The sequence below is a fragment of the Methanomassiliicoccales archaeon genome, assembly GCA_013415865.1.
Classification (GTDB): domain Archaea; phylum Thermoplasmatota; class Thermoplasmata; order Methanomassiliicoccales; family UBA472; genus MVRC01.
Map to the genome: position 1 here is coordinate 519,044 of CP058896.1, position 57,671 is coordinate 576,714.

General features: G+C 53.2%; 46 protein-coding genes, 2 tRNA genes and 1 rRNA gene (2 of these 49 running past the window's edge). 25 read left to right on the plus strand and 24 right to left on the minus strand.

Annotated features, from left to right (window positions below):
- Positions 1-2,314: the 5' portion of a tetratricopeptide repeat protein gene (locus HPY73_02570; GenBank protein ID QLH74444.1), read on the minus strand. Its footprint begins 2,063 nt before the window's first position; the window shows 2,314 of its 4,377 coding nt (coding positions 1-2,314); its start codon is at positions 2,312-2,314; its stop codon lies beyond the left edge, outside the window.
- A 215-nt stretch (positions 2,315-2,529) separates the two neighbouring features.
- Here HPY73_02570 and HPY73_02575 point away from each other — a divergent pair, with 215 nt between their 5' ends.
- The 3 genes from HPY73_02575 (at position 2,530) to HPY73_02585 (ending at position 3,421) form a co-directional block, all read left to right on the plus strand.
- Positions 2,530-2,730, plus strand: coding sequence for a hypothetical protein (locus HPY73_02575; protein QLH74445.1), 201 nt, complete (start codon positions 2,530-2,532; stop codon positions 2,728-2,730).
- Between the two features lie 130 nt (positions 2,731-2,860).
- Positions 2,861-2,932: transfer RNA gene (locus HPY73_02580), tRNA-Gly, on the plus strand.
- Between the two features lie 69 nt (positions 2,933-3,001).
- Positions 3,002-3,421, plus strand: coding sequence for a DUF1284 domain-containing protein (locus HPY73_02585; protein ID QLH74446.1), 420 nt, complete (start codon positions 3,002-3,004; stop codon positions 3,419-3,421).
- Between the two features lie 231 nt (positions 3,422-3,652).
- On the opposite strand, the gene HPY73_02590 is transcribed toward HPY73_02585, so the two are convergent.
- The 6 genes from HPY73_02590 to HPY73_02615 form a co-directional block, all read right to left on the minus strand.
- Positions 3,653-5,398 carry a DUF5591 domain-containing protein gene (locus tag HPY73_02590; GenBank protein QLH74447.1) on the minus strand — a complete coding sequence of 582 codons (1,746 nt, stop codon included), beginning with the start codon at positions 5,396-5,398 and terminating at the stop codon, positions 3,653-3,655.
- A gap of 71 nt (positions 5,399-5,469) precedes the next feature.
- Positions 5,470-5,829, minus strand: a complete 360-nt coding sequence (locus tag HPY73_02595) for a DsrE family protein (protein QLH74448.1) — start codon at positions 5,827-5,829, stop codon at positions 5,470-5,472.
- 5 nt (positions 5,830-5,834) lie between these two features.
- Positions 5,835-6,194 (minus strand): DsrE family protein, encoded by a 360-nt coding sequence (locus tag HPY73_02600; protein ID QLH74449.1) that lies wholly within the window; start codon positions 6,192-6,194, stop codon positions 5,835-5,837.
- 9 nt (positions 6,195-6,203) lie between these two features.
- A complete protein-coding gene (gene dsrH, locus HPY73_02605) occupies positions 6,204-6,506 on the minus strand; it encodes a sulfurtransferase complex subunit TusB (GenBank protein ID QLH74450.1) in 303 nt (100 codons plus the stop codon).
- 9 nt (positions 6,507-6,515) lie between these two features.
- Positions 6,516-6,926: a DsrE/DsrF/DrsH-like family protein gene (locus HPY73_02610; protein ID QLH74451.1), complete on the minus strand. Its 411-nt coding sequence runs from the start codon at positions 6,924-6,926 to the stop codon at positions 6,516-6,518.
- A gap of 87 nt (positions 6,927-7,013) precedes the next feature.
- Positions 7,014-7,244 (minus strand): sulfurtransferase TusA family protein, encoded by a 231-nt coding sequence (locus HPY73_02615; GenBank protein QLH74452.1) that lies wholly within the window; start codon positions 7,242-7,244, stop codon positions 7,014-7,016.
- Between the two features lie 89 nt (positions 7,245-7,333).
- Between HPY73_02615 and HPY73_02620 the strand changes: the two genes are divergently transcribed.
- The 3 genes from HPY73_02620 (at position 7,334) to HPY73_02630 (ending at position 9,153) form a co-directional block, all read left to right on the plus strand.
- Positions 7,334-7,690, plus strand: a complete 357-nt coding sequence (locus HPY73_02620) for a helix-turn-helix domain-containing protein (GenBank protein QLH74453.1) — start codon at positions 7,334-7,336, stop codon at positions 7,688-7,690.
- Positions 7,691-7,765: 75 nt separating this feature from the next.
- Positions 7,766-8,695 carry an aspartate carbamoyltransferase gene (pyrB, locus tag HPY73_02625; protein QLH74454.1) on the plus strand — a complete coding sequence of 310 codons (930 nt, stop codon included), beginning with the start codon at positions 7,766-7,768 and terminating at the stop codon, positions 8,693-8,695.
- Positions 8,695-9,153, plus strand: coding sequence for an aspartate carbamoyltransferase regulatory subunit (locus tag HPY73_02630; protein QLH74455.1), 459 nt, complete (start codon positions 8,695-8,697; stop codon positions 9,151-9,153). The genes pyrB and HPY73_02630 overlap by 1 nt, the downstream gene beginning before the upstream one ends.
- Positions 9,154-9,155: 2 nt before the next feature.
- On the opposite strand, the gene HPY73_02635 is transcribed toward HPY73_02630, so the two are convergent.
- Positions 9,156-9,563, minus strand: coding sequence for a hypothetical protein (locus HPY73_02635; protein QLH74456.1), 408 nt, complete (start codon positions 9,561-9,563; stop codon positions 9,156-9,158).
- A gap of 126 nt (positions 9,564-9,689) precedes the next feature.
- Here HPY73_02635 and fliE point away from each other — a divergent pair, with 126 nt between their 5' ends.
- The 10 genes from fliE to HPY73_02685 all read left to right on the plus strand — a co-directional run bounded on the left by fliE (position 9,690) and on the right by HPY73_02685 (position 20,406).
- On the plus strand, positions 9,690-10,220 hold the full coding sequence (gene fliE / locus HPY73_02640) for a flagellar hook-basal body complex protein FliE (GenBank protein QLH75623.1): 531 nt from the start codon (positions 9,690-9,692) through the stop codon (positions 10,218-10,220).
- Between the two features lies 1 nt (position 10,221).
- Positions 10,222-10,512 (plus strand): hypothetical protein, encoded by a 291-nt coding sequence (locus tag HPY73_02645; GenBank protein ID QLH74457.1) that lies wholly within the window; start codon positions 10,222-10,224, stop codon positions 10,510-10,512.
- A complete protein-coding gene (locus HPY73_02650; GenBank protein QLH74458.1) occupies positions 10,509-10,793 on the plus strand; it encodes a hypothetical protein in 285 nt (94 codons plus the stop codon). The genes HPY73_02645 and HPY73_02650 overlap by 4 nt, the downstream gene beginning before the upstream one ends.
- A gap of 125 nt (positions 10,794-10,918) precedes the next feature.
- Entirely contained in the window at positions 10,919-15,628 is a 4,710-nt protein-coding gene (locus tag HPY73_02655) for a PKD domain-containing protein (protein QLH74459.1), read from the plus strand.
- 53 nt (positions 15,629-15,681) lie between these two features.
- On the plus strand, positions 15,682-16,416 hold the full coding sequence (locus HPY73_02660; GenBank protein ID QLH74460.1) for a DUF92 domain-containing protein: 735 nt from the start codon (positions 15,682-15,684) through the stop codon (positions 16,414-16,416).
- A gap of 75 nt (positions 16,417-16,491) precedes the next feature.
- Positions 16,492-16,612 (plus strand): 5S ribosomal RNA (rrf, locus tag HPY73_02665).
- A gap of 111 nt (positions 16,613-16,723) precedes the next feature.
- A complete protein-coding gene (locus HPY73_02670; protein ID QLH74461.1) occupies positions 16,724-17,539 on the plus strand; it encodes a zinc ribbon domain-containing protein in 816 nt (271 codons plus the stop codon).
- A gap of 44 nt (positions 17,540-17,583) precedes the next feature.
- Positions 17,584-18,357, plus strand: a complete 774-nt coding sequence (locus tag HPY73_02675) for an isopentenyl phosphate kinase family protein (GenBank protein ID QLH74462.1) — start codon at positions 17,584-17,586, stop codon at positions 18,355-18,357.
- A gap of 1 nt (position 18,358) precedes the next feature.
- Positions 18,359-19,417: a type 2 isopentenyl-diphosphate Delta-isomerase gene (locus HPY73_02680; GenBank protein ID QLH74463.1), complete on the plus strand. Its 1,059-nt coding sequence runs from the start codon at positions 18,359-18,361 to the stop codon at positions 19,415-19,417.
- A gap of 2 nt (positions 19,418-19,419) precedes the next feature.
- Positions 19,420-20,406, plus strand: a complete 987-nt coding sequence (locus HPY73_02685) for a polyprenyl synthetase family protein (GenBank protein ID QLH74464.1) — start codon at positions 19,420-19,422, stop codon at positions 20,404-20,406.
- A 1-nt stretch (position 20,407) separates the two neighbouring features.
- Here the strand turns inward: HPY73_02685 and radB are convergent, their stop codons facing one another.
- Together radB and HPY73_02695 are read right to left on the minus strand one after the other, a co-directional pair.
- Positions 20,408-21,079 carry a DNA repair and recombination protein RadB gene (gene radB, locus HPY73_02690; protein QLH74465.1) on the minus strand — a complete coding sequence of 224 codons (672 nt, stop codon included), beginning with the start codon at positions 21,077-21,079 and terminating at the stop codon, positions 20,408-20,410.
- Between the two features lie 29 nt (positions 21,080-21,108).
- Positions 21,109-22,347: an MFS transporter gene (locus HPY73_02695; GenBank protein QLH74466.1), complete on the minus strand. Its 1,239-nt coding sequence runs from the start codon at positions 22,345-22,347 to the stop codon at positions 21,109-21,111.
- A 97-nt stretch (positions 22,348-22,444) separates the two neighbouring features.
- On the opposite strand from HPY73_02695, the gene HPY73_02700 reads away from it, so the two are divergent.
- From HPY73_02700 to HPY73_02715, 4 genes are read left to right on the plus strand one after another with little or no spacing between them, the layout of a single operon-like run.
- A complete protein-coding gene (locus HPY73_02700) occupies positions 22,445-24,295 on the plus strand; it encodes an ATP-dependent DNA helicase (protein QLH74467.1) in 1,851 nt (616 codons plus the stop codon).
- Between the two features lie 21 nt (positions 24,296-24,316).
- Positions 24,317-24,931, plus strand: coding sequence for a Kae1-associated serine/threonine protein kinase (locus HPY73_02705; protein QLH74468.1), 615 nt, complete (start codon positions 24,317-24,319; stop codon positions 24,929-24,931).
- A 26-nt stretch (positions 24,932-24,957) separates the two neighbouring features.
- Positions 24,958-25,497 carry an RdgB/HAM1 family non-canonical purine NTP pyrophosphatase gene (gene rdgB / locus HPY73_02710; GenBank protein QLH75624.1) on the plus strand — a complete coding sequence of 180 codons (540 nt, stop codon included), beginning with the start codon at positions 24,958-24,960 and terminating at the stop codon, positions 25,495-25,497.
- Positions 25,494-26,456 (plus strand): NAD-dependent epimerase/dehydratase family protein, encoded by a 963-nt coding sequence (locus HPY73_02715; protein QLH74469.1) that lies wholly within the window; start codon positions 25,494-25,496, stop codon positions 26,454-26,456. The genes rdgB and HPY73_02715 overlap by 4 nt, the downstream gene beginning before the upstream one ends.
- A gap of 3 nt (positions 26,457-26,459) precedes the next feature.
- On the opposite strand, the gene HPY73_02720 is transcribed toward HPY73_02715, so the two are convergent.
- Positions 26,460-27,572, minus strand: a complete 1,113-nt coding sequence (locus HPY73_02720; GenBank protein QLH74470.1) for a transglutaminase family protein — start codon at positions 27,570-27,572, stop codon at positions 26,460-26,462.
- 142 nt (positions 27,573-27,714) lie between these two features.
- Between HPY73_02720 and HPY73_02725 the strand changes: the two genes are divergently transcribed.
- Positions 27,715-27,792: transfer RNA gene (locus HPY73_02725), tRNA-Pro, on the plus strand.
- A gap of 101 nt (positions 27,793-27,893) precedes the next feature.
- Here HPY73_02725 and HPY73_02730 read toward each other — a convergent pair.
- The 4 genes from HPY73_02730 to HPY73_02745 form a co-directional block, all read right to left on the minus strand.
- A complete protein-coding gene (locus tag HPY73_02730; GenBank protein QLH74471.1) occupies positions 27,894-28,493 on the minus strand; it encodes a phosphoribosyltransferase in 600 nt (199 codons plus the stop codon).
- Positions 28,477-29,691: an HAD hydrolase family protein gene (locus HPY73_02735; protein QLH74472.1), complete on the minus strand. Its 1,215-nt coding sequence runs from the start codon at positions 29,689-29,691 to the stop codon at positions 28,477-28,479. The genes HPY73_02730 and HPY73_02735 overlap by 17 nt, the downstream gene beginning before the upstream one ends.
- Positions 29,688-30,590 carry a radical SAM protein gene (locus tag HPY73_02740; GenBank protein ID QLH74473.1) on the minus strand — a complete coding sequence of 301 codons (903 nt, stop codon included), beginning with the start codon at positions 30,588-30,590 and terminating at the stop codon, positions 29,688-29,690. Before HPY73_02740 ends, HPY73_02735 begins: the two co-directional genes overlap by 4 nt.
- A 63-nt stretch (positions 30,591-30,653) precedes the next feature.
- On the minus strand, positions 30,654-31,898 hold the full coding sequence (locus tag HPY73_02745; GenBank protein ID QLH74474.1) for an ankyrin repeat domain-containing protein: 1,245 nt from the start codon (positions 31,896-31,898) through the stop codon (positions 30,654-30,656).
- Between the two features lie 408 nt (positions 31,899-32,306).
- On the opposite strand from HPY73_02745, the gene HPY73_02750 reads away from it, so the two are divergent.
- The 3 genes from HPY73_02750 (at position 32,307) to HPY73_02760 (ending at position 33,353) form a co-directional block, all read left to right on the plus strand.
- Entirely contained in the window at positions 32,307-32,549 is a 243-nt protein-coding gene (locus HPY73_02750) for a hypothetical protein (GenBank protein QLH74475.1), read from the plus strand.
- A gap of 71 nt (positions 32,550-32,620) precedes the next feature.
- A complete protein-coding gene (locus tag HPY73_02755) occupies positions 32,621-32,815 on the plus strand; it encodes a hypothetical protein (GenBank protein ID QLH74476.1) in 195 nt (64 codons plus the stop codon).
- 196 nt (positions 32,816-33,011) lie between these two features.
- Positions 33,012-33,353 carry a hypothetical protein gene (locus HPY73_02760; GenBank protein ID QLH74477.1) on the plus strand — a complete coding sequence of 114 codons (342 nt, stop codon included), beginning with the start codon at positions 33,012-33,014 and terminating at the stop codon, positions 33,351-33,353.
- A 279-nt stretch (positions 33,354-33,632) separates the two neighbouring features.
- Here the strand turns inward: HPY73_02760 and HPY73_02765 are convergent, their stop codons facing one another.
- From HPY73_02765 to HPY73_02805, 9 genes are all read right to left on the minus strand, one after another.
- Positions 33,633-38,993, minus strand: a complete 5,361-nt coding sequence (locus HPY73_02765) for a DEAD/DEAH box helicase (protein ID QLH74478.1) — start codon at positions 38,991-38,993, stop codon at positions 33,633-33,635.
- Between the two features lie 16 nt (positions 38,994-39,009).
- Positions 39,010-41,202 (minus strand): hypothetical protein, encoded by a 2,193-nt coding sequence (locus HPY73_02770; GenBank protein ID QLH74479.1) that lies wholly within the window; start codon positions 41,200-41,202, stop codon positions 39,010-39,012.
- A complete protein-coding gene (locus HPY73_02775) occupies positions 41,105-44,041 on the minus strand; it encodes a hypothetical protein (protein ID QLH74480.1) in 2,937 nt (978 codons plus the stop codon). The genes HPY73_02770 and HPY73_02775 overlap by 98 nt, the downstream gene beginning before the upstream one ends.
- Entirely contained in the window at positions 44,038-47,295 is a 3,258-nt protein-coding gene (locus HPY73_02780) for a DEAD/DEAH box helicase family protein (protein QLH74481.1), read from the minus strand. Before HPY73_02780 ends, HPY73_02775 begins: the two co-directional genes overlap by 4 nt.
- 240 nt (positions 47,296-47,535) lie before the next feature.
- On the minus strand, positions 47,536-50,892 hold the full coding sequence (locus HPY73_02785; GenBank protein QLH74482.1) for a UvrD-helicase domain-containing protein: 3,357 nt from the start codon (positions 50,890-50,892) through the stop codon (positions 47,536-47,538).
- A gap of 1 nt (position 50,893) precedes the next feature.
- Complete coding sequence (locus HPY73_02790; GenBank protein QLH74483.1) at positions 50,894-53,980, minus strand: PD-(D/E)XK nuclease family protein; 3,087 nt, start codon at positions 53,978-53,980, stop codon at positions 50,894-50,896.
- A 105-nt stretch (positions 53,981-54,085) separates the two neighbouring features.
- A complete protein-coding gene (locus HPY73_02795) occupies positions 54,086-55,156 on the minus strand; it encodes a M48 family metalloprotease (GenBank protein ID QLH74484.1) in 1,071 nt (356 codons plus the stop codon).
- A complete protein-coding gene (gene rmuC, locus HPY73_02800; protein ID QLH74485.1) occupies positions 55,157-56,545 on the minus strand; it encodes a DNA recombination protein RmuC in 1,389 nt (462 codons plus the stop codon). It lies immediately after the preceding gene.
- Between the two features lie 85 nt (positions 56,546-56,630).
- Complete coding sequence (locus HPY73_02805; protein ID QLH74486.1) at positions 56,631-57,041, minus strand: hypothetical protein; 411 nt, start codon at positions 57,039-57,041, stop codon at positions 56,631-56,633.
- A gap of 205 nt (positions 57,042-57,246) precedes the next feature.
- Here HPY73_02805 and HPY73_02810 point away from each other — a divergent pair, with 205 nt between their 5' ends.
- A protein-coding gene (locus HPY73_02810; GenBank protein ID QLH74487.1) for an aminopeptidase crosses the window boundary here: on the plus strand, positions 57,247-57,671 show its beginning. 640 nt of this gene lie beyond the right edge of the window; the window shows 425 of its 1,065 coding nt (coding positions 1-425); the start codon lies at positions 57,247-57,249; the stop codon falls past the right edge of the window.

The following is a 57,671-nucleotide window of genomic DNA, read 5'->3' on the forward strand; positions in this document are numbered from 1 at the left end:
TGTTCAAGACCTCGGCGGCGGCCTGGGCCTGTCCCAAGGCCTCCAAAGCGTTCACCTTGTCGATGAGCGCTGACCTGTTGCCAGGGTCGACGGCAAGTATGTCATCGCAGATCGCAAGGACCTTCTCCTGTTCATCCATCGCGATTAGGGCCATCTTCTTCAGCTCAAGTATCTTGACCTCGTTCGGGGAGGCCACAAGAGCCTGATTGAAGGACGCGATCGCCTTCTTGTACTGCTCCAGACGATAATATGCCACCCCCTGGTCGACATAAGCGTCCACGTTCTTGGGGTCCAGACGGGATATCCGGTCGCATACCTTTATGACCTCGTCAAGCCGTGCCAGCTCTATAAGGGACCGTTTCTTTCCCTCCAGGACGTCCAGGTCCTTGTGGTACATCTCAAGGGCCCGGTCGAAGGACCTCACCGCCTCCTCGTGCATGCCCATCTTCGCAAGGGCATGGCCCCTACGGACCATGGCGAAACGCATTCTCTTATCAAGGTTCAGGGCATAATCATAGCATGTCAGGGCCTCGCTGTAACGGTCGAGCCATTCCAATGTTATGCCTTTGCTGATCCAGATGTTCTTGTCCCGGGGGTCCAGTTCCAGGGCGACATCATAGGCCAAGGCCGCCTCCTCATATCGCTTGGCCGCCTCAAGGGCCAGGCCGGTCGAGTAGGCGATGGACTTGTCCCTGGGACTTACCTCCCTTGCCTTCATGTAGGCGTCCACCGCCTCATTATAACGTTTAAGTGCGAACAGGCTGTCCCCCTGGACCCTCCAGAAAAGGACGTCGTCCGGGAATAGCTGGGCGGCATAGCTCGCGGTCTCCAACGACTCATCATATTTCTCCAGCTGGAAAAGGACCATGCTGGCATCTTTTAGGACGATGTGGTCCTGGGGGTGGATCCTCAGGACCCTGCGATAGAAGTCGACGGAGTTCTGATTCCTTCCGAGCCTGTCCAGCGCGACCCCCTTGTCCAGCAATGCCAGGTCGTTCTCCGGGTCCATCTTGAGGATCCTGTCGCTAAGCTCGATGACCTTCTTGTCCTTGCCCATGCGCTTGTAGCATTCCTTGATCTCGGTGAGTATATCGATGTTCTCCGGGGTGATCTTCAAGGCCTTTTCCAAAGACCTCAGCGCGTCATGATACCTTCCTGACGATATCAGCGCCTGCGCCTGCCTCACGGCATCGTTGGTCTCGGCGGTCCTGGGCTCCTGTGGTTGCTCTGGCAATCTTGGCGCCTCTTCCTGGGCCTTTTGCACTTTGGCTTTCTCGGCGAGATCGGTGACCTCTACCAGCCGGTTCTCTGCGACCTCCTGTCCTGAGGGAGGAGCTATGCCCTGGGCCGCCTTCGATTTGCCTTCTATCGCATCCTTGCTCTCGGGGTCTATCGCCAACGCCCTGTCGAAGGCCATGGACGCCTCCTCATACCGATTGGCCATGAGCAGGAGGTTCCCCACCTCGTTCCAGGTGATGATGTCCGATGGGTCGGCCTTGATGGCCTCCTTGTAGAACTTCAACGCCTCTGGGACGTTGCCAGACCTTGCGACCAGCCTGGCCTTTCCGATCAGCGCGACCTTGTTCGAGGCGTCCCTTGACAAGATGATATCATAGACCTGCTGCGCCTTGCCAGTATCATTGGTCCGCAGAAATATCTCGGCCTTGAGCATCAGGGCGTCGACCGCCGATGGTTCGAGCGATATTATCCTGTCGATCTCCTTGGAGGCCTCTGGCAACTTTCCCAACCTCAGCAACAGCTCGGCCTTCTTTCGCATCCATATCGTTCTCTCAGGGTCTTTGGCGATCACCAGCTCATAGAGCTTGGTGTCCAGAGGATCGATCGAGAGCGCCCTTTTGTAGCACTCAAGGGCATCTGGCACCCGCCCCTCTTTGTCACATATGACCCCTTTCATGACCCAAAGCTGTTTCCTGTCAGGACACGATCGTATGAGGTCTTCGATCAAAGACAATGCATCGCCCGACCTGCCGGCCATGTGAAGGACCCTGGTCCTGACCATTTTCGCTTCTATATTGGACGGGGATATCTGAATAGCCCTCTCCGATGACCTTAGGGCCTCTTCCTTCATATCGCATTGCATCATGTCCTCCGCCATCCGGCCCAAGGCGTCTGACATCTCCTTAGAATTGAGTTCGGTGATGGGGCAGCTGGCCAATTGCTCGCTCGCCCTTTTGAGATGTACCTTGGCCCTTTCGATGTCGTTCCTGATTATAAGGGCCTCGGCCTCCTCGACGAGCTTCAATGCCTTTTTTATCGACCTAGGTTCCCCTTCCCTGGAGAATAGAAATCCCATCCCATCACCTAATTTATAAAGGGAAATGCTATATTAAACTAAATACCTTTGTCTCCAGATGGTATTTTTTTGTACCTTTGTCCGACCAAACCCCTCCCTATGTCTGACGGTTTATCTAAATATCAACGAACAAATTATCCTGATAAAAAATATGCTGGTCATCCTTTTACATTGAAAAAAGAAGCTTTAAATACGGGGTGACATAATATCTCTATTTGTCCGACATAAGTCGGACGGATGGGATGCATGTGAGGTTCGATGCATCCGCTGGTATCTTAACCCATACTTTGAACGCGCGAACGAACGCGACCGCCATGGGGATCACAGAGATATGGCCACCAAAGTGCGTGTTCGAGGTCGATGACGAGTCGGGGGACCGTCAAGATGTAGGGAGAAGAACTGGTAGATGCGTCTAAGAAAAGGAGAGGATGGGACTCCTTTTCTTCCTCCAAATTTTTAAACTTTCTCCTAGAACAGGACGAGGTCCCGGCCAGCCAGCCCTTGAAACAACATTTTAATAATAAGATTAGATTAGGACCGACGCCTGCAGGTGTAATCTAGTGGTCAGGATCTTAGCCTTCCAAGCTAAAGGCCCGGGTTCGAATCCCGGCACCTGCACTCACCACCTCAATATTGTTCAAGGTCGGTAAAAGATAATTATATTCCTTCTTGCTGTTGAGCACATTGATGGACCGAGCCGTAAGACTAAGACCTCACCACCTGCTCTGTATTCAATTCTACCAAGGACTGGGCTACGATGATGATTTCAACGAGAACATGGCCAAGGTGGTGGACCTTGTGAAGGGGAACAGGTGTTCCTATATCGAGGTCGTGCCCATGGTCGATGACATCTGTTCAAGATGTCCAGAGAACAAGGGAGGGGTCTGCACCTCTGAAGCGTCGGTCAGGGATAAAGACCGCTCGGTCCTCGAGTTTATAGAGATAAAGAGCTGGCAAAGGATGACACCGCAAGAGCTTGAGCGGTCGATGAGCGATAAGCTAGTGACGTTGGAAAATGTCAGCCAGATATGTGGAGAATGTTCCTGGTCAAAGGAATGCGACAGATCTCTGTCCGAACACAAGAGATCTAAGAAAAATTATGGTTGACGGAAGGGTCCGGGAGATCCCTTCCGCCATGTGGGATGGTCTTCATCGGGAAACGACCTGCACCGGCCGCTCCTCCTCGGTCAGATTATAGAGCCTGCCGATGCTCTGGTGCGTTGGGGCGCACCTTACAGATCACCGATGTCCCTTCTCATTTATATGCCCGACCGTGAGAGGTCGCCGAACAACAAAGCCGAAAAGAGTTCGACCAGATGTTCTCATCAAGCTCCGAAATTACTTCGGCCTCTTGATATAATGCCTCATGCGGACCGCCTCACCGCGGTCGCTATCGGTCATCTCCTCTCCGAACATCATCGCGACCCCCACGCCGACGACCTTTTCCGACCTTATGACCGCCACCTCGTCCCCGATCCTGATGCCTGGGTCCGCTTCGATTATACCCTTTGCGAACAGGTTGCCTTCTATCTCGAAATCGCCCACTCTTACCAACCCAAGGCCCTTTCCTGCTATCCTCTCCGCCCCTTCGATGGTCAATGATATCATCCCGCGTTCGGGGGTGAGCATGCCCATCTGCCTCTGGCCTTCCTGTATCCGTGAATATGGGTATGAGCCAGAGACACGGCACCCTTCTACCAGGGCCCCCGCATTCTTTCCGAACTGAAATCTCGCGACGGCGGCCATGGTCCTCTGTCTGTCCTCTCCCATTGGAGGTCTGGGGTGCTTTGCGCACTCCTCAGCGAGGACCTCCCTCAATCTGTTCAACGATTCCTTGGAGCCTGGGAGACCATGAGAGGTATCGATGCAGTCGATGACCTCCCTTACGATATCCCCTTCATCCCCCAGATGACAGATGACCTTCTCATATCCTTGAGATGCGATATGGCCAACAAGCTCCTGGACCATTGCCACCTCCTCCCGGTCCCAATGTCCAGTGACAGGTATGTCGTATTGAGCGGCCGGATAGAACAGCTCCAGCTCCCTTGGCACCACACCAAGGGGGGAGGTGACGATCACCTCATGGACCACATCGAAGTTGCTCACCGATTGTATAACCCTTCGGAATGTCTGGTGGCTCTTGGAGGTGGAATATGGCTTCTTTGCGGAACATGGAAGGAGCAGGAGCACCTTTTTTGTCTCGGGCCTTGTGTACCTCTCGATGATCCTCTTCCTATACCTCCAGACATCCGGACGGAAAAGGGACTGTTTGGCGTTCGCATAGAAACGCGGTCCCACCAATGGGTATCTTGTCTCCTGGAACTCGTAATGGTCCTCGTCAAATATCCTCAAGGCCGCGACCATCCATGGGCTTGAGTGGACCCTTGTCTCGACCAGCTCCCGAAGCCTCTCCTTTTTGATCATGTGCTTGACGAGCTGAAGCTCCTTCCATACGTTCATGGCACTGATATGGAGCACGTTCTTTTCTGGCCCATCGAACAACCATTCTGACTCTGATGCTGACAATGGACCCTCGGTGGTGGTGATCTTGTCGATCGATGCCAGATATGATATCAGTGTGTCATCGAAGATATCCGCCCCCATATAGACCAAGAGCGCGAGGTTCGATGCATCCATCATTCCCGGCAGGTAGATCAGTCTCTTGTTCCCCGCGGTCCTCCTCAGGGACACGATCGAAGAAACGAAGGCCCTCGCATCCCTCCTCAGCTCGAACGCGTTGCCCAGTACCGCCACCTCCTTCCCTTTTACCTCATCTTCCGGAGGCGCCCTGCCGTCAGCAGAGGTCACGAAAGAGTTATCTCCCACAACAGGGAGGAGGTCCCCGGCCCATCTGAGCGCGCTCAGTGGAGTATAAAGCGTCTCAGGCACCGAGAACACCTGTTCCCCTGACTGCTGATGGACCGCCCTATGGGACTCAGAGGCATGGTCAAAGACGAGGTCGGACCTCCCTTGCATAAAAGGATAGGATTCGCCCCACAGCACAATGGGAGTGTCGAACCGCACCTGGCCATCGCTCCATCTCGCGATCCTGGCCGGGCCTGAACGGTACTTGACCTCGAGCATGCTCAGAGCATCCGCTCAAGTGATTAATAAATTTGCAAAAAAAAGAAAGATGAAAGGTGAGGAGCGTTTTCTTAGAATGTTGTGACCATGTCATGCTCGTCGATGATCTTCTTGGCCTGGGCCCAGTCGATCATCTCTATGAAGTCTAGGGTCTCGACCTCTCCGACCCTTTCGAGCAGGTCCGACCTGACACAGTATACCTTTGCATCGAAGTCGACCATGTCGCCGAGGGCCTCCATGTTCGATGGCATCCTCACCGCCTCTGGCTTTTGGGTCGCCACCGCGTTGAGGGTCCCGTCCCCGGCCAGGATGATATTGCATTTATCCACATTCCCGCTCGATAGCATGGCCAGGGCGAGCCTTGAACCGGCGAACGCCTCCTCGAAGCCATATGGGGGTTTGGTTATCAATACCAGTACGCTCTTCGCCATCTTCTTCACCTCGCTATTGTTACCATGCGTTCCCCTTCGGCCACGTACCTGGAGAGGTCGTTCGTAAGGCTCCCGACCTTCATACCTGGTATCTCCTCCCCTCTTCGAAGGCCCCTTGCCGCGCAGCAGGTGTTGCACACGCTGACCTCGACGTTCCGCTTCTCGACCAGCTCCTTGGCCTCGGCCCCGACGTTCGGGAACCTTTTCGGCTCCTGACCGTCCTTGACAAGAAGGACGCCTTCGCCGTAACCGAAGATCCTTACGTCATAGCCTTTCTCGACCGCCGCCTGGGCAAGCTTCACGGCCACGTTGGTGTCCATGTTCATCATCGTCCCCGTCCTGATCTGGATGACCATTGTCTTCATGTAGCTCCCTCACAGCGTTATCGTCTGGTCGAATTTCTCCATGATGAGGTCGACCGCCTCGTGGTATGTTATCGGTCTATAGCCCGCGTTAGCCTTTCCCTCGAATCCTCTCGCGGCCAGATCATCAGCCATCACGTATGCCTCGTTCACGACCTTCAGGAGCTCTGCAGAGCGCTTCTTGTCCACAGCGAAGTAGGCCGCATCCTCGAACAATATCACTCCCGACCTTTCATCTCCCGCTATGTGCTTCATCATTTCCAGGCCGGTGAACTCATGCGGGCCCTTCAATAATATGAACAGTTTTGAAGGCATATCACTACCTCATCCGATGAACATCGTCGAGTCCGCATCAACGGCAATATCGAGGAAACCCGCGGCCCCCAGGATCTTGACCCCGTCGTACATGTCCTCTTTTTTGACGCCTAAAAGCTCAAGTGTCGTGTTGCAGGCATAGACGTTAACGCCCAGATCGAGGGCCATCTTCATCTGCTCCTCATACTTCTCGACCCCTATCTTTTTCATCTTCTTGATGAACATGCCCGTGAAGAGCCTGTACAGACCAGGGAGCTTAGGGCTCTTTTTCTTCTTCAAGAGGTTCAGCCCGAAGAAGGTATGGAAGACGTGCACTTCCATACCCATGCTCGCCGCTGTATTGGCGATCATCATCGACATCATGCCCTTGTCAAAAGTCCCTTCCGATACCACAATAGCGATCTTTTTCGTCTCTGTCATCTTTACCGCCCCTTATTTCCTATCTTGTTTTACTCCATGAAAGTCGTCGATCCGGTCAGGCTTCTTTTTCAAGCCTTTAACAAGACCTTACTGGACCTTCTTTATATAGTAATAGAAGACCCCTTTGTCCTCTTTCTGCTCGAGAAGCTCATTGCCTGTCCTCTTCGCCCAAGCTGGAACATCTTCCTTGGAACCGACGTCATCGGCTATCAGCTCAAGGACCTTACCCACCTGCATCTCCTTGATCTTCTTCGACAGCTTCACTATCGGCATTGGGCACATCAGACCCCTGGCATCCAAAGTCTCATCCTTTTGCATGATCACCATCTCCTCGGTTTTGCACGGTTGTGCAACAACTTTATATAACTGCTAATTATATAAGGGTTTCGGATAGGTGGACCCGTAATATGGCCTTCGACAAGATGGTGACCAAGGTTGGCTCATGCCAGGACCTTGTGCAATGCGCCTATTCGCTCAACGAGTTCGAGGTCCAGGTATATAACAGACTTTTAGAACTAGGGCCAATGAGAGCCGATGACCTGGCGGACCGTATGGGCAAGGACCGTAGCACGGTCTATAGGGCCTTGCAGAAAATGATGAGCTGTGGGATCTGCTTCAGAGAGACGAAGAGCATTGAGAGGGGAGGATATTATCATGTATATCGGGCCATCGGTAAAGAGGAGCTCAAGGTGAAGCTGCGCGCGTGTGTCGAGAACTGGTACAGCAGCATGCAACAGATCCTCGAGAGGTTTGACCTTGAATGACAGGGATCGTGGCGGATGCCTCGTTCATGATTCCGAAGATGTAAAATAGCCAGGTCGGGATTCTGGTCTGAGAGCATGAGCTTCAAGGGTATGGACATCGTCTCCATCAGGGACCTGAGCTGCGAGCAGATCGAGGAGATCATGGACCTGTCAGAAAAAATGATCCCCTATGCCAAGGGAGAAAAGATGACAAAGGCCCTTGACGGCAAGATCCTTTCATGCCTATTCTTTGAACCGTCCACAAGGACAAGGATGTCGTTCGAGACCGCGATAAACCGCCTTGGAGGGAGGTCCCTTGACATGGGGACCCCTTCGATGACCTCTTTGGCCAAGGGCGAGACCCTTGCGGACACAATACGGATGCTAGAATCGTATTCGGATGTCATCGTGCTCCGTCATCCGCACGAAGGGGCCGCAAGATTGGCGGCAAGATTCTCCCAGAAGCCCGTGATCAATGCGGGGGATGGGGCCGGGCAACACCCTACGCAGACCCTTCTGGACCTTTTCACCATCAAGAAGAACAAAGGGAAGATGGACGGGCTGAAGGTCGCAATGGTCGGCGACCTGAAGTATGGCAGGACAGTGCACTCTCTCGCTGAAGCTCTGACGATGTTCGGAGCGGAATTGAACTTCATAGCCCCGCCCACGCTCCAGATGCCCAAGGACACCATCAAACAGATCGAGAAGATGGGCGGGAAGCCTAAGATGAGGAACAAGCTCGAAGAGGTCATGAGCGAGATCGATGTGCTTTATGTCACCAGGATACAGAAGGAGAGATTCCCTGACCTGGCAGAGTATCAGAAGGTGGCTGGCACTTACCGTGTCGACCTGGATAGTTTGAGAGAGGCAAAGAGCAACATGATCATCATGCATCCGCTGCCCCGCATCGACGAGATCTCGCCTGAAGTGGACCAGACCTGTCATGCCAAGTATTTCGATCAGGCGTTCAATGGAGTGCCGGTCAGGATGGCGCTACTGACGCTCGTTCTAGGAGGTGAGCTCTGATGAAAGAGTTCAAGGTGACCCCCATCAGGAATGGGACGGTCATAGATCACATCGAGTGCGGAATGGCGTTGAAGGTATTGAGGATCATTGGTATGGACGGGGGGAATGTCCAGAGCCCTGTGAGCATATTGATGCACGTCCCGTCGAAGAAGACGGGGTGGAAGGACGTCGTGAAGGTTGAGGACCGGGAGCTTGACCCGAAGGAGGTTGACAAGATCGCCCTCATCGCACCAGAGGCGACGATAAACATCATAAGGGACTTCAATGTGGCCGAGAAACATGACGTCAGGCTACCTGCGAAGGTTTTGGGCAAGGCCCGTTGCAGCAACCCGAACTGCATCACGAACCAGAAGGAGCCCGTCGAGCCAGAGTTCAATGTGGAGGGAAAGAACCCTCCGGTCCTACGTTGCGTCTATTGCGACAGGGTCCTGGAGAACATCGCGGACAACCTGATCTGAGCTCATCTTAGCCAGACCAGCTCTTCCTTGGTCTTCGCGACGACCTTCTGAAGCCGTGAAAGTATCTCCTCGTCGTTCACTGTCCTTTCCGCCGTGAGCGCTATCATCAGGCTGGAGCTCAGCTCATGGACGAATATCTTCTTTGTCTTATAGACGCCGATGACATGCTCGAGCTTCTCCTTCTTCGCATCGGCCCTTGTGGACTCGGCGGATGTGAAGATGACCGATATCATCGCCGAGAACATCTCGGGCCTTGAAGGGAGCTTTGAGGCATCCCCTGTTATCATCAGACCGCTCTTGGATACGACGGAGACGCTCTCGATGTTCGGATCGTTCCCGAACTCGGCCTTCAGTATCTCATCTATGACGTTCTCGACCGACTTTGAAGATTGAATCTCGTCCCCCTCCATCAATAGCTTGTTCTGATTGTTCGCGAACGGAGCGATATCCTAGTACCAATTTTATATTCTTTTCTCAATCCACCACGATTGTGAAAAGGTCCCGGGATGGTCCCGGACCTGAATGGAAGTGAAAAGATGAGCGTCCTGGTCATATCAGGCATGCCCGGTGCTGGAAAGGAGGAGTTCGCGCAGGTGGCGATGTCGGTCGGTTACCAAGTGGTCCGCATGGGAGATGTTGTCAGGGCCGAAGCGGCCAGGCAGGGCATCGCATTCAACGACCAAGGTGTCGGGGGATTCGCCAACGAAGAGAGAAAGAGACATGGATATGACATCTGGGCGAAGAGGGCGGTCGAACATGTCAAGCAGGAAAGGACCGTCATAGACGGGAGCAGGGGCCTGATGGAGCTTGAGGTCTTCAAGAAGGAGCTGAAAGATGTAAGGTTGATAGCCATCCATACCTGTCCCATAAAAAGGTTCCACAGGCTGAAGGCAAGGGGACGAGAGGACGCCCCGTCCACATATGAGGATTTCAAGGCCCGTGACGAGAGGGAGCTGGGCTGGGGCATTGGTTCCCTGATCGCCATGGCCGACATAATGATCGTGAACGAGGGTACGTTAGAAGAGTTCAAATCCTATTGCCTCAGATTGTTGAGAGAGTTGGACTGAGATGAGGTTCAAGGTCGTAAGGATATGCAACTCGGAAGCGAACACCTGCATTCCCTTGGATGACGTCAGGTTCGACCTGGATGCTACGGCCATAAAATTGAAGGAACAAGGGTTCGATGTCGGACAAAAGGGCCTGATGCTCGTAGCGCGGAAGGATGGTGTGGAGTACACGATATACCGGACCGGTAAACTGTTGATCCACCCCATGGAGAAAGAGAAGGCCAAGGCGGCAGCCGATGAGTTCTACCCTTTATGTGTCAAGATGCCCCTCGAGGAGCGGGGTCTCATATGACGACAAGGTTCAGAATTATAAGGGTGTGCAAGGGCGAATCGATGTCCGCGATACCTCAGGATGTCGCCAGATATGACCTTGAGGCCTCGGCCATCGCTCTAAAGGAGAGAGGGTACGAGGTCGATGATAAAGAGGTGATGCTCCTGGCAAAGAAGGACGGCATCGAGGTGACGGTCTACATGAACGGCCGGCTGATGATCTCTCCGATGAAGGATAGGGAGATGGCCAAGAACTTGGCCGAGAACTTATATTCCATCCTTGTGATGGAAAGGGAAGAGTGATAGAGGAGAAGATCGCAACGATATCTGGCCATTTTATATATAATGTAATTTTAATAAAAATAATATATTTATAATCAAGAAATCGATAACATGGCACCGCTATGAGGATGGGAAGTAGTGGTGAGGTGAGAATATTCTTAGTAGTAGCTTTAGCTCTTTTGCTGGCCGCACCGGTCCTCATCTCCTCCAGTATGATCGCTGGAAGAGATGTTGAGGTGACGGCCATGCCTGATGGGAAGAGCACTGGTACCTATGACCCGTTGACATCCCTTTTTGAGAATTTTACAAAGAGCCAGATAGTAGATGCAAAGCCAAGGAAGGTCGTCACAGGGTTCTTGAACCAGGACCTTCGAAAGGATCTGGCCGTCATCTACTTCGAAAGAACAGGGGTCGACATCTATTATCAATCGCAGGATGGGACCTACCCGGCAGAGCCCTCCAAGAAGATTGTCACCTCGACCGTGCCGACCGCACTTGACATCGGGGACATGAACAATGATGGCCTGACCGACGTGGTCATCGGCTATCCGTCCTCCCCGGGAAAGGTAGAGTTCTTTTATCAGAGGGCAGATGCTAGCTCGTTCACGACGAGCGGATATTTCTCGACGTCGAGGGTCCCGATCGACCTGGTCACTAATGACTTCGACGGGGATGGATACACTGATGTCGCGATCGTATCTGCGAATTCGACAACGACCTGGGCCAGGTTGTATATCCACAAGAATTCCACCTCATTCAATGTCGTGACGATGACCCTTTACTCGATGACCCGTCCTGCCCAGGTTGTAAAAGGCGATTATGATCTGGACGGCAAGATGGACCTTGCGATCGTAGACCGGGGGGCCAATCTTGTCCAGGTATATCGTAACACCTTCCTGGGGGCGGATGATGACACCCCGTGGTCACCATCGGCCAATCTGACCCTTTCCCAGAACCTCATCTCCTCGCCGGTCTCGATAGATTTCATCAATGGGGAAGGGACAGGGGACACAATATTGGCGATCGCATGCAGTGGGAACAATCAGGTCCGCATGTTCAAGCAGAACGGGGGGGGCTTCCAACTATGGAAATACATCGCCACAGAACCTGGCCTGGCCTATGCCAAGGGCATCTTCATCAATAACGACGGCCTGGAGGATATGGCCCTCGTCTACGACACCTCATATAAGCTCGCATATTACATCACGCCCACAGGAACCTCGAACTATGGGTCTCCGAGCGGCACATTCCCGGTCCAGAACGGGCCGAGACAGCTCTTGGCCGCTGACCTGGACCTTGATGGGGATGAGGACCTGTTGATCGTTCAGAACAGAAGTGCTGCCAATGGTGTCCTGACCGTCTCATATTCGGTCAACGCTGTCCTCGCGAGCTCCAACGACCTGCTCTGGGGGGTCACCGACCAGAGGTCCATCTTCATCGGCAACCTCACCGGATCATCTCAGGCGGTCGGTGTATTGGACAGGGGCAACGGGAGGTTGTACATCTATGACTCGGGGGCCTGGCATAGTATAAGCGTTCCCAATACCTCTGACAGGGCCGTCGCATTATCCCTCTATTCCAATGCCATGAGCGATGTGGTCGTCAGCGACCCGGTGAACAACAAGGTCTACATCCTGCAGAGCGGGAGCGGGATCTACTCCACATCATACATCATGATCACTTTGGATGTGCCCTCTCCGTTGACCGGGCCGCTCGGTCTGGATGCCATCGATGAGAACTCAGATGGGCTCACAGACCTGGTGGTCGCCTGCTCGAACGGTATCGTCATCTTCTATCGGTCAGCATCGGGCCAGGGATTTTCGTCGTCGGACAATTACGTCTTCGTCAACGGTCAATATGTGGGGCAATGGGCCATAGCGGGGGATTTCAACAAGGGGGTCGATGGCGCAGGTCTGCCCGACCTGGCGGTCGTGAACATGACCAGCAACCGTATCGAGGTCTATTTCCAACAGCCGTCCGGGCCAAGATATTCTGCCGACATCGGGAAGATGACCACCTTGGCCATACCCTCCGGTACGGTCGTCTGGGCCGATTCATGCGATGTGGACCGTAACGGTCTATTGGATATTGTGATCGGCACCAGCAGTGGAGACCTTGTGGCATACCGCCAGTACGCGACGGGGCTGGATTACTCATATCTGGTGTCATATGCCAGCCCACATGGGTTCCAGACGGCCGCCGTCGGTGATTATGACGATGATGGATGGGATGAGCTGGCCATAGTAGGCTCGAAGGTAGGGTCCGTCTCCTTGGTCCAATTCTCATCCTCAACCTTCAAATTAGATTATGTCCAGACAGGGGGCGCAGGGCCGAATGTCGTGGCCCTCGGGGACATCGATGGGGACAAGAGGGTCGATATTGCATTGGGATCCCCAGGATCTGGTTCGATCTCGATATGGTACCAAAGGAACCTCCCGCCTCATGCCAGCTGGTCCTTGGTCGGAGGGGCGATAACAGAAGGTATCGCGGTGACCCTGGACGCCTCATCCTCCTGGGACAGCTTCTCTGACAACGGCAGCTTGATGTTCTATTGGAAATGGCGCACATCGGGCGGACCTTGGAACAACATACCATCCACGCCCAGCTCTCCTACAGTGCAGTACGCATTCCCTTCGGAAGGGGCCTATGAGGTCAATATGACGGTCATTGACAGGAGCGGGGCGTCGTCCTGGCAGATCAAGGAGCTGACCGTCGTGGACGGGACGCCGACGGCCAACTTCACCTGGTCAGGTAGCCTGGTCGAGGGTTCTGTCATCACTTTCCAGAGCACATCGACCTCGCCTGTGGACCAGATAGTGAAATTCACCTGGGACTTCGGGGACGGGTCGGCCGTGACGATATCTACCGCCAATGTGCCAGTGTCCCATCGTTATCTTTGGGACGGAACGTTCTCGGTCACGCTGTCCGTCGAGGATGTGGATGGGGACGCGCATTCCATGACCAAGCAGTTAACGGTCGCGGACTCCGGCCCAGTGTTCACCGTCTCGTATTCACCGACGGGCGTGACCGAGGGCGACACTGTCAGCTTCACGGCCACTGTGACATCTCCAGACACTGTCGTGAGATATCTGTGGTCCGTACAGAACGACACCGTCACGATCGATGGGATGGGCAGTTCCATCTCTCACAGGTTCATAAGAGATGGCTGGTACTGGGTGAACCTGACGGTGTTCGAGAACGACGCCGACCAAAATACCGTCAGCCTGCAGGTCATAGTCTCTGACACCTTGCCATCGGTCAGTTTCACCATGTCAAAGAGCGTGGTCGATGAGGGCGAGTTCATCACATTCCTCGACACCTCCTACGCATATGACGGCATAGCATCTAGGTACTGGACCTTTGGGGATGGGGGCTTTTCGACCTTACAGAGCCCCACATACAAATACAACGCCCATGGCAATTTCACGATAACGCTCTGGGTCCGCGATGGGGATGGTGACAATGTCTCGTTCAGCAGGACGGTGAAGGTCAACGATACGAATCCATCAGCTGGCAACATCATCTCGAGCGGCACGACGTTCAACAAGGGGACCGATGTCACATTCTCGGTCAATGTGACAAAAGGGGCCGAGACCCCCACATACCTATGGAACATTTCGGGCAGCAGCGGCTCGCCTGTGCTTATCTATACGTCCACCCCATCCTTGTCATATAAATTTACCGTCCCTGGCACTTTCTTTATTGTTCTGACCATCTCCGATTCTGATTTCTCACTTCAAAGGTCGATATCGATAACCATAGTGGACCAGCCCCCGGTACCGAAAGTGGTCGTTGAGAGGGTGGACGTCGACGCCTTCAAGGTGACGGTGTCCGCCAACACGACCCAGGATATAGATGACGACATTGATGGCCTCGAGTTCAGATGGAATTTCGGGGATGGGAGCCCGTGGACCCCCTGGTCCAGCGACAACCGTTATTACACCTGGACCTATGCCAGGGCCGGTATCTACACCATCATATTGCAGGTAAAGGACCCATCGAGCACAAGGCAGACGGAGATCGTGGTGACCCTTGACAAATGGCCCCCTGAGATCATCCTCCGGGACAGCCGTGAAGAGGCCTATGTGGGTGATGCTGTCAGGATAGATGTTAACGTCGTCGATGACATCGATTTCGAGGTATTCCTCTTCTACTCCTATGATGGGAAGAACTGGTCAATGGTCCAGATGGCCCCGACCGACGGAGCTGGTAATTTCTCCGCACAGATCCCTCCGATGAAAAAGGAGGGCACGATGTTCTATCGGATAGTGGCGACCGACATCAACAACAACACAAAAGAGATAGGTCCTTTTGAGATCAAAGTGGTGGAGGAGCCCAGCTATTTCCTTCTATATCTGGCACTGTCGATAATAGCGACCGTATTGGCGTTCTTTGCCATATGGCTGGTGAGGACCAGGCCGGTGGTGGACGAGGTGTTCGTCATCTATCACGATGGCAGCCTCATAGCGCATCAGGCAAGAAGGATGAAGCCTGGGATGGACGACCAGATCCTAGGGAGCATGTTCGTCGCCCTTCAAGGGTTCGTCAAAGATTCGTTCAAGGACGAGGCCTCTCCCATGCTCAAGCGCATGGACTTCGGCGACAGGACGATAATGGTCGAGAAGGGCGACTTCATCTATGTGGCGGTCGTGCTCAATGGAAAGAGGACGAGCAGCATCCCGCCTCGCTTGCAGAAGGTCATCGAGGCCATTGACGAGCGTTATGGCATCGACCTCATCGCATGGGACGGCGACCTGGAAAAGCTCAGGGGCATCAGGGACATTACCGCTCCTTTGTTCAAGAGGAACCCGTTCCTTGACATGGCCGGAAGGAGGAGAGGAAAAAAGTCCGGATGAGATTAGACGCCTGACCCATCTGTTTTTTATACTGCCCTTGGAATCCGACAGGCATGACCTCGACAGAGGAGCTCGTGCTGGTGCTAGGTCTCTGTGGGCTCCTGTCATTCATATCATTTAGATTCGAGCTGCTCACTGCGAGCGGCAGTGTGGCATCGTTCCTGATCGGGAGCCTGATAGGGGTCCTCGGCTCCATCGGCTGGCTTGCGCTCCTCATTGTCTTTGCCCTTACAGGTTTCATGGTGACAAGGTACAAGTTCGAGGTCAAGAGAAGGAAGGGACTGCAGGAAGGGACGAAGGGCGAGAGGACATGGAGGAACGTCGTCGCCAACGGCCTGGTACCTCTATTGGTCGCGGTCATCTTCTATCTTTCAGGGGACCAAGGAAACGAGACCGCTGGCCTCGTATATCTGTGTGCGATAGGGACGGCGGCCTCCGACACCATCGCCAGTGAGATGGGCGTTCTTAGCCCCAGGACGAGGTCTATAATCACTTTCAAGAGGGTCGAGGCAGGGACGAACGGCGGTATCTCTCTCTATGGAACCGCATGGGCCTTCCTCGGGGCATGCTTCGCGAGCGCCGTGGGATGGGCGGTCCTCTTCCCTGGAGAGCTGCCCGACGTAAGGATCATGGTGCCGGCGGTTATGGGGTTCGTAGGCTGCAACATAGACTCGGTCATCGGTGCTACCCTTGAGAACCGGGGCTATGTGGGGAAGCTCGGAACGAACGTGCTGTCGATGGCGGCGGGGTCTGCCCTAGGGTATATGATCCTCATCCTGGCCTTATGACATATATGAGCAATCAAATGTGCCTTGATAAAAACGTATAAATACAACATTTTACTTCGGTGGGTTCAAGAAAGGTTTGACGGCCAAAGCGGCGGGGTCACGCCTGGTCTCATCCGAACCCAGAAGCTAAGCCCGCCCGCGTACGCTGTTGTACTGTGGTGCGCGAGCCCACGGGAAGCTTCGCACGCTGTCAGCCTTTCTTATTTTCATCAAATCGATCTAAGGGGCATCTTTTCTTAAGATAAATTCTTATGCGTAGAGGTTTCTAATCAGTAATGATGTTCCTGGGGGCCCGGCTCTGGACTGGATGTTGATCTTCATAGCGTTGCTGTTAGTGCTTCTGATAATGGTCATTTGGTTCGAGTTCAAGTACATGCGGCCGAAGCGAAGGGAGGAGATAGAGGCCGTCCTTAACAGGGATGAAGCTTATAACGCCCTGATGAGCGCCAAGGCGGTCTCGAGGTCCCTCAAGGACATGGGCAAGGACACAAGGGAGGCCGAGGTGCTCCTGGAACGCGCCCAGATGTCATATGACCAGAGGGACTATGCAAAGACAATAAGCGTTGCCAAGGCCACGAAAGAGGTCCTGATCAAGGCGAAGGACATGCCCATTCCAGAGAGGCCAAGGTCGCCCGATGCCCCGGCCGAGATGAAGGAAAGACCGCCTGAAGAGCACAGCGTCCATGAGGTGAAGAAGCTGCCTCAGAACTATCTTGAATCGAAGTTCATGATGACCACCGCGAGGGCGGAGATAGATAAGGCCTCCGCCGATGGAAGGGACGTCGTGGAGGCCGAGAAGCTCATGAGGGAGGCACAGGCATCGTTCGACGCCGCCGACTACACCGAATGCCTCAAGACGTCCTTGAAGGCCAAGAGGTCCATAGGGGCGTCTCCTGCAAAGGATGCTCCCCCATCGCCCGAGGCGAAGGCAGAGATGAAGGCGCCCCCGGCCGTCCCAGGACCAGAAAGGTGCAGGCAATGCGGGGCCGATCTGGTGGAAGGCGACAATTTCTGCGGAAAGTGCGGGGCCAAGGCCGAGAGGGAGGCCAGATGTGCGTCCTGTGGAAACATCCTCGGAGAAGATGACGTGTTCTGCAGGAAGTGCGGCGCGAGAAGGGCATGAAGAGAAGCTATTTATCAGGCCCGTAATATGTTCCAGCAGTTGAAATGATACTGATTAAACTGGGCGGGAGCGTCATCACCGACAAGCGCCGATACAGGACGTTCAGGGAGAGCACCGTCCGCCGCCTCGCCAGGGAGATATTGGGATCGGGCGAGAAGGTCATGATCATACATGGCGCAGGGTCTTTCGGTCACGTCGTGGCCAAGAAGTATGCGCTACATCTAGGCCGTATGTCAGAGGAACAGGTGAAAGGCGTGGCGCAGGTCAGCTGGGACGTCAGGGACCTCGATAACCGGTTCATGAAGGCCCTTGCCGACGAGGGCCTGGACGCTGTCAGCATAGTCCCGGGGTCGGCCGCCAAGCTCAGCGAGGGCAGGTTGTGCGAGCTCGATGTGTCGAAGTTCAAGGACTATTTCGCCCTCGGTATAACGCCAGTATCCTTCGGGGACGTGGTCCTCGATGATGTCAGAGGCTTCGGCATATGCTCGGGGGACCAGCTGATGGCCCGCCTGGCCAAGGATCTGAGACCTAGGAAGGTCATCTTCGTCACGGACGTCGACGGTGTCTTCACCAGCGACCCTCATATGGACCCGGATGCGGAACTGCTGAGAACGATCGACCGGGGCGTGCTGAGCTCCCTTCCCCGCAGCGAGAGGTGCGACGACGTCACTGGCAGCATATTCGCCAAGCTCGAGCACATGCTCGATATGGCGGAGAGCACCGAAGAGGTGATGATCATCAACGGGAATGTGCCAGGAAGGCTCTGCTCTGCCCTGAGGGGAGAAGAGCTGGTCTGTTCCAGGGTCAGGAGCGGTTGAGATGAGGAAGATAGAGAAGAGAAAAGCCGACCATATCCAGGTGGCATTGGGAGAGAAGGTCGTACAGGAGCACAACAATTGGGACGACGTGAAGCTCATACACAACTCGCTCCCCGAGGTGGACCTTGATGAAATTGACACATCCGTGACCATCTTCAAGAAGAGGCTGAGCATGCCGTTGATAGTGACGGCCATCACCGGAGGCTTCAAGGACGCCGAGAGGATCAATGCGAACCTTGCCGAGGCATGCGCGGAGATGAGGGTCGGCCTGGGCATCGGGAGCCAGAGGGCGGCCATTGAGAACCGGAAGGACCCGAGCTACACGGTCCTTAAAGAGCATGATGTACCATTGAAGATAGGCAATGTCGGGGCCCCGCAGCTGATCGCTCAGAAGAGGAGGAGGGCCTTCACCGTTGATGACGTGAAGGACGCGATGGAGATGGTCGATGCCGATGTCATGGCCATCCACCTGAACTACCTGCAGGAGGTCGCCCAGCCCGAAGGGGACACGAGGGCCAAGGGGGTGTTGGACGCCATCAGGGCGGTGGCAAGGGAGGTCCCCTGCATCGCCAAGGAGACCGGTGCCGGTATCTCGAGGGAGGCGGCCATCCGGCTGAAGGGGACGGGGATCGTGGGCATCGACATATCTGGCGTGTCAGGCACGTCGTTCGCCGCGGTGGAGATGTTCAGGGCACGACAGATGGGCGACGCGAGATGCGAGGCCATCGGAAGGCTGTTCTCGGACTGGGGGGTTCCAGCACCTGTATCCCTCGTTGAGGCCGACGTCGGCCTGCCGCTTATCGCATCCGGCGGCATCCTCAACGGTCGACATGTGGCATCGAGCATAGTGCTCGGGGCGAGCTGCGCAGGTATGGCAAAGGCCGTCCTTCCGGCGGCCATGGAGTCCGCCGAGGCCGTGAGAAAGGTGCTTTCCCAGGTCCGGGAGGAGCTGAGGGTCGCGATGTTCCTCACAGGTTCGAAGGACATACCCTCTTTGGCCGAGAAGGACTGCGTGCTCACCGGCATCACCAGGGAATGGATCGTTCAGAGGGAGGGTTGAAGATGGAGCTTCCGAAAGAGATGGACAAGATGGCAAAAGAACTCCACCAGAGCATCATGGGCTATCTGGAGTATGGCAAGTATGAGAAGCTCAGGAAGGCGATGATGCATTATCCAGAGGCGGGGGGAAAGCGCATGAGGCCTATCCTGGCCATGCTGGTCGCCGAGGCGGTCGGCAAGAACGGTAAAAAGGCCGTACCTTTCGGCTGCTGCCTAGAGATGATACACAATTTCACATTGGTGCATGACGACGTGATGGACAAGGACCCCGTCAGAAGGGGAAGGCCGGCGGTGCACATCGTCTACGACGAGCCGACCGCCATCATCGCCGGAGATGCGCTCTTCGCCAGGGCATATGATGTCCTCAGCGAGACGGACGTGCCTGGAGAGGCCCTTAGAGAGCTGGTGCACATCGTCTCGGAGACGGTCTATCTCATCGCCGAGGGGCAGCAGATGGACATCGACAATGAGGACCGCCCGACCGTGAGCATCGAAGAGTACCTTGAGATGGTGGAGAAGAAGACCGCCGTGCTCTTCTCCTGCGCGGCCGAGGGGGGTGCCATCATCGGCGGCGGCACGAAGGAGCAGGTCTCCGCAATGAAGGAATGCGCCAGGCTCTTCGGCATAGGGTTCCAGATATGGGATGACGTGCTCGGTATCATCGGCGACAGCAAGAGGACCGGGAAGCCGGTCGGCTCTGACATCAGGAACGGGAAGAGGACGCTCATCATCGTGCACGCGCTGCAGCACCTGAAGGAAGGAAAGGATAAGGAGACGTTGATGAGGGCGTTGGGCAATGCGCACGCCACTGACGAAGAGGTCAGCGCCGCCATCGATGTGCTCAGGCGCACAGGGAGCATAGATTATGTCACAAAGGCCTCTCAGGACCTTGCCCTGAGGGCGAAAGAGCTTCTAAAATGCCTCCCGGACTGCCGCGAGCGGGAGATGCTGGAGCAGCTCATATCCTACTCGGTCGGAAGGGACAGGTGACTCATCCGCACTCGATGCCGCCCTCCGTCAGCTGGATCTCCGCGCTCTTTCCTTCGGGCAGATGACGGTGCTTCATGACCGTCATCCTTCTCCTCCCTACTCCCGACCTCTCGAGGCGGACTATCGTCTTCGCGTTATGATGCAGCACGTTGCCCCCGAGCGCCTCCACCGACCCTTTGTCGATGTCCATGAACACCTGCGACGTCATCACCACGGGCAGTCCCTTCTTCCTTGCCAATGAGAGGAGCTTTGCGCTCTGCCCTGCCATCGACCTTCTTTCGGCACGCTCCTCGTCCTTGTCCTGCAGGCGATAGAACATGGTCATCGAATCGACTATGATCATCCCTATATCAGGGTTCCCTTCAGCGAGCTTGATGGCCTTGTCAACCATCTGTTCCTGCTCCTTGAAGGAATGGACCTCGCTGAACAGGATGTTCTTGCTCACGTTCTCGAAATCATCGCCGCATATCTGCCTCAGCCGCTCCAGGGATACTCCCTCGGAATCGATGTATATGACCTTCTTCCCCCTCCGGACCATGTTCCTCGCGAGCACCAGGCAGAGATTGGTCTTGCCAGTGCCTGCCTCGCCGTAGATGAGGGTGATGCATCCCATCTCGATGCCCCCTCCGAGCATCGAGTCCAATGACGCGCAGCCGTAAGGAAGATAGTCCACGAAGGCCTAACCGACTCTGGACACATAAATCATTGGTCATCCTTCGCGGAGCGCTCATAGGCACGGAAGGCGAAGATGCAGCACGCGGCCGCCACCTGCGAGACCGCCATGACCGCTATGCCTGAATCGAAGTTTTCGGTCAATGCCACGCTGAGCCCGATGACCACTGGGCCGAAGACCCCTAGCCCGTTGCTCAGGCCGTTGAGAAGGCCAGTAGCGGCGCCGGTGTCCTTGGCCGGGACGATCAGCTGCAAGAGCGTGTAGGCATTGGCAGGGAGCAATGATATGCAGAAGAAAACCGCGAAGCAGCATGCGACTATCTCAGCCTGCCCACTGGCGAACATCATCAGGAGAAGGGAGAGCGCCCCTCCCAAGGTGAAGGCCGCCGTGACCTCGGACCTCCTCCCGATACGGTCGCTCAGCCATGACCCTATAAGTATGCCCAATACGCCTCCCGTGTATGCCAAGGGCAGCGCCCAGACGAGATCGTCCAAGGAGAAGCCCTTGCCGTTGAGAAGATATGTCGGCATCCACAGCGACAGACCCCAGAAGGCCAGGTTCATCGACGCGTCGGCGAACGTCACCGTCATGAACCCCTTGACCTTGATGACGCGCCTCAATGAGACGATTATGTCGCCATACGCCTCCCGCACGCCCTTCGGCCTATGGTTGAGGCCGGTCCCGTCCGAAAGGTGTCTCCAGACGATGATGGCGAGAGCGAATCCGACCATAGCTACCACGCAGAGCGCCGGCCGCCAATCGATCAGCCTGATGAGGGGGAGCATCAAAAGGGCGATCAGGATGTTCGACATGAACATCGCGCTCATGTAGAGGCCGTTGACTCGGGACCTGAGCTTCGGCTCGAACCCTGTCTTGGTCACCTTGCTGGCAGAAGGGAACAGCACGCCCTGCGAGACCCCTAGGAGAAGTCTCAGGACCATGAACGCGCTGAATATCAGGCCGAGCACGCCGGTCAGGAACGTGATGAACGACCATATCGCGATGGCCGCGGTGAGACATTTCCTCGGGCCGTAGACGTCTATCAGAGGGCTCAGGAGGGTGTTCGACACGCCATACCCCACAAGGAATATGCCTAGCAGGATGCCTCCCCAATACCCCTGCTCGGACGAGGTCCATCCGTAATCGTCCGAGATGAACGGGAGGGCGACCGATATCGTCGAGCGGGAGATGTATCCCATCAAGGTGCAGCACAGGAGCAACAGCGCGACCGATATGCCCTTCCTTCCTCTGTAATATCCGACGTCCACCTGGCCAGGAACGCCTGATGAGGTTAATAGGATTATGGGGCCCGTAGCCTGGATCTAATAGAAACGGTTGACTTGGCCTGTGTAACTTAGCTAGGACATGGAAGCCCATGAACCGCTGATAGGATGTCCTGATGGGGCAGGGGGCCTCTTCCCATTCGCCTCGGCAAGGGAGGGGCAGAGACAGTTCCTCGAGGACGCGAGGTCTTGCGTGAGGAACAGGGTGAACCTGGTGGCACATGCCCCCACCGGGATGGGGAAGACCGCCGTGGCATTGACCGCGGCGCTGGAGACCACGCTGCAAGAGGAAGGCCTTGTAATTTTCATGACGTCAAGGCAATCTCAGCACAATGCCGCGATAGAGACCGCGAGGAGGATATGGAGGGTACAGAAGATAGCCGTCGTCGACCTCATCTCCAGGGAGGACATGTGCCTGTGCAGGAGGAAGGGAGAGGTCTGCCCCTGCCTGTCATCCGATGACTGCTATTTCCTCGACGAGAAAAGGATATCAGATGCTGCGATGAGGCTCCTTGACTATCCGCTCCATGCGACGGAGGCACAAAGGATGTGCCTTCGGGCGGGGGCGTGCCCTTGGCGCTCCGCCCTGAGGGCTTTGGCAGAGTCTGACGTCGTGGTCTGCGACTATAATCATCTCTTCTCGCCGACGGACGGCTCGATCATCGACCGGGCAGGAAGGGAGATGGACAGGTGTGTTCTCATTGTTGATGAGGCGCACGGTCTCCCGACAAGGATGGTCGAGGCCTGTTCCTCCTCCCTCTCAAGAGCGGCGCTGTTGTCCGCCTCAAGGTCGATCAAGGACCGCGCTGCCAGAAGAGCGCTCCAGGCCATGTTGAGGCAGTTCGACGTCCTCTGCTTCGGGCCACAGAGGGAGATCTCTGCCGAGGAGCTCGAGACCATTGTGACCGATGAATGCGGATTGTCCTGTCAGGAGCTGGCGGAGCTCATCTCCTCCTCCCTGAAGAAGAAAACAAGAGGGCCTTTGGAAAAGGTGGCAATGTTCCTAAGGGCCTGGAACGCCAACGGCTCCTCAAGCTTCAGGTACGCCGACCCTTCCACAGGCGAGCTGCACTGCAGGTTCATGGAACCCTGGTTGATGGCCGCGCCTGTGTTCGAGAAGATGAGGTCGTCGATCGTCATGAGCGGCACGCTCCACCCTCCGGAGATGTTCGCGGACCTGCTCGGCATCGGCGATATGAGCGCGTGCAGGCGCTACAGATCGCCCTTCGACCCCTCCAACAGGAACATCCTGGCGGTCAAGGACGTGACATCGAGATATGAGCAGAGGGGGAAGGAGATGTACACGAGGATGGCATTGAGATTGATGGAGATCTCAGATGCGGTGGAGGGCAATGTCGCGGCCTTCTTCCCTTCCTACGAGATGCTAGGTTCCGTCGAGGCGGAGATGAGGAGGCTGACCGGAGGCTCAAGGCTCCTGGTCGAGAGGAGAGGGATGGCCAGGTCAGAGAGGGACGCGATGCTCGTCTCCCTGCGTCGAGATGAAAGGTCGGTGCTCCTGGCCAACATATCCGGTTCCTTCGCGGAGGGTGTGGACTTCCATGATAATGTCCTGTCGGCCGTGGTCGTGGTCGGATGGCCGCTGTCCCCGCCGAGCATCGTCACGGAGGAGATGGTGAGGAGGTTGAGCGCGAGATATGGGCATGAGAGGGCGCAATGTTATGTGAGGACCTACCCGGCCGTGGCCAAGGTGCTCCAGGCGGCGGGAAGGGCCATAAGGGGCGAGAACGACAGGGCGAGCATCGTCCTGATGGACGAACGCTATGCGTCGATGGCGGTGAGGGGCGCCTTCCCGGAGGATTTCTGTTACAAGGTCAGCGAGGACATCGCGTCGGACCTGAGGGCCTTCCACCATCCAGAGAGCGGGGGCAAGGGGCCCGATGGTAAGGAGGGTGATGCGGAAAAAGGTTATTAGAGGCGACCTTGATTCTCGGCCGTGGAAGTAATCAGAAGGGGCGCCGAGGCAGAGATCCGCAAGGACGTGTGGATGGGGAGGGACGTCATCGTCAAGTCAAGGGTTCCGAAGGCATATCGGCATCCCGACCTGGACTCGTCGTTGCGGGCCTCGAGGACGAAGAACGAGGCGAGGCTCATACAGGAGGCGAGGAGGCTTGGGGTGCCTACGCCCATCATCTATGATGTGGACGTCATTGGCTCGGAGATGGTCATGCAGGAGGTCAAGGGGCCGAGGGTCAAGGACCTCCTAGAATCGGCCGAGGAGCCCGAAAGGGTCGATCTGTGCAGGGAGATAGGCAGGCTCGTGGCGCTGCTTCATAAGGGCTCCATGACGCATGGCGACCTCACCACCTCCAACATGATATTCTCCGAGGGGAGGGTCTGGTTCATCGATTTCTCGCTTGGAGGTAAGAACGCGACCGTCGAGGAGATGGGCGTGGACCTCCATCTCCTGAAGGAGGCGTTCCAATCAGCGCACTCGGGCATGCTGCATCTTTTCGATGTCATCCTGGCCTCCTACTCGGAGCATTTCGATAAGGCGCCAGAGGTCATCAGGAAGATCAAGGACATCGAGGACAGGGGGCGCTACACTTGAAAGAGCTGGCGCTCGTGACGTCCAACATGCACAAGCTGGAGGAGTTCAGGCACGGACTTGCGCCCCTCGGGTACAAGGTCAGGCACCTTGCGGTGGAATGCGACGAGATACAGGCGGACACCCTGGAGGAGGTGGTGGAGTGCTGCCTGGACCAGATAATGTCGATGGGGCATGACGGTTTCATCCTCGACGACTCGGGGCTGTTCGTCGACGCCCTCAAAGGGTTCCCGGGGGTCTATTCCAGCTACGTGTTCTCGACCATAGGGTGCGAGGGCATATTGAAACTGCTGGAAGGGGTCGAGGACCGTAGGGCGAGGTTCGAATGCTGCATCGGATGCCATATGAGCGACCGGGGCCGGACCGTCGTCAAGGGCGTCTCCCATGGAAGGATAATCGATGAGATAAGGGGCACGGGAGGCTTCGGCTACGACCCGATATTCATTCCCGACGGCTCAGAGAAGACGTTCGCGGAGATGGAGATGGAGGAGAAGAACAGGTTCTCCCACCGTGGCAATGCCATGAGGCTCTTCGTGGAGGCCTTGAGGTCGAAGGAGGGGGAGAGATGAAGGTGGCGGGACGCAAGGTCATGGTCACGGGATGCGCAGGTTTCATCGGGAGCCATCTCACCGACCGCCTCCTCTCGTTGGGATGCGATGTCGTCGGTATCGACAACCTCTCCGCTGGAAGGATGGAGTTCCTGTCGAACGCTTTCCAAGATGATAGGTTCGAGCTGGTGAACGCCGACCTTCTGGGCAATGGACTGGAGGACCATATGGAGGGTGTCGAGGTCGTTTTCCATTTCGCTGCCAACCCAGATGTGAGACAAGGCCCGAACAACACAAGGACTCACATCGACCAGAACATCTTGGCCACATACAGGGTCCTTGAGGTGATGAGGGCCAATGGTGTGAAGGGCATATGCTTCCCCTCCACCTCGACGGTCTATGGCGAGCCGACCGTCATACCGACGCCCGAGGATTATGGCCCGTTGCTGCCGATATCCATCTACGGGGCCTCGAAGCTCGCGTGCGAGGCCCTCATATCCTCATACGCGCACACCTTCGACATGGAGGGCGTCATCTACAGGTTCGCGAACGTCGTGGGGCCTAGGAGCACGCACAACGTCCTTCACGATTTCATCAGGAAGCTCAGGGAGGACCCCTCGCGGTTGGAGATACTCGGCGCGGAGCCGGGGACGAACAAGTCCTATGTCCACGTGTCGGATTGCGTAGAGGGCATGGTCATCGGAGCTGAGAGGGCGTCGGAGCAGGTCGCCGTCTACAACATAGGTTCCAAGGACAGGCTGAACGTCAAGGGCATAGCCGACATCGTGGTCGAGGAGATGGGGCTGCGCGATGTGAGATATGAGTGGACCGGCGGGGTCAAGGGAGGCAGGGGATGGGTTGGCGATGTCAAGGAGATGCTCCTCGCCATCGATGCCCTCGAGGCCAAGGGCTGGAGCCCAAAGATGGGATCTGAAGGGTCCATAAGGCGGGCGGTCAGGGAGATACTCGGCAAGGCGTGATCATCATACGATATCGATGGTGTAGAGGAAGTCGGTGTCCTCGAAGGCAAAGTCGTTGATCCCCAGGCCTGTCGGCACCGAGAGGGTGGGCATGCCGCCGCAATAATGATAGCTTGTGGAGTCGAGGACGAGCCAGTATCCCAATGCATCGATGAGGAAGAACGCCCTGACCTCAAGGCCATAGTGAGAGCTTATGGCGTCCTGTACCTGCTGCATGGTGCCCGGTGTGTCGCCTACGTATACCGTGGCGAACGCATGACCTTTTATGAAGTTCATCCTCGCGTTCCCGCCGAGCTCCAATACCATGGAGCAGAGCAGGAGCGCCTGGTCCTCGCAGTCCCCGCCTCCCTGCGCAATGGTCTCGGAGGCCGAGAGCCAGACGTCATTCGGGTCATTGACATATTTTATGTTCGAACGGACCCAGTCGAAGGCGGCGACGACCTCTTGGATATCGTACGAGGAGGCTATGTCGAATCCCTGGACTATATTTTTCACTGCATCCGCCTCGACGAGGTCGTTGACCCTCTTGAAGTATCTCACCGGGTTGTCAGTGATGTCATAGGACCTGTCCGTGCCCAGAGGAAGGATCTCAGAGCTGTGCCTCTCGCTGCGCACCTCGCCGAAGTCGTACCAGGCCCCGAACTTGTTCTGCGCGGACAATGATATCACGATGGCGTAATCGGCCGAGGAGACCCCTGATGGGGCCTGGAAGTAGATGGCACCGAGGTCGGCGGACCTTCCCTTGGTGATGTTGACATTGACGACCTTGTAGGTCGAGATGGAATGGTCCGGCCATTCGATCCCGACTGAATAGATGTGCAGCTTGGTGTTGCCTGTGTTGGTCAGTGTGATGTTGAGCGAGCCGCCGAAACCGCTATAGACCGGCGTGATCCACCACCTCATGCTGAAGTCCTTGCTTGGAGGTGATGTCGCTACGGGAGAGCCTGTCCATGCGACGAGCGCCGGCCCGATCGTGAGCGAGGGGGCCTTGAGGTCCTCTTTCTCGAACCCGTCGGGGACGAAGCTTTCCCAGTATGGTATCAGGATGAACAACAGGGCTATGAACACCGTCGCCGCGGCGATGCCTATGGTGGCGGCCTTGGCCAAAGGACGCATGAGGTTCTGAACGGAGCTGTAAGGATTAAAGGATATTCAGGAGGTTCCGGCATCCGATAATTTATGCGACAGGGCATGGGACGTGAGGGGGAACAGCCATGATAAACTATATTGATAAGTTCTGCATTAGAGCGGGATACCTGGGTCTGTGGGGTAGCTTGGTCCATCCTTCGAGCTTTGGGAGCTTGAGACCCCGATTCAAATTCGGGCAGACCCACCAATCAATTCATTTTGTATTTTCTTTATTATTTATAAATAAATATGATAATACAATCCGACAATTGTAATAATACGAATTATATCAGAGGTGAAATCAAGACTTTAAGCAATAATCATTTTAAAAAGCCTGTCCCCAGTGTCGGGACCTTTTCCATCCTTCTGATATAATGTTTTTGAACCTACGAATTGATTTCTTGATGTTCGGATAGCGTATGCATTCTTTCCTTCGAGTACCTTTACCATTTTTTCTTGGACTACATTAACAGAAATAATCGCTTGGGTGCAAAAGTATTCGATTTTATTTAAAACTGAAAATAAACTTTGACCAGTATTTAGTACGGCATCCACCAGAATGACATATTTATTTTTAATGTAAGGCAAATTGTATTCAATATACTTATTAAAATAAATAGAATCTGGTGATGACCATAGGGTGTCATTCTTTTCGTCCAATAACAGAAGAGTGCAATCTAATTCATCAACGATGCCCAATCCAAAACAAAGGCCGGATCGCATGAGACATAAAGTGGTAAATTCCGCAGGATTTGTTTGTTTGAAATCCTGAGTGATTTGTCGACCCATAATTTTGCCAAGTTCGTAGTGTGCCAATCTAAGCTTTTGACCTGTCACGCCAGAATCGCTTTTACAAATCTCTATGTGTATATTAACTTCGCTCGGGCAAACCTCAGATAATATCTTCATGGATGCTCCCCACAACATCTACCCCATGAAAAAAGAATTTGTTGTACACAGGTTGTTTAATTGAATGCCGATTTGCTAATAAGTATGTTTGGAGAGAGGAACTTATCTTTTGAGTGGCAACAACATAGCTATTGTCTGCCATTTCGAGCATTATATAGTCATTCATGCTATCCCCAACAGCAACAACCCTCTTTCCTCGCTCCCTGAGGAATTTCGCAATGTAACCCTTTAACATATCGGATACGACCAATCTGTCTGTGTTGAAGTTGCTCCCCCCTATAATTACATCGGGGAAGCCATTTGATTGCCTAATTATTTCCCAACTTTTATACAGACCAGAAGTTATTCCTACGAAATAACATCTATGTATTAATTTCACATCGTTTATGAGGGGCCAATTCAAAGATACACCTTTTGCAGCTTTGGAACAATAGTAATCATAATTATTTACCATTGAGTACCTCACGGCCATCTTCCAGAACTGGTATGAAGAGTATCTATTATCCCCAAAGGTTTCTTTCATGATTGTTGGACTTATGCCAGCGTACGTTAAGAAATCATATGTCACGTCATTTAACGCCAGAGTTCGATCACAATCTAATAAGCAGATGATATTTTTCCCAGAAGAATTGTTGATGATGTCTTGGACAATTTTTTTCGCGTTAGCGATTGTATCAGTGATTGGTTCCTTTTTTAATATTAGGTTGAAATATTCTAAAGCAGCTGGTATATCAGAATCGAATATTACAAGGTCCTTATCACGCATCACACATTCTTTTCTTAGGCCTTCAATCTCAAAATTTTTCCATGCATCAATGTCTTGGGTTCTAAGTCCTCGGTATTTCTCATTTTTATCTGAATTCTGCAATCTTTCAAGATTTTTATTAGATGGTGTATCCAGATAAACAAATAAATCATAGCAATCAGCATCATCCTCCGTAAACACTACTCTGAAGGTCCCGTTCATATCTGGGAAAGAATAATGCCCATCAACAACAAGGTGCTTACCTATCTGTTGATTGACGAATCTAATGAAATCCTTTCTTATTGTTTCTTTATCGTGCTCCGGGAGGCTTTTGAACTTGCCATTCGATCTCTCGTCAAGCCACTTAGAGCCCTGGATGTGTATAACCTTATCTAAGTGAGTAATAAAAAAATCTTTTCCACTCCTCGGGAGACCATAAATAGCTACTTTCACAAAGCTTCCTCCCGTCCATTTGTCGATGAGAGTGGGAACGTCTTTTGTTCTGCAATATGTGAGTCGTAATAACATTGATTTGGAGAGTTCGAATGAAAACGTTTCATGTTAAGTTCAACATCTTGAATTGGTGTGTCGTATTGACCTATGACATAATCTTCTAAATTTATAAAACGCCCACACGGGAAGATATTCCCATTTGCATAGAAAATGTTGGTTCTCCCGACCCCACATTTCATACCATACACAGTGCAATCATATGAGTCCATTTTCTGCAACTGGCGCATATCAAAACCTTGAACTAAGGCTTCTAATAAAAAATGTTCAAATGACTCTGTGGAAATATTTAGTCCTAAATCGTATCCGCCGATCATTCTGGAAAAGCATACCCTGTTGAATCCATTGCTCTTAAAGAAATGAAAGACTTTTTCCCTCATTTCAATTGTCTTTGCGTGCACGGTGCAATTGATAATCGGTTCTTCGCCAAACATTGATGTGTAACGCTTAACTGCATCCATCACGACATCAAAGCTACCACTATCATCATGCCCCTTCCGACAGAGATTATGCAATTCTCTATAACCATCAAGTGAAAAGTTGAGATTGATTTTATTTTTCTCCTCTTTAAAAAATGATAATATTTCTTCTGTTACAAGTGTCCCGTTTGTGATTGTATAAAATGAAAATAAATCACATCTTTTTGAATAATTTATTATTTTCTTGATAAGGTCGAACTGCAATAATGGCTCGCCTCCGCCTACGAGACCTATCTTGAACCGTTCTACCCTCCTCTCCTCAGCATATTCCATAAAATTATCTAAGATGAGCTTGATCTGATAGAATGTCATATTCTCATGCTTTGCTCTATTTCTTCTAAGGTGACAATAGCTACAATTCATATTGCAATCGCCACTAATAGAAATGCACGCTCGATCAATCATTTAATCTCCCGCCAGTTATGATTATCGTGCTAAATTTTCTGAGCGAAAGAGTTTTTTAATCCGCTCATTTTTAATAGCATAGTCCTCGGCAATCTTTCCTTCTCTGCTTCTTACATCTTTGTCTGTCCCATCAATCAGTAACTGAACAATTTCAGGGTGGTTCCTTATGCAAGCTTTCATAAGTGGAGTGTAGCCATTGTTATCTTGCTGGTTCAGGCATGCTCCTTCTTTTATCAACAACTCTGCTATTTCTTTAAATCCGCTCCAACAAGCAATCATAAGTGGAGTGTTTCCTGCATTCTTACCATTACTTCCCAGGTCAAAGTCGCAGCCTCCAGCAATAAGTTTTTTCACGATCTCTATGCTATTTAATTGAACTGCATGGGAAATGGGTGGAAGTTCATACTTGCTCATATCCATTTTGTTGATGTCGGTACCAGGGAGGGAAAGGAGGAAATCAATCGCTTGTAAATCCCTATTCCTAATTGCCTGAATCAAGGGAGTGAACCCCGAATTTGGATCGATTTTATTAATGTCTATACCTCTTGCCAGAAGCTTTTGAGCTTTATCCAGACGCTTGGCCTTAATCTCGCTAAAGAATTCTTGCGTGGCCACTTGATCGTACAAGCAAGCATCCTCATATAGGATGCTACTATATTCGCTTAGAGATATAAATTTGAGGTTTGGAGCGAATTTCTTTTGCAATGAAAAATATATGTCATCTGAAAGAACATTAACAACGGCATTTGGATGTTCACGGGCCTGAAGGGATGCCATATAGATGATTCGGTCATCATTTGTTTCCCTCTTCGATTCATCGAGAATATATTCCACCTTGCTACCAGGCTTCTTTAAATGTTCTTCGAGTCCAGCCATGGCCACCCATGCTTGCTGTCTCATCTTATGATTACTTTTTTCTTTGATGTGATTAAGCTCTGATATGACTATCTCTGAAACAAGGACCTTATCGAACTTTCTAACTAATTCCTCAATTAACCTAGGCCTCTTCAATAAAACTGATGTGTCAGGAACTATCCATGACTCAACATTCACATTTATTCCTAGAATCGAATCTACGCTCACCGAAAATGTTTTACTTATGAGAATTAATTGTTCCGACGTTGGAATTACTTTCCCGTTCTCCCAATTTGAAATTGTTGGCCTAGCGACACCAAGCTTTTGTGCGAAATCCTCCTGAGATAAACCATTTCTTTCCCTGAGGTTTCTAATCTTAACCGCTATTGAGGAGTAATCATTAAAACTCATAAAAAATGTAAACAACTCATACTTTTTATAATTATCGATATTTTTATATTTTTTAAATGTAATATATAATTACAATTGCTCGGAATTTGTAAGAATTATATACACACGACAAATTATTATATATAATATCATAATAATTTTATTAAACATATTTCTAATCAATGAAATTATATAATAATAAAGATGAGATTATCAATAAGCACAATGGAGATTTGTTTCAAATTATGGTCCAAAGATGTGGCCTTAGAAATTTGAATAAACCCTTTTTTCGAAATGGTTATTTTTGATACGATTTGTTGCTTTACTGAAATTGTAGTTCCACCCAATATTTTTAGAAGACTGTTGCACTTATTAAATCTGGATAGTATTATAAGTTTGATTTGAAAATTATTATCTGGGATGCACTTTATGGTTCAAAAAGGACTCGCTCGAAATAGGGGAACGGCTGGCCCCGTACAGGGGTTGCTCAGCAAACCCCAGTGGGGGGATTTTCAGGCGTACATCGGCGGCCTCATCCTGAGAGATGATGGCGACAAGAACATTATGGACATCGCCTCGTTCGCGTTGGACGGCAAGAGCCAGAGCTCCTTGAATGGATTCCTGCATCGCTCCGGCAACGCTCTCCGCCGGGCGGACCGCCTGCGGCTCTAGATATCGATGCAGGGGCGTACTGGAGATCGTTTGATTATCGATGACACCTTGATTGAGAAGACAGGCAAGACATGGAAGGCGCTAGATTCATCTTCGATCGGGGTCAAGGCAGGAACATCTGGTCACACAACTTTGTAAACTGCGTCTGGTCTGACGGGACCGACACGGTCCCACCGTCCTTCAGGACCTACCTGAAGGACAACGTGGCTAAGAAGATGAATGGAATGTACCGTATGAAGGTCGAGAAGGCGATTCAGCTCATCTAGGAGATTAAGCGCTGACAACTACGTTCTATCTCTAATCATTGATGGCCTGCTTGAACCTGTTTGTTCATAGGAATTATATCAGTTCGCAATCTAGAACAGCATATCCCCAATCGACGAGTCATCACGTTAACCGTCCGATTATAGAACCTGTTGCAGGGCGCACAGAACACTATTTTCAAGGGAGTGGGAAGGGTACATGACTGATTATTTCGACATGGAAGAGGAGGTCCTAAGGTACATTAAAGAAGGAAGTACGTTAGGAAACCTTCCTGTCAAAGAGGCGTGGATTGCGCAGGGCATCCATTTGACCTTTGATGTTGTACGGTCCGAAGTTCCCGTAGAGGACATGACGCAGAACGTTTTGGACCAGTGCTTCAATGGTCCGCGACCTTCTAAGATCAGGGCGTTCGAGACCCTTGTGGACATGGCCGAAATAGGATACGCATCAGATACATCACTACAGATACTCAAAGATCATCTGGGCAAGGACCCTGCGTTCACAAAAGCTGTCTCCAGGGTGTTGTTGTTTCATACATGATGGAGATATTATAAAAAGGTCCCCGATTAAAAAATTAAGAACCTCAATGCCGTTCGGTGTTGACATTAAGGTATTGAGATAATATGTTTGGAAATCACCATACAAATGGAAATCTTATAAAATCGTGCTGAACCAATTTCTTGGCTCTAGAATGACATGTTTCGTTGTCGATTTTCATTGAGTTTTAGATTGACATTCTTTAATATTTTATCGATTGTCGCGAGATTACCAGAGCCCAACAAAATTTCACCAAGGAGCAATCTTTACCCCCGATATTGACTACATCTGTGAGTTCATCGCATTTACTATTTGTTCGTAGAACAGGTCCATCGCCCTTGGGTCATCGAGGTCGGTGGCGGCAATTTCGATCACCTCTATGCCCATCGATCTCAATCTGCTCCGTATCATGCGGTCCCTGTTTTTGACGCCTTGATTTCCATGGATGTTCCTTGATAGCCCGTCCAGATAGATCGCGATGGTTATCTTGCCTTCTAAATTCCTATAATAGAAGTCTGGGTATGTTTGGAACCGCTTATCAAGTTCGACCGTTATCTCGCCCTGTGGCTCAAAGCCCCAGATACCCTTTTGCTTAAGCCAGGCAGCCAATCTATCTTCTGCTGAATTCGTACATCCCCAATCCTCTCCCCAGATCGTCACACAAGGGGGGACGCTGCCTATCTTTTCAACCGTTCCCTTGAATTCGTTCAACATTTTGACGGCCAACCCTCTGTCCAATTTTTCATGATCGACCATGTTGCGATAGGTCTTCATACAGTCGTAACATGCTTTGGCACAATTGCCTGGACAATTCTGTAGCACCCTTGACCCGGTCTCGATGATCTCGGACCATCTTTCGATTATCTGATCGATCAAGCCCGATCCTCCTGGCATCGGATCGTAAAGCATGACGTCGAACATCCCGTCCATGTTTGGCAATATAATTATCTGAAGGTCCTCTACCTCCATTTCTAAAAGAACGGCCGCGGCGATCCTTATTCCTTCTGTCAGGTTTATCGCCTCATCTAAACTCACCAGCCCTGAGAACAGCAAACCATCTACCTGAGATTCGGTGTAAAGACCTAACCGGGACGGGGCCACGCTACAGCTGACCTTATGTTTTTTCTCGAAATCCTTTATTGTCTCATCCGAAGCGTAAGGAGACCGGACAGCCCCACAGACAGCGCATATCGGATAGCCTAGATTCTTATCCTTGACCTGGTCCGCCGCACCTATATTGACCAATCTGACCCTTTGTCCATGCCTGTGCTCGAACTCCTTTCTTACCGTAAGTCCTGTCCTATATCTATCGATCCCACGATGCTCATTGCGAAGATGACCAGTCATGAAGACCGGCATCCTGAAACGTCCTTCCTCTTCATCGGACACGAGCGAGATAAATGCCAGTTCAACATCTCCGATCGGGATGGCCCCGAGTTCCTTTACATCGTCCGACCGATAATCTGTAGGTGTCTCGTTAATCTCATAAATTGACTGTTTATTGACATCGACCATGAACTTGTCTGGGCTGGTCTGACCTCTGTCCAATGGTAAATGATAATATGAGGTCTTGTAACGTCCGCCGTTTGCATAGATGATGTTTCCAGGAACGAACTCCTGTACAGCCAAAGTGTTCGGACGTGGGAGATCGAATGATATGGGCCTCGAAGAGGTGCTGTAAGACCTTACTGCAAAACCTATGGTATTGCCCTGACTGGACGTATAACCTGGCAGGAAGCCTTCTCTGGCCAATACGCTCAATGTATAATTTTCCAGGTCGCTCTTGGTTATCTTCTCAATGTAATCCTGACATCTCTTTTTCAGACGTTTCTCACCTTCGTCCAATGAAACGACGTCCTTTTCTTTTTCTGACAGGTTGTCCCTGGTCATCTTCGCCCACATCATCCTTCTGTGGATCGTCTTCACATGTTCAGCGAGCTTGAGGCCTGTACTTGAGATGTATTCTCTCAATCTCACCTCTTCGACCTCTGAGATCGCATCGAGGGGCCAATTCTCCTTGAACACGCCATTGATATACCGCTCGATCTCTGGACCTACAGATTCTATCGTTCTCTGCAGCGGGGAGGTGTCGAGCGGTCTGTGACGATATTTTCCGTTCTCATCTATGATGTAATCCCTGATGAAATTGGGAAGGTATTTACTGAGCTCAGACGTGATCTTCGGGTCGGCGCCATCGGCCTTGGCCGCTTCAAATAATTTGGTCAGCACGCACGCATGGACATGCTTCTCGATCATGACCGGATTGCGTAGGTTGAACCTCGGTGGGCCTATGCGCCCCGACAGTATGCGCATCGGTTCCTCGAAGAAATACTCATCATGGACGCTTTTCCTGCAATACGTGTAAATGACGGCCATCCTATGTCTTCGGCCCGCCCTGCCTGCCCTCTGCCAATAGTTTGATGAAAGAGGGGGGACGTTGCGCATCAGGACCATGTCCAGGGCCCCGATGTCTACCCCGAGCTCGAGGGTGGGCGTTGCCACGAGGCAGTTGACCGCCCCATTGGACTTCTTGAACTCCTTCTCTATGTCATGACGCATCTCTTGCGGGACCTGAGCGGTGTGCTCTTTTGCCACCAACATGGTGAAGTCCCTTTCCAGAAGGCTGACGTCATAATCGTTCTCAGATGGTTCCTGTCTTTCGAGATGTCCCCTGCAATTATATGCTGTACAGACCATCCTCGGTGTCGCGCGGGTATGTGACCTGCCACAGATATTGCACACGAATTTCTCGTTTTGGATCACTATTCCGATCTGGCTTGAGTCGACCTGATAGGCACCTGAGCTTCCCGGAAGCGGACGCCCTCGATGATCTATCAATGTCACGGATTTGAGCAACTTCCATTTAGAGACCAGCGCCGACCAGATGTCTTCCACGAAATCTGTTATCTGTCCTTCCTCGACCCCCCATTTTCTAGCCAGATGCTGGACCAAGGTGCTGCCTCGATCGGAGAGCAATTGCGTGATGTAGTCCTTCTTATCATTACCTTCTCTCCTCAGCTTCAGACCTTTTGGGGGATAATCCCTGTAGGGAAGGTAACCGCGCAGAACATCAGGGCTCCCCTCTGACCAACGCTGGGTGAAGATGGGCTCGACAGGGTCGTAAAAATGTCCCTGACGGCGGAACACGTCCAACAGGTTCTCGATCCCCAGGACAAGGTCGGTGGTGGAGATTCCATATTTCACTGCCAGGTCCTGGACCGTCCCATCGCTCTCATCGAGCCCGTAGTAGATGACCTTCGCCTTACCCCAACCTTCCAAGTTCTCCGACTTGCTGAATGAGGTGACCAGCTCCCTTATCAGGAGTATCCTGAGGTAACGTTTCATTTGATCATCGAGGTGTGTAGTGAACTTTTCCTCCACCTCTCCTACGAAGACCTCGGGGGCCAGTGCCCTGGCAAGGTCGTTGTTCTTTTTAAGCTGCTCCTGGAGCCTGCGTTGTATGTCCCCTATTGACATAGGTGAACTTGCATCTTTGATGATCAGGTAGATCATGTGGCGCAAACGATACCTTCTGGCGTGGTCTGCCATCCATGCGGCCTGGAACGCCGCGTCCTGACGGTTATCGGCGAACACGATCAATTTGCGGTTGTCGACAGCCTGTGAGTTGATCATATTCTGCGCCATGATATGGACATCTGCGACCTGGACGGCGCTCAGGGGACGGAGCGGGGACCTTTGCTTCCCTCCAGCCCGACCACCGGATTGACCACAGCTTGGGCAAGAAGAGACGAAGCCGTCATTATCGGTCTTGATCACGTAGATAGGCAGCAGCTCGTCCTTCTTGGCGCATAAGGGGTTCGAGCATTTTATTGATGACATCCAATGTATGGAGCCGCAATGCCTGCACAGATACATCAACTGCCTTTTCTCGTCCAATCTCCTAGAATGTTTTTCGCTGTCCTCGAGGTCCTCCTCCTCTGAGACAAAACGATTTGTGAATACTACCGTACGTCCTTCTCCTTCTGGACTGACCCTGAGGAATGTGTTCTCCCCAGAGATTTCCCCTACGAGTTCTTCTCCATTTTGGACCGCCTGATGTACCTGGGTCTGGAAGTAATGCTGTCCGCAGTTGCCGCAGCTCAGCACCGGGTATATGACCTCTGGAACCACATCCTCGGTGTGCGCTGCCTTGGCCTTTGAAAAATACAGCCTCGCCTGGGTCTGTCCTTTTTCAATATAGAGCGTTGCGACGGCACCGGTCATTCCTCGGACAAAATAATGCAGCTGAGGTCTCAGCAGCGGAACGCCATCTTTCTCCGCTGCCGCCCCTAGGGCGAGATATGTAAGCACCTCGAGGGTCGCATTCGGATCCGGGTCTTTTCTGTCCAACCTGTTCCATAGCTCCTTCGTCACCATCTCGATTGGCTTCGGCTCGCTTATGATCTCGAACAGGGAACGGACCACCCCATTGCGGCGGAGGACGTCGTACAGGGAAGACCTCCAATCCGAGGATACCTTGATGCCTGTTCCGATCTTATCGATGATCTTAGATGCATATTCCATCCCTCTCTCTGAATCGACCATCTCCAAGGCCATATCATAGAGCCCGGCCGCTTCCTCACCGAATTTATCTGGAACAATATTTTCCTCTGCCCAATCCTGTTCATCATACCGTTCCTTCACCAGAACGACCTTTTCCTTATCTACACCGAAAAAACGATGAGCGAACTTTCTGGCAGCATCCTTGTCGTTCGGGTCGACGATGGTCGCGCTGGTGCCGATGCAGATCACATCATCGGACGTCTTCTTGCAGAAGGCCCTCAGGCGGCGGATGAGGACGGAGACCTCGGCACCTCTCGAGCCGGTATAGGTATGGGCCTCATCGAAGACGATGAACTTCAAAGGGGCGTCTGAGAACATGCCCAGGTCCTTACCTCTGGTGAGGAGGAACTCCAGCTGGTTAACGTTGGTGAGCAGCAGACGTGGAGGGTCATCCCTCATCTCCTCTTCAGATATCCTTTCCTCATAAGGAGCGAACGACGTGGTGGGATCGTCAAGATATCTTTTCTTATAGGATTCTACATGCTCGGGCCCCTCGCCTTCTTTCATCTTGACCAGGCCCGTGACGTTCTCATTCTTCTCAGGCGTGGACCCGACATACATCCCGTACGTGATCCCTGTTCCGACCAACAATGGCCTTAATCTTTCCAACTGGTCCTGTGCTAGGGCGTTCATCGGATAGACGATGATCGCCACGATGCCTTTCCTGGCGTTCTGGTCTTTTAACCTGAAGCAATGGTCCAGTATAGGGTACAGGAAGGCCTCCGTCTTGCCCGACCCCGTGCCGGTCGAGATGAGGCAATGCTTTCCAGAGGTGACCGCGTCAAAAGCGTCCTGCTGATGCGCATACATCTTACGGATGCCGTTCCTCGAGAATATCTCCTGGATGCCGGGATGCAATCTACCAGCTCGGACCAGTTCATCGAGGCCCGCACCTTCTGCGAACGATCGCGAGAGGGATATGTACGGTCCCTTTATCAGCTCGGACCTGGCGCTGTGAAGTCCGAGCATCTCCTCGGCCTGACGTGAAAGGTCCTTGTCAGAGAGGGGAAAGGCAGATAGCTGATATCGAAGGAACTGGCGATTGACATCTTCGGCGAATGCAATTGGGTTTATCGTCATTGTTCTTCCCCTCCTTTCAATAATCAAATAGCTTCTTTTGCGCGTTCATAGACGTCTCTAGTGTTGACATTTTATCAGCGGCAGAATCTAGGACGTCTTTTACACTTGGACCGATGACCTTGTCTGGGCCGCCCTCTTCCATTTCTTTCATGAACTTTTTGAAACCTTCATCCCCCAGAATATTGCGGGCATGCATCTCGCATTCCCTCCAGCTCTCCTCTGGAGTACCCTCAAGCTGCCAAGGGAGATATCTTGGACCGAGACATGAGGCAACCTCACATTCCGTTCCGTTCGGGTCGTCGAAATTCATCATTCCTTGGTCATCCAAAGAGATCTTCAGTTTATCTGGTATTGCCCAACCATCCCCTTCATTTAAATTGATGAAATTGTCAAACCCGATCTTGTTCATGTCGTGATAGGCGGCCAGGGCCAAGGTCGTTAATCGGATCTGGATCGGTTTCCGTGAATCGACGCGCCAGAATCCCTTTGGGTCCGAATCGTCCAACCTCAATATCCATCGGAAATCATCGTAACTGAGACCGTATAGATGCGCATTGATGGCATCAAGGATCGCCCTGATCCTGATCCTTTCATGATCGGTGACCGCCCATAGTTTTTTCACGTTGTAATTCTCGATCTGAGGGATTTTTTTCCTTAAAGAGATCCAATGCGCTGAAAATATTTTATTGGCTAATGCAAGTCTGGCGGAGAATAATGCAACTTTATTATTGAATTTAATAAGAGTTGGTAATGGTGTGTCTTCCAGTATATGTAAATTGAGATGTGTTCCCCCTACCCTAATCCTCAATGAATAATCGTAAGATAATGAGTTTATTGATGATAATAGGCATATATAATAGTCGATTTTTAATCTATCATCTAATTCTACTATTGGAACGGCATTTATACTTGGATAGTCGGGGATCAACGCCGCAATCATCGTTCTTTCATTTGTGGAGTTTGTTATGTCCCTGAAACCGATTTTTGATCTGACGCTCTCTGATCTATACTTAGGGTAAACACTAGATGGCATAACAAATTGTGGTTCAATGTTTTTCTCGGATGTGAAAGGTATCTGCCGCCATATCGTCTTGCTGCCAGAGCCGCTGACGAATCCTTGATAGCTAAAATCGTACTGCCATATCATAGCACCTTGATAAACCGGCAATCCTATGTCCCCAGGAGGTCCGATCTCCTTATCTTTGTAAATCAGTTGAGGTCTCTCCCCTTCAGGCGGCAACCATCGCCCGTACTGGTCAGGGCGATATCCCTTCTCCTCCCACCAGCTCTTCGGCGGGAAGAGATGGGAATCGTTCGTCATATCGAACTCTCTGTCATATTTGATCCCCCAGCCCTTTTCACTGTTATCCCCAAGCAGAACCGAGCTGGCATAGATCTTCGTCAGGATCTCCTGGTCCCTCTTCGTCCTGATCTCCAATATCGATCTCGACCTGGGCGAAAATCTCTCGATCTGTTCTCTGGTATAATCGATCGCGAACTTCTCTGGGTCCTCCCAATCGGCAAGGTCGTGCCTCATGAAAGCTGTGCGTATCCTCTCTGTCCTTCCGCCTTTTTGCACGATGACGGGCCCGAACTTGAAACTTGAATGTATATGGAATATTTTCTTCCTGTTCTCGAAACAGAATATCCAATCCCATCTGCTGCGATCGATGAAAAGTTCCCTGAGCGCCTTTGTACCTAGGTCGGTAAAAATGCCAGAAGGCACTATCATCCCCATCCTTCCATTCTCTTTGCATAAGGACCTGGACAGCTCCAGGAACATCTTGTATGTGTTCAGGTCCGCGCTTCCCTGGTGCCTGAAAGGATGCTCAGGGTCTGAGAAACATCTGTGTTTGGCCCTTCGGGACCTCCAGACATCGTGAAGGTCCATCTTCTTTTTCCCTTTTTGCGATTTAAATGGCTCGGATGACCCCCCATGATCCTCGTCCAAAGGGTCCCCGAAGGGGAATGCGACGTTCTTGACCCAATTCGTCATCGCATTAAAATAGGCCTGGTGGGCCACCCATGCGTGCTCAATTCCATCGTTCTTTGCAAACAGTTTCTTCTGAACATCGAGGGCCTCCTGCTTTCCATAGGTCCTGTAGATAGGGTCATATTGAGAGAAGAATTCCTTTGATATGGGCTTGGATACCTCCCATGGCGGGTTTCCCACTACGGCGTCGAAGCCTCCTGCCCCGTTGACGAACACGTCGGGGAACTCCAGCTCCCAATGGAAGAACCCCGAACTTCTGCGCCAAGGCCCTCGCGCGCTTCATCATCGACTCCGAAGGGGAGTAGAACGCCTTGGGCGTCGGAGGCTCGTCCATCCAATCGCCTGGCCAGAACCACACCGCACACCACAGGTCAAATCTTGATCTTAGGTCCTGGAACTCTTTGTTGTCCTCGAAGGCCGAACGGTACGCCTGCTCCCTCCTCTCGAAACCGTCGCCGAAGAGGGGAAGGTCATGAAGATCGGCGATCCTCTTGCCAAGGTCGGCCATCAACGCCCTTGGAACGCCGTCATCACCGTACTCCCAATCGTCGAGGGTGTGCTGTCCCAGTAAGATGCTCTCCAGCTCAGGCTTGACCTTCTTTGAATAAATGTCCTTGATCTCCTCGGTCCAAACTTTTTTCTTGTGATGGACGCCGTCGTGCTTCGCGTCCCCTCCCTCCCGCTTCCATGCCAAAAGGGGATACTCCTGGAACCTGTCCGCCCAGCATCCCACCAGGCTGTTCCCGCACTTCAGTTTGTGGTCCAAGAACCCGAATGGGAGGCCGCGGTCCATGGTCTCGACCCAGAGCGAGAGCTTGGCAAGTTCCACCGCAAGGTGGTTGATGTCGACCCCGTAGATGCATCTCTCCACCACGTATCTCTTGAGCCTTGCCTTCACCTTCATCTCGAAGGCTTCGTCGTCGGTCCTGCAGGGAATGATGTCCTCGGGAAGAAGCCCTTTTGACCTCTCGCCGAAGGGAAGGACGACAGCGGTCTGGTCTTCGGGCAAAGATCGGAATCTGTTATGCTCCCAGAGCGAGCTGTAAAGACAGTCGGTGATGTAATTCAGCGCTGCGACCAGGAAAGAGCCGGAGCCCATGGCGGGATCGCATACCTTTACGGACAATATCTCCTCGGGGGTCTTCGGTACAAGGACCTTCCTTCCTTCGACCTCCTTCACATCGTTCAGCAAGGGCTCGAGCGTCCTTATGACCGTGGGGACGGCCAGCTGCGGCTTGGTATAGAAGGTGCCCGTGCCTTTTCTTGTACCGCTCCCCCGCACAAGGTAGGTCTCGCCCGCCTTGACCTCTTTTACAATAAGTCTGGCCGCGGCCTTTCTCCTCTCCTCTTCATACCTGATCATGTCCGGGTTCTTGCCCCTTGGCCTCTTGACTATGCCCGCTTTCTCGACCGCTCTCATGGCCCAAAGAAGGGCATCGGGGACCACATCGTTGCAAGATAACGATGGCCCTTCTTCTTCAGACGATATCGCCTCAAGCTCAGGCTCTTCATTGGAGCATGCCTCATCCTCTGGCCCCTCGGAGCCCTCTTCGTCCTCATCATCAAGTTTTTTCGTCTCGACCTTCCCCAGCTCCTTTATCATATTTTTCAGAGAGCTGTCATCGAGAGATTCCAATAGCGACAAAGGAAGAGCGGGCTGTTCGCCTATGTTGAGGAAGATCACCGCCTTCTCCTCTTCCTTCACCCTCCGGAGCCGATAATCGAGCAGCCCCTCGTACATCATCCCTATGTACTCTGTCCTCAGGTCCGAGAAGTCGACCAGTCCCGAGACCTTTCTGGTGCTCCTTCCGACCTTTATCCTTACCTCTCCCTTCTTCAGCCAGTTCAAGACCTTGAGGACGGTTGCATCGCTCACCTCGTTCCGTTGGTCCTCGAACAATGCCAACGCCCGGAGGACGGGGTCGCTGCTTTTCTTGTCCCCTCGTCGGAACAACGCCCCGCCATAGGGGATTATGTTAAGATTCACATCTGAGGAGCCCTCATGAATAAGCCTGAAGAGGGAAAGAAGCCTGGGCCATGAATACTGGGCCGTCTCCAATGAATTTAGGCCCAATGTGGTCTCGGCCTTCTTCAACAGGGCGTAGAGGCCCTCCACGCCATATGAGGCGTGATAGGATTCTATGTTCCTCGGCAACAGATCACGGGACTCGGCGAACAGCACCACCACGATCCTCATCACGAGGCGAATGGAGGCCTGATAGAGGGCCTCCAGCTCTTCTTCCTCTGAGATCGTAGAGTGGCTGACCGGGTCTTTCAAAAGGATATCCCTCATCTCAGGATAAAGTCTCATGGACCTGTCCAGGGATGACAACAGCTCCTCCACGGCCAATCTTGTGTTCTCTCCGAGCACCTGTGAGAGCTCCCCCTGCTTGGAACGGCTATCAAGGACCGCCTGTAGCAGACGATGCTCGTTGCCTTTGGTGTTGAACTCCGGGCCGCACAGGGCCTGGAACCCCGCGAGCTGCTCCCTTCCCTCGATGTTCTCGAACCATCTGGCCACATCCCATTCGACCCAACTGTCCGAATCCATCGCAGCGTAGACAAGGCGGACCTGCATTCCGTTCGTGATAATCCCGAGCTTGACGCCAGTTCCGCGCAAGAGCTCCACGAACTTGCTGTACTCGCTCCTCGCCCTGCCCATCCCGACGGCCCTGGATGTCCGGTCTATCTTCAACATCAGGCGTGGGTTGGACTCTGATTGGAAGAATAGGACACGGTCCGGCCGGAGCTCCAGTTGGAGCTCTGAGGTTTTCAGTTTGAACCTGTCAGAGACGCTAGCGTCCTTCTGCCAGGTGGATGAACCGTATTCCAAGAACGACTCGAAGAGGGCGTTTATCCATATCCTCAAAGGCGTGGGATCGGGCCTCTCCTCCTGTTCGAACCAGGTACGGAACTTGGCGTAGGCGTCCCTCAATTTCTCATATTTCTGCTGATCGACCGGGGCGGGACCTTTTGGCAATTCATCCTCCAGGACCGAGGGAGAGATCAACATCCCGTTCTGCTTGAGTTCGTAGAACCAGCGGTTGTTGCTCATTCGGTCGCCTCCTTTGGCAATATGACCTCTACGCCCGCGACCTGGACGTCGACACCGTTCTCGACCAAAGAGTACCTGTTGGGCAGGACGCGCTCGAGCATCCGCTCCCTCTCTCGGTTAAGTTTCTCGAGCATCACCTCTATGTTTTTCCTGCCGGTCTCCGATCTCAGTTCCTCGTACTCCTGCCGTTTTATCTCGTACTCCAGCCTTCTCTCCTCATTTATGTCTTCGAACAATGTTTGCTGCCGCCACCTTTCTTCTGCTTCCTTGAGTTCGTCCAATAATTTTTCAATGTTCTTAGGGTCTGTCCTTTCCATCAAGGACCTTTTCCTGAGCTCGAACAGCTCCTGATATTCCTTAGAACGGAGAGAGCGCTCCCTCCTAAGCTCCTCCTCAGTTAGGGACGCTATCTGCTTGGCTATCTCCTTCTTGCGAATCTCCAGAGCGCTCTCGACCTTTATCCACTTCGACCTGACCTCTGGAAGATATCTCTCAAGTTTGGACCTCTCTATTTTATCTGGAAAGGTGGAAATCTCTTTGGCAGTGTTCAAGGGACCGCTGTCGCCCATGACCATCGTCTCTTTGAAAATTCCCGTCCTGGCCCTTTCTCCAAGCTTGTTGGTCGCGGTGATCAAGAAGAACACATTGAATGCGATGATGGATCTTGGAACTTTCCCTTCTATTATCGTCCATCGGCTAAGCCCTGAGTCGTTGCTTGGCATCCATAATCTCCTTTTGAATGATAGAAGTGCCCTTTCCATGAGAGGATGCGATAACATCAGGAGCCTGGTGTCCTTTGGCTGCCTGAAAAAGTTGAGACCGTTCTCGATGGTGACCATCCGTGAAGGGTCGAAACATATTTTGGGATATCCTACACCCTGATGGGATTTTATCAGCAAGGACCCTTCGACCAATTTTTGCCATTTCAGGGGGATCTTGTAAAATCGATAGAAGCCCTCGCCCTCCTTTCTTATCTCTCCTTTATCCGCTTTATCGAGCACTATGGCCTGATCCAACAATCTGGCAATGCCGCCCTCACCGATCCCTAGGATCTCCCGGGTCTCCTCGAACATCTTCATGGCAACGGAGTACTCGGTCTCCGTCCCCTTCGAACTGAAGCTTATATCTTCCTTGTCCTGTCCATCTTTCTTGACCTTCCCTAGCTTCTCCTCTATCTTCTTTTCGTCGACATTTCCATTTGTGAAGTATTCTAAGACCGCCTCGTCCAGCACCTTGCCCATACTTCCCAGGTCCTCTCGCACATTATGGACCTTTCGGACGACCTTGTCCAAGAAGAGAAGGTCCTCGGACTGGTCGGATACGAAATGATGGACCACGACATCCCTGACCTGCCCATGCCGGTCCACACGTCCATTCCTCTGCTCCAACCTCATGGGGTTCCAAGGGATCTCCTGATGGATGACGTACCGGCATGAGGTCTGAAGGTTCAGCCCTTCCGATGCGGCATCGGTGGCGACCAATACCCGAAGCTGTGACGACGGTTCATTGAACTCTTCCTTGACAAGCCGCCTTTGGTTCGCGTCGGCCCCACCATACAATAATTGTAGAACAGGTTCTTTGAACCCCATCTGGTTCAATCTCTTGACCAGATAGTCCTGAGTGTCCTTGTACTCTGTGAAAATGATCAATCGCTCATCGCCACGTACCTTGCCCTCCACCATCAGGTTCTTCTCGATCCATTTTTTAAGCTGTTCCCATCTGCTGTCGATAGGGAGATGCTTCACGTTTGCCATCTGGATGGTGTTCTCCCTCGTCCATCCCAGTTCCTCGAGGGCTTTCGATACGGGACCGATATACTGGTCAAGGACTGCTTTGTACCTTTTCAACCAGGCGGCCCCGTGGCGTACCGCGTCCTCCTCCCTTTGCTCCTTCTCTTGGTCCTCATCGACCGGTTGCTCCGCCCTTTTCCTAGATTCTTCAGCCTGTTCCCTGTCGAACTCTTCCAGATCGAAACCATCGACATGGTTCCACCATGAGCGGGCGAAAGCGTAGGAGGAGGAAAGAAGACGTTTTGTCAGCAATTGGAGTATGAAGCCTCCAAGTGCTTTCTCCTTCCTGCCTAACCGCCCCAGCTCCCTCGTGCCCATCGAACGATATCTGGCCATGGCATCATAGAGGCGTACCTCTTTCTGATCCATGATAACGGGGATGGCCGTCAATGATCTCGACGTGAACCTTTTTTTATCTTGGTTCAGCTGTGACTTCATCCTCCTTATCATTACAAGGCCGATCTGCTTGTGGTCCTCTTCATTTAGCTTCGTCTTCTGATGGAACCTTACCGGGTCCAAAAGCTCGAGAAGACCTGTGAAGGATTCTGTGTGGCCGTTATGAGGGGTTGCGGTCAAGAAGAGCCTGTGCTCGAAAAAAGGTGCGACCTGGCGCAACATCGATACCCTATCGCTTTGATCGTTCAAGCTCGAGGGCATGAAGTTATGGGCCTCATCGACGATGAGCATGTCCCATGGTAGAAGGGAAGAATCCTTGGGCAAGAGGTTTTGTGATCCATTGGAGAAACTGCTCAATACATATTTCTGCTTCAGATAGTCCATCGATGTTATTATGCGCGGAAAAGCGGTCCATGGGTTGAGATCGATGCCCAGCTCCTTTTGGACCTGGAAAACCTTATCGCTGTCCATGATCTCAAAATCAAGATGGAACTTTTCCCTCATCTCGTCCTGCCATTGGATCTGCAACGATGCGGGACAGATGATCATGATCCTCCTTATCCGTCGTTGGCGGATAAGCTCTTGAAGTATCAGTCCGGCCTCGATTGTTTTCCCAAGGCCTACATCATCTGCGAGCAACATGTTCACTCTGGGCATGGCCATGGCCTTGAGGACAGGGTACAATTGATAGTCCTCGACCTGCACTGAGCTGAACCAGGGGCTGAGGACCGATAAACTTCTAGATTGCAATCTTTCATTGTTCAAGAAATAGGAGGTGTTCGATGTCCACTTTAAAGAGTCTATGAACGCTTGAAATTTTTCCGGAGGATCTGGCTGATTTCTAGGGGTTTTTATCTCCGGTACATCCTGAAAAGAGAACAATTGTGCATTGACCTCTCTTTCCCAAACGATCTGGTCCTCCTCGGGGAAGTCATGGCCATCGAAATAATCTACGTCAACCAGATGCATCTGCTCGGAGGTTGATGCATCGGTGAATGTTTTCACCTGCCGAACTATTGCAGGTCGTTTCCTTACCAATACGTTCATGCCGACTTCAGGTGAGTTCACGCCATCGCCCCATCTATCAATAGCAAAAATAGCATCAATCTCTCCCCTTTCCCCTCATCCGAAAAACGAATTGGATGACTTAAAGATTATCTGAGACGATTAAGTCGTGGCTTCTGGAGAGAACCGTTTTTAAATATTCGTAATAAAGGAAAAGGTGATGAGGAAAGAGCGAAAAACAACTCTCATCCCCCCCGTCCCCATTAATCTCATCCTGAACAGATAAAAGTAAGTGGGCTTGGCTTACAATCTTGTTATTCTTTCAAGGACCGCAGCGACCTTTGATTCGATTTCTGACCTCACACCCTCATCCCCTTTCACCATTACAGACCTCCCAACCTTGGTGAAATATATATTTCCGTCCACGTGACCTTTTACCGTGTCGCTCACCGCGAGCATATATATCCGCACCTGGTCCGCATATCTCTCCGCTTTCTTCTCCTCATCCCCTTTTATGTCATCGGTCTTGAAATCTATGACCGTCCATGTGCCGTCGTTAATCTGCTCCAGGCGGTCCATGGCCCCATGTAACCTCACCCCCCTGACCTTCATCATGAAGGGGAGTTCTGAAAATCGAGCATTTATTCGGACGTCTCCTGACCTCTCGTCAAAGGACCTCTTGATGAGCATGATCTCCTCTATATCCATTTCAACCAGGCCATATCTCCTCGCCACGGACCCCGGGTCCCTTCCACGCATCACCTCATGCACCGCATTCCCGAACCTCAGGGCCTTGTCCTCGTGCATCCTGTCCAGCCAACCTTCCGGGACCCCGAAGAGATACCTCCTGACGTAACGTTCGGGGCAGTCCTCGAAGGCCTTGAGACCCGTCGGCGTCAGCGACAGGCTTCTCTTCGGCCTCGGCAGCGGAGCCCACTCTTTCAGCATCTTTACCTCTTGGCCGATCTTCAGCAGTTCAGGCCTTTCTCTCTCCTTCACCTCCCCCTCAAGGTCCTTCGACCTCAGCACCCCCATCTCCACATCGGGGGCCAGCTCCACCTTGTTGCCATCGGGGCTAAAGCACCCGTTGGGCATCGCTGATCTCAGGAGTTCCAGCCAACGCACACCCTTGTCCTTGCCTGAAGCCTTGTTTTTATCTGAAGGCTTGTCCTTATCTGAAGAGTTGCTGCCTGAGAGAATCAGATGGTCCCTCGCCCTTGTCATGGCCACATACAGCAACCTCTTGGACTCCTCGGCCTCCTTCGCCTCCAGCTCCTCCGATATCATGCCGTAGGCCAGGTCCGCTTCCAGCTCATATCCCTCGTCCAGGACCTTGATGCCCAGCCCGACCTTCTCATCGAAGAGCACGTCCGGGGCCCTGCCCCTGTTGGAGCCGCCCATCTCCGGAACGACCACGATAGGGAACTCCAGGCCCTTCGCCGCGTGCACGGTCATGATCTTGACCGCGTCCATCTCGATGGCCTCCATCGGGGCCTCCCCTTCCAGAGACGCAAGGGACCTGGCCTTGTCCATCCAGTCCACCGCCTGGTGCGGGGTGATGACCGCTTCGCCCTCCATTAGCATGGCGTTCAGCTTCTCGATGTTGGAGAGCATCTGTCGCCCGTTCGCCTGCGCCCCGTAGACCGCATATATGCCAGATGTGACCTGGATATGGCGCAGGAGGTCGGCGACCGGCACCCTTCCCGACCTCTGGATCCATGAGGTGAGCGCCTGCACCGCCCTCTTGCATCTCTCATTGCTCTCTGCCATCGAGCGCAATCTGTGCCAGATGTCAGGACCGTCCGCACGGCATACCCAATAGAGCTCCTCGTCGGAGAACCCGAAATAGGGGGACCTGAGGACACCGTAAAGCGCCACGTCGTCCGAGGTGTCGGCAAGGAAGCGGAGGATGTTGTAGATGTCGAGTACCTCCTGCCTGTCGAAGAACCCGATACCCTTGTGCACATGATATGGTATCCCCCTGTCCCGTAGCGCCTTCTCATAGAGCTTGAGGTGCGTCCTGGACCTCAGCAGGATCGCGATATCGTCCGGTCCGGGCCTTCTGCCCGCCAGCAGCCTTTTCCCTTCCTTATCAAGGTAGACCATCTTCTCCTCGCTGGCGAGCAATTGTCCTATCCGGCATGCGACCATCTCAGCCTCGGACAATCCCTCTTGCTTCGGGCCCGACAATAAAAGCTCAACCGAGCCCTTGTCATCCTTCCTTTCCTCGGAGAACCTCATCTCCTCATATCTGAACTGATACTCCCTTTCCTCCCTGTCCATTATCCTTGAGAAGACATGATTGACGAACCTCACCACCTGCGGCGAGGACCTGAAGTTGACGTCCAGGTGGACGCTCGCGTCCGGGTCCTTCTCCAAAAGCCTTCCCTTTGCCCTCTGGAACATGACGACGTCAGCGTTCCTGAAGCCGTAGATCGACTGCTTCGGGTCGCCGACGATGAAAAGCCTGTCCTTCGGGTCGTCACCGACCACGGCCCATACGATGAACGCCTGGACGGGGTCGGTGTCCTGGAACTCGTCGACGAGAAGGTATCTGAACCTCTCCCTCAGCTCATGCAGCATCCTCTCATCATCTCGCACCAGCCTCCTGACCGTCCTGACCATGTCCTCGAAATCGATGGCATTGCGCTCCCTCTTCAGCTCTTCCATCTTGTTCGAGTAGACGTCGTATATGGCCAGCAGGTCCTCGATGGACTCGAGCGAGCGCCTCCTCATATCTTCGTCGCATGAGGACAGCATCTCGAACCTCAAGGCCTCCAGGCGTTCCTTGAGGAGGTCTAAGGCATCATTGAGGTCCTTTTTTTCCTTGGCTGTGAAATAATTTTTCGACCCCATGTTCGGGATACGCTTCAGGTCGCGCAGTCCTTGAAGGGCCGCGATGATCTCGTCGTCGGTCCCGCCCTTGAGCAGAATATCCAGGAACGGAGATGCATCAAGCAGGAACCTCTGTCCTGCGTCCCCGGTGCCGGAATGCGAGGCGGAAAGCCGTGCCAATGTCCTTATGGCGCCCCAGAGGGCGGCGTCGGTCCTTAAACCCACGATGATGGACCTTCGCATGTCATCATACAGCCCGTCATGCCATCGCTTCAGTCTCTCAGGGTCGCGATGTGCATCGATCCAATCCTCCATCTCCGCCCTTTTTCCGTAAAGATATCGGAGCCTGTGCCAAAGCCCCCAGCTTTCATATAGCGTCAGCGCCCGGACCAGCCTGTCCGATATGCCCTCGGTACCATGGCCGCGTATCAGGGCCTGGAACGCCTCCTCCCGGACCAGGCCGGTGCTCACCTCGTCCAGAACGGTGAAGCGTGGGGATATTCCTGACTCTAGCGGACGCTGACGTATGAGCTCCGCACAGAAGGAATGGAAGGTGGAGATGTTGCACCAGTTGAAGTCCTCGAGCCTCCCTCCCCACTCATCGCCGGACCTCTCTGCCAACGCCCTACGTACCCTCTCCTTCATCTCTGCGGCGGCCTTCTCGGTGAAGGTGAGCGCAAGGATCTGGGATATGCTAGCGCCTTCCTCTAAAAGCCTGATGTACCTGTCAACGAGCACCTTTGTCTTCCCGGCCCCGGCGCCCGCGGACACGCACAAGCTCCTATCTATGTCCAACGCCCTTCTTTGCGCCTCGGTCAGTTCCATATCAATCGCCCTCCATGTCCAGGGTCCTGTGCGCATCGAACCTGCATATGCTGGCATAGTCGCAGTAGCTGCTGCAATCCCTTTGATCCAGGGCCGGATGGAACCTCCCGGCCCTCATGGCATGTAATATCGATACGACCTTCGCATTGCTCTCATCGAGCAATGAATCCATCGAGTCGAACAGCTTTCTCTTGCTGAGCAGCGGCATGAGGTCTTCGCCTATGGCCCCATCAAGGACCAGCGTCCCGAACCCCAGGTCCTTCTCGCTCTTCACCTGATAATAGATACCACCGAGCCCTTTCCTGCCCTTCAATATCTGCTGAACCGCCTGAAGGTAGAGCTGCACCTGCAGGTTCCTCCCTTCACGAACGTCCTTTTGAGAAGGGCACATACCGGTCTTGTAATCGATGATGAGGAAGCGGTCGCCCTTGACGTCGATGCGGTCCACGCGGCCGGCCAGGAGAATGCTCTCATCGGGGGAGAGCCTTACTGATACTGGCTCCTCCGAGGACATCGGGTCGCATTCCTCCGGCAACCTCCTTCCGAACGAGAGCTCGAAATATGATGGGATGAAGCCAGAGACGTTGTCCGCCTCTTTCTCGAGGAACGCCCTCAGGAGCCCCTTGCGATGTTCCGAGCCGAGCATCCTCGCCTTGTAAGCATCGAATGCGGGGCCGGAGAACGGGAACCTTGACATCTCCTCCTCGGCGAGCGCCCTGGCCATGCGCTCGATGTCCTCGATGTTGGTGGACGTCACCCTTGTGATGCCATCTTCCTTCATCTTCCTGAAGAGCCTGAAGGCGAGGGAATGTACAAAGGTCCCTTGGTCCTTCGGGCTGATCTCCATCTCTACCTCCTCCTTCGGCTCGATGCTCAGGACCCGGGAGAGGTAGTATCTATAAGGGCAGGCCGCGTACATCTCTAGGTCCGTCACGGAGAAGATGCGGTCCGGCCCCAGGCTCCTTCCTAGGTCCGACAATATGCTCTCGTCCTTGAGGACCCCATCATATTCTGAATCGTAGTCCCCTGAACGGTGGCATCTCTCGACATTTATCCGCATCAGGATGTCATCCAGGTCCAAAAAAGGAGGGCGAAGAAGCCCTTCCCATGGGCCGTCTCCGGCGACCGCCCTCCCCAATAAGGTCGACTGATGGGCCAATGAATAGGTCGGTTCCGCGTTCATGAAGGGCTCGGTCCTCTGAGCGCGCAAGAGCTCGTCGAAGAAGGAAGAGGTGACGACCTTCTCGCCGTCCTCGGTGGCGTGGGAGCTCAGCCACAGACCTTTCCTTGCGCACATTATGGCACTATAGAGGTACATCTTCTCCTGCTTGAACATGTCCCACCTGGTCAGAAGATACAGCTCCTCGATGTCCCTTTCCGTGATGAAAGGGTTGCCTGCGCCGAGGAAGGGGATGTCCCCGTCCACCATGCCGATGATGAAGACGTGGTCATATCGTGACATGACCGACGACCTGATACCCGTCACCATCACGGCGTCCTCATATTTTGGCTCCAATGACCTTGAGCACGAGGAGCACATCAACCTCACCCTCTGCACATAGGAACTGAACGTTTCCCCACCTGAGGGGAGGAGCCTCTCCGTCGCGACCAGCTCGTCAAGTATGTCAAAGAATGCGGAGAGCGACCTCGCCTCCAGCGTATATATGCGCTCGTCCTCGAACTCCAGATGCCTGTCCGCCTCCAGCTCCTTCAGCAACGCCTTTATGCGGACAAGCCTCTCCTCGGCGTCCATCACGCCGTCGATGGACCTCAGCCTGGTGAAAAGGGCCTGAAGGCCTTCGGAGATACAGGAGATCCTTTCCGCCTTGGCCAGCATCCATTCCCTCTTGGGCACAGGCACATCGGGTGCGGACGCTTCCTCTATCGTCCTGATGCGAAGGGCATCGAGCTTTTCCCTCCAATCCTCCGGGCCACCTATGACACCGGCCTCGTGTGCATATCTGCCGACCATCCCTCCGCCCAGTACCTTCCTCTCGCCGTCCTGCTGATAATACCACCTGACGTAGGGGGAGCTGAGGAGACGGACGATATGTTCCCTCGGCATGTCCTCGACCACCGCATCGAATATCCGCAAGAGTGTCTGCACCACCGAGGACCTCATGAGGTCCGTTGGGACGTCGAGGTTGCACCATACTCCACAGTCCTCGAACGCCTGTCTGTAGCGCTCGGCCGTCTTCTGCCTCATCGGCATCATGACACAGATGCTGCCTGGGGGAGCGCCTCCTTCTATCAATGACCGTATCTCGGACGCGACGGCCCTCGCCTCCGCCAAGGGATCGACGAACACCTGCGCCCTGACCTTGACGCCCCTTTCGGACAGGTCCGCTTTCTCGATCGGGGCGAGGTTGTCAATCTCGATCTTGCCGGCAAAGGTCCATGCCAGATACTCGTTGAAGACCCTCCCCCTATCCCGCCTTGCAATGAAGACCGCACGTTCCGTTCGCTCCATCAAGGCCTTCGCCAACATCCGGTCCAAAGGACATAGCTCATTGAGGCCGAGCATCCATATCGTGCCAGGTACCTTCACCTTCCCCTGTTCTAGCCATCTGACCGCCATCTCTTTTATGCGGATGTCATCGCAGAACCCGTTCTCATCCAATTTCCTGAGGTATGAGAGGTAGATGGCCTTCAACTGCTGTCTACGGGCGTCCCCTTTGATGCGATCGATGCCGACCAAGAACTCTCTCCAGGTGTCGAAAAGGGCCCTCAGCTCCGCTACCGTCGGGGCCAGGTTGCCCCACAACGGGTGAAAATCAGGGACCTCGGCCCTATGCTCCTCCATCACATTCCTCAGGATGAGCTCCGACTGCTGCCTTGTTATCTCCACCTCTTTCTCGGCACAGGTCCTGAAGATGCCCTTGGCCAATTGGTCCAATGTGCAGACCGGTTCCCCTAGGACCGTGATACCATCATCGAGAATCCTCTCGATGACCTGCTCGCAGGCGGTAGGGGAGGGCAATATCATCATGGCTCCGAAGGGGTCCCTCCTCAGGGCCTCCTTCAGCTCGTTCTCGACCCTCTCGATACGGTCCTGAGGTTCGGCCATTATCAGCTCGACATTCCGCATGTCTCTGGTCCATCTGGGTATCATCATTTTCAATGCCTATCACCGTCCCCTGCTTTCACTAATAGGGGCCACCTATCCTCAACCTTCGTCATGTCCTTTCATATTTCACCCTGACCTTCTCCCACAATAGGGACAGAATCTCATATCTGACGCTATGTCCTTTCCACAGCCCTGACATCGTGTGCCCAAAGATGAAGATGGCTCCCCTGATCTTCCTAGTTGCCAAGATGGTTGATGGCCAGGATGGAGATGTACGCCCTCCAATGACCTCAGCCTCTCGATCCTCTTGTGGATCGGAGGATGACTGGAGATGAGCCTGTCCTTCAATGACGTCGGCTCGTGATAGAATGATAGGTCGAGTGTCGCCTCCCCTGCCCAGCCCTTGCTCCTTCGAACATCTATCATCTGACCCGTGGCATGGATCTTTTCCAGTGCCCTTATCAGAGGACCCGGCCCCCCCGTCCTCAGTGAGGCCGCCTCGTCCGCATCGTATTCCAACCTCCTAGAAAATGCCATCTGACATGCCATTATGAAGAGCGGGAACATGATGACGGTGACCGCCGAGATCACGCCCCATAGAAGTAATGCGCTTCCGGACGAGGAACGTCCCTTCGAGAACAATGCCAGCAGTATGAGTGCAACGATGAACACCAACGCACCGACGACCATAGCACAGGCACGCAGCACCAGCCCTATGCCCGTCGCCATGCACCCCAGGGCAACGTCCTTGTGACTGATGTGCGCCATCTCATGCGCTATGACGGCCCTGAGCTCCTCCTGCGACAAGGTTCTGATCAGACCGCTGCTGATCATGATGATGTGCTCCTTCCCGACCCCGACAGTGAAGGCGTTCGGGTCATCGTCCATAAATATGCCTACCATGGGGGTCGGAAGACCGAAGGACCTGGCGACCTCTTCTACAAGACTTTGGACCTCCGAGGGGATGTCGCTCTGGTCAACAGTACCTCTGATGTTGCCTATCAGCAATTTCGGCATGATGAGGAGCAGCAGAAGGTTGCCCGCGATGGTGACGATCGTCCATCCCACTAGCAATGAAAGGGAGAACCTGAACACATACCATAACAGGAGAATGAACGATACCGGTGATGCGGCCAAGAGGAGCGCTTTGGAAATGAACACCATATCCTCCTTTTTCACATCCATGGGACCGACCACCTACCTCCCTTCCTCCAGCTGGTGATATCTGGGGGTCTTCTCGACCTCGCAGACGTCGTCTATCTCCTCCTCGACCGTAACGTTCAGCTCCTTCAGCTTCCTCGCGCTGACCAAGAGCCTTGATTGGAACGTCGGGACCGAGCTGTTATAAGCATCGACAGCACTGGCCAGGTGTTTCCCGACCTTCGCGTAGCTCTCCCTGAACTTGTCAATCCTGTCATACAGCTCCTTCCCGATCGAGCTTATCTTCTGCGCATTTTCTGCGATGTGGTGCTCCCTCCATCCATGGGCGATGGCCAGCAGCAGCGCGATGAGGGTCGTCGGTGATGCCAATATGACCTTGCTGCTGACACCATACTCTATAAGCTGGGGGTCGATCTCAAGTGCGGCGCTGAAGAACATCTCCCCCGGTATGAACATGACAACGAACTCGGGGTCGTTGTCCATCAGATCCCAATATTTCTTCGAGGAAAGGTCGTCGATGTGCGTCCTGATCTGCCTGGCATGCCTCTCAAGGCATGACCTCCTTGTCTCCTCGTCCGAAGATTCCAAGGCCTCGAGATAGGCGGTCAGGGGCACCTTCGAGTCGACGATTATCGTCCTGTCGCCAGGGAGGTTGATGACCATGTCAGGCCTCCTCTTCCCCTCCTCGGCATCGGCCGACATCTGCTCGTCGAAGTCACAATGCTCGGTCATCCCTGCCATCTCGACCAGGCGCCTGAGGTGCATCTCACCCCATCTCCCCCTCACCCCTGGTGTCCTTAGGGCGTTCACCAGCTTTGCTGTCTCGGCCTGGAGCCTCAGCTCGTTCTCCGACAGCTGCCTTATTCCCTCCTGGATCTGGACGGTGCTCTTCAGATGGTCCTCCTCGACCTTCTTTATCACCGTGTCGAGGCTGGTCAGGGTGGAGGATATCGGCTGCAGGACGGTCTCTATGGATCTCTGCCTGCTCTCGAGGTCCATATTGGCCTTCTCCTGGAACTTCTTCAGGTTCTCCTCCGCGAGCGCGAGGAAGGACCGGTTGTTCATGTCCAAGGCCTGATAGGACAATGACCTGAAGGTCTCGGTGAACCTCTCCTCTGCCTTCGCCAGGAGCTCTACCTGTTCCTTCAGCTTCTCCCTCTCTGTCATCAGCTGCTGCCTGAGGGAGGACCTCTCTTCGATGAGCTCGGTCCTTTCTTTATGAAGACCTTCCAATTGCTGTCTCAGGTCCGTTATCGTGCCCTCCTTGTACCTGATGTTCTCGTTCAGGGCCTCTATCTGCGACCTCGATTCGGTCATCGCCTTCTCCCTGGCGGTCTCGACCCTGTCTTTGGTGACAAAATACGTAAAGCCGATGCCCATGCCCAGTCCCAGCACCAATAGTATGATACCGATTAAGTCCTCCATGACCTCCCCACCTTTTCACTTGTCCATATCTCAGGAATATATCTTTGAGCTTGATAAAAATGCGATTTAAGGCCTCCCCTCGACCTCAGTACTGCCTGAACCCTTTGCAGTTGATCAGGAAATCAGCAAACCGGTCTATCAGCTTCATCAGTTCAGGTTCAGGCTCCTCGATGCTCAGGACCTTGGCCTTCTCATCGACATATTGGCTGACGATATCATTTATCTCATCATTGTTCATGGTCCTCAGGACCATCACCGTGCGCTCCAGCCCATTCTTGCTCAAAACGTTGACGGCCTTGAGGAGATGCTTCTTCTCTTGCAGCAGCCTTCCCCATCCTTCGGCCGCCTTTTGTGAGATCTCCTCCCCGTCGTTGAATATCGTGAACTCGGTCATGTCCGCGTCGAGCACATCGAGCGCATTGATGAGGACCGCATATGCCCAGATGTTGGCCTCGAAACCCTCTATGTCCGCGTTAGGTTTTAGATAGTACGTCATTTCCCCACATCTCCGCTCGGGGCAACAATCTTTCAAAATAAATGGATGTTCTAAGACGGTTTGAGAATTGATGATACCATGTCCGCCATCATTACGGCCTGGGCATCAGAACAGGACCGTTGCGGCCGTCCATACCAAATGAGCTATGACCTGGCCATCGACGTCCCCTCAACCCATATATACGTTCAGTTCCCCTCAGGGGGATATGGCCGATGATGCAAAGCTCAAGGAGGCCGCCTCGGTCGCACTGAAGGAATGCCTGGCGGTCAAGGAGGGGGAGAGGGTCCTGATAGTCACCAACCTCGGAGGTGATGTCTTCGAGATATGCCAGGAACTGTTCATACAGGCGAGAGAGATGAAGGCCACGCCCGTGATGGTTGTCCAGGAGGAGAAGGACAACTTCTCGTTCGCCGACCCTGCCGTCCTGGACGCGATAAGGGGCGAGCCCGATATAGTGATCGCGATCTGTCGCGGCAGGATCGGGAAGGACCCGTACGGCACTCATATCGGCTACATAGGCAGGGATGAGAGGAAGCACTCGCACATCTACGACAAGGTGCTTGAGGGCGACAAGCGCTGCAGGTCGTTCTGGTCACCGAACTGCACGAGGGACATATTTGAAAGGGGCGT

What these genes read in the sequence shown, in the direction of transcription:
- HPY73_02585 (QLH74446.1), top strand. Translation starts at nt 3,002, where the DNA reads ATGGACCGAGCCGTAAGACTAAGACCTCACCACCTGCTCTGTATTCAA.
- HPY73_02590 (QLH74447.1), bottom strand. Translation starts at nt 5,398, where the DNA reads ATGCTCGAGGTCAAGTACCGTTCAGGCCCGGCCAGGATCGCGAGATGG.
- HPY73_02595 (QLH74448.1), bottom strand. Translation starts at nt 5,829, where the DNA reads ATGGCGAAGAGCGTACTGGTATTGATAACCAAACCCCCATATGGCTTC.
- HPY73_02600 (QLH74449.1), bottom strand. Translation starts at nt 6,194, where the DNA reads ATGAAGACAATGGTCATCCAGATCAGGACGGGGACGATGATGAACATG.
- dsrH (QLH74450.1), bottom strand. Translation starts at nt 6,506, where the DNA reads ATGCCTTCAAAACTGTTCATATTATTGAAGGGCCCGCATGAGTTCACC.
- HPY73_02610 (QLH74451.1), bottom strand. Translation starts at nt 6,926, where the DNA reads ATGACAGAGACGAAAAAGATCGCTATTGTGGTATCGGAAGGGACTTTT.
- HPY73_02615 (QLH74452.1), bottom strand. Translation starts at nt 7,244, where the DNA reads ATGCAAAAGGATGAGACTTTGGATGCCAGGGGTCTGATGTGCCCAATG.
- HPY73_02620 (QLH74453.1), top strand. Translation starts at nt 7,334, where the DNA reads ATGGCCTTCGACAAGATGGTGACCAAGGTTGGCTCATGCCAGGACCTT.
- pyrB (QLH74454.1), top strand. Translation starts at nt 7,766, where the DNA reads ATGAGCTTCAAGGGTATGGACATCGTCTCCATCAGGGACCTGAGCTGC.
- HPY73_02630 (QLH74455.1), top strand. Translation starts at nt 8,695, where the DNA reads ATGAAAGAGTTCAAGGTGACCCCCATCAGGAATGGGACGGTCATAGAT.
- HPY73_02635 (QLH74456.1), bottom strand. Translation starts at nt 9,563, where the DNA reads ATGGAGGGGGACGAGATTCAATCTTCAAAGTCGGTCGAGAACGTCATA.
- fliE (QLH75623.1), top strand. Translation starts at nt 9,690, where the DNA reads ATGAGCGTCCTGGTCATATCAGGCATGCCCGGTGCTGGAAAGGAGGAG.
- HPY73_02645 (QLH74457.1), top strand. Translation starts at nt 10,222, where the DNA reads ATGAGGTTCAAGGTCGTAAGGATATGCAACTCGGAAGCGAACACCTGC.
- HPY73_02650 (QLH74458.1), top strand. Translation starts at nt 10,509, where the DNA reads ATGACGACAAGGTTCAGAATTATAAGGGTGTGCAAGGGCGAATCGATG.
- HPY73_02660 (QLH74460.1), top strand. Translation starts at nt 15,682, where the DNA reads ATGACCTCGACAGAGGAGCTCGTGCTGGTGCTAGGTCTCTGTGGGCTC.
- HPY73_02670 (QLH74461.1), top strand. Translation starts at nt 16,724, where the DNA reads ATGTTGATCTTCATAGCGTTGCTGTTAGTGCTTCTGATAATGGTCATT.
- HPY73_02675 (QLH74462.1), top strand. Translation starts at nt 17,584, where the DNA reads ATGATACTGATTAAACTGGGCGGGAGCGTCATCACCGACAAGCGCCGA.
- HPY73_02680 (QLH74463.1), top strand. Translation starts at nt 18,359, where the DNA reads ATGAGGAAGATAGAGAAGAGAAAAGCCGACCATATCCAGGTGGCATTG.
- HPY73_02685 (QLH74464.1), top strand. Translation starts at nt 19,420, where the DNA reads ATGGAGCTTCCGAAAGAGATGGACAAGATGGCAAAAGAACTCCACCAG.
- HPY73_02700 (QLH74467.1), top strand. Translation starts at nt 22,445, where the DNA reads ATGGAAGCCCATGAACCGCTGATAGGATGTCCTGATGGGGCAGGGGGC.
- rdgB (QLH75624.1), top strand. Translation starts at nt 24,958, where the DNA reads ATGCACAAGCTGGAGGAGTTCAGGCACGGACTTGCGCCCCTCGGGTAC.
- HPY73_02715 (QLH74469.1), top strand. Translation starts at nt 25,494, where the DNA reads ATGAAGGTGGCGGGACGCAAGGTCATGGTCACGGGATGCGCAGGTTTC.
- HPY73_02720 (QLH74470.1), bottom strand. Translation starts at nt 27,572, where the DNA reads ATGCGTCCTTTGGCCAAGGCCGCCACCATAGGCATCGCCGCGGCGACG.
- HPY73_02730 (QLH74471.1), bottom strand. Translation starts at nt 28,493, where the DNA reads ATGAAGATATTATCTGAGGTTTGCCCGAGCGAAGTTAATATACACATA.
- HPY73_02740 (QLH74473.1), bottom strand. Translation starts at nt 30,590, where the DNA reads ATGAATTGTAGCTATTGTCACCTTAGAAGAAATAGAGCAAAGCATGAG.
- HPY73_02745 (QLH74474.1), bottom strand. Translation starts at nt 31,898, where the DNA reads ATGAGTTTTAATGATTACTCCTCAATAGCGGTTAAGATTAGAAACCTC.
- HPY73_02750 (QLH74475.1), top strand. Translation starts at nt 32,307, where the DNA reads ATGGTTCAAAAAGGACTCGCTCGAAATAGGGGAACGGCTGGCCCCGTA.
- HPY73_02755 (QLH74476.1), top strand. Translation starts at nt 32,621, where the DNA reads ATGGAAGGCGCTAGATTCATCTTCGATCGGGGTCAAGGCAGGAACATC.
- HPY73_02760 (QLH74477.1), top strand. Translation starts at nt 33,012, where the DNA reads ATGACTGATTATTTCGACATGGAAGAGGAGGTCCTAAGGTACATTAAA.
- HPY73_02765 (QLH74478.1), bottom strand. Translation starts at nt 38,993, where the DNA reads ATGACGATAAACCCAATTGCATTCGCCGAAGATGTCAATCGCCAGTTC.
- HPY73_02775 (QLH74480.1), bottom strand. Translation starts at nt 44,041, where the DNA reads ATGAGCAACAACCGCTGGTTCTACGAACTCAAGCAGAACGGGATGTTG.
- HPY73_02785 (QLH74482.1), bottom strand. Translation starts at nt 50,892, where the DNA reads ATGGAACTGACCGAGGCGCAAAGAAGGGCGTTGGACATAGATAGGAGC.
- HPY73_02790 (QLH74483.1), bottom strand. Translation starts at nt 53,980, where the DNA reads ATGCGGAATGTCGAGCTGATAATGGCCGAACCTCAGGACCGTATCGAG.
- rmuC (QLH74485.1), bottom strand. Translation starts at nt 56,545, where the DNA reads ATGGAGGACTTAATCGGTATCATACTATTGGTGCTGGGACTGGGCATG.
- HPY73_02805 (QLH74486.1), bottom strand. Translation starts at nt 57,041, where the DNA reads ATGACGTACTATCTAAAACCTAACGCGGACATAGAGGGTTTCGAGGCC.